Genomic DNA, 57,671 nt, shown 5'->3' with positions numbered 1-57,671 from the left:
ATCGGTTTTTATGATGGTTTAATCGGCCCTGGAACTGGCGCTTTCTTTTCAACCGCCTACTTGTGTTTAATGGGACTCACTGTCGTTTCAGCAACCGCTCACACCAAGGTACTCAATGCAACGAGTAACCTGTCATCTTTAGCCATATTTATCTTTAGCGGTCATCTTATTTGGGCTTTAGGCATTGTGATGGGAATAGGACAATGGTTTGGCGCGCAACTAGGCTCTCGCCTTGTGATCACCAAAGGTTCGAAGCTCATTCGCCCAATGGTGATCATTATGTGTTTGGCGATTTCAATCAAATTGTTATTGGATAACTAATTTTTCAACAAGCTAACCAAGCTCGCTCAACATCGTCAGCGCATCACCGGGTGAATATTCATAACATTCTGTCACTAACCAGCGCAGCAACTGCTGAACAGGCTCCCGCTGACGCTGCATCTCAGGGCAGACAAATAAGTAGGCGTGACCTTCGTCTAGAGTCTCATTAAATGGCCGCATTAATCGGCCTTGCTGGATATCATCCATCACCAAGGGGGTTCGCCCTAACGCGACACCCTGACCCGCTACGGCGGCTTGCACAGCCAGATCACCACGGTTAAAACTGATGCCACGGGAAGGCTTGACCCCCTTAGCATTGGCTAATAAAAGCCACTTTTCCCATTCGGCATATGGACTAGAAAAACGCCACTCAGAGTCATCATTTAACAAAGGCATTTGCGCTAACTGATTCGCCTCGCTTAACGAGCGAGCGTGGGCAAAAGCAGGACTACAAACAGGAAACACCTTATCTTTCATTAATGGCACAATGTAGCCTTTTGAACTGTGAACATGGCTATGCACAATGGCCACATCTATACGATCTCGCTGAAAATTCACTTCCCTATCGTTCGCCTGAATTCGCAACTGCAAATCTGGATACGCTTCTTGCAAACTTCCCAATCGAGGAATCAGCCACTTGGTTGCAAAAGAAGGCATCACAGACACTGTCAAAATATTGGAAGTCTCTTCTTCCTGCAATTCAAGAATCAGATCGTTAATCTCAGTAAAACTATGATTCAGCTGCACCGCCAGCCGAACCCCAGCCACAGTCAGCTCCAGTCGACGATGGTAACGAACGAATAAGGTTAAACCTAAACGCTCTTCTAATTGCCGAATTTGTTGGCTAACTGCACCTTGCGTTAAATGCATTTCTTGAGCGGCTTTCGTAAAGCTCAAATGACGTGCAGCAATAGCAAACGTACCCAAACCAGACAAAGGAATAGACTTCATATAAGTCCCACCATAAGACAACCTCAGCTACTGCAAAACCTTCAACTAACTAACCAAGCCTACAATACAGCACAGACTTCTAAGAAAAACGCCCTAGAACAGACAGTGAAAGAACGCTATATGATAGTAATTTCAGGAAAATCACAAAAAAATTAAAAAATATCGAAATTCGATTGCTTCAATAGAAGCCATACAGCGTATTTTGCATTAATTATTCTAATCCAACAAATCAATTTATATCGCTTGTAAGAACAGCTCGAAAAGCTAGAATACGCTCATCTCTTAGGTTGAACAGCGGCCTAATATGTATCGATACAGCCCTAACTGTATCCCCCCTAAATCATGCCCCCACAGTCATGATTTAGGTGAATAACACCATCTCCCACAGGATGATGTTATTCGCAACTGCTAGTTACTTTTTTAAAGCCGGACACTTGTCCGGCTTTTTTTTAGCCTAAATTCACCTAATTAACAGGCAAAAAAAAACGGCGACCCTAAGGCCGCCGTACAACAACACATAAATGTGTTCGGTCATCTCTTCACTTGCTTAAGCTGCTTCATCCTTAAGCAACTCAGCACTCATAAAATTTGCTTGTGCCAGTTTCTCCATCAAGCGAACAACCTGACAGCTGTAACCGTACTCATTGTCGTACCAAACATACAAGATCGCTTGATTGTCGCGCACCTTAGTTGATAAAGAATCGACTACGCCCGCTTGCTGAGAACCGATAAAATCAGAGCTGACAGCATCGGCTTCATCACTGTAACCAATCTGTCCCGTCAGCTCAGCACTCGCTGATGCGGCTTTCAACAATTGATTGATCTCATCAACAGAAGTGGCTGATTTAAGGTTCAGGCTCAGTACTGCAATAGACACATTAATCACTGGAACACGAATCGCACTGCCACTTAGCTTACCTTCTAAAGAAGGAATCGCTTTAGATACCGCTTTTGCAGCGCCGGTTTCAGTCATCACCATATTCATTCCGGCAGCGCGTCCACGACGATCACCTTTGTGAATATTATCAATTAGATTTTGGTCATTGGTGTAGGCGTGAACCGTTTCAACATGGCCCGATACGATGCCGAATTTTTCTTCAAGTACAGACAAGATAGGCGTAATCGCATTTGTCGTACAAGACGCGGCAGACACAATACGATCCTGATCCGTGACATCGCCATCGTTAACGCCAAAGACGATATTCTTCATCTCTTTACCTGGCGCCGTTAGCACAACACGCTCAATACCAGGACGATTCAAGTGAACACTCAAACCATCGTGATCGCGCCAGCGGCCTGTATTATCAACCAACAAAGCATTGTTAATACCGTGAGCTTGGTAATCCACTTCAGCAGGGTCTGATGCGTAGATAACTTTTACTGGCGAACCATTAATAATCAAAGATTGGTTTGCTTCATCAACTTTAACCAGTCCGTCATAAGTGCCATGGACAGAATCGTACTTAAGCAGGCTAGCACGCTTCGCAAGATCGTTATCGCAAGCCTTACGCACAACGATAGCAGCAAGTGACATGCCTGGAGTTGTGTGACCAAGAGTACACATACGACGCGCAAGCAATCGACCAATGCGGCCAAAACCATAAAGCACAACTGGAGTTTCAGAACCATCAGTGGATTGGTTCGCCAATACGGTTGCAACATCCGCCTCTGCAATCAAAGACTCTAGCTCAACCACCGTATTAGAAACGTCGCTTGCCAATACTTGCTCTAACACTTGATAGACTTGAACAAGGTCTAATTCAGGATGCTGATCGAATGCAGCCATCAGTCCAGTAACAGAATCCGCCATTAAGGTGTTGCCTGCTAGTTGAACTTTTACCGCTTTCTCACGACCTAGTTTACCCAAAAGAGGAATCATAGATTCTGCTTGTGAAAGTGCCTGTAACCAAGTGCTTGTCATTTTCTGCCCCCGAAAAAAGACTTTGTTGTATCAATATGGGCGCAGTCTAACGGCAGAATGGGACAAAAACAAATTGTAAGAAGACTACAAAAAACCTTTAAAATCGGGACTTTAGAGCGTTTTTTTATAGAAATAACGAAATAAACAGAAGGGTCTAGAAACTTTACTACATAATCCCGACTTTTAATGGCATATCACTCAGAACAACGGGATTATGTGGTAATTGGGCAACAAAAACTGACAGGAACTTTCATGAATTATTTTACAAATGACGCTTTCTTTCAGCCAAAATCCCCAAAATACAAAAGCATAAGAAGACAAAAGCAGGCCGATAGACAAAATCGATACGTGTAATTCCCCAATAAACCAGAGGCTGACTCCACAAGGTTAACAAGCCATAACCAAATGTACACATAAGAATAAACGCCGATACCCTAGCGATAAAAACCCAAGAAGATACCCATCGCTTCAAAATGCCATTCACCTTGTCGCCATAAACCACCAAACAGGTCGCCACCAGCGCCAAAGAAATATCTTGTAAGTGAGGTTGAATGAAATGCGCTAAACGAAGGTTGAGATCTAAAATAAACATATACAGCTAACTACACCGAGAACAAGGCAGAATAAATTCCATTATTTTCTATTAGACAAGGCTTCTACATCAATTTTGTTAGAACGAGTCATGACTTCTGGCTGCTCATCCACATACAAAATAGACACATCATAGGTCGTATTACGAAGATTGATTGTCGTCCCATCTCGAAAGCTCCATGTCGAACGCCCCAAGCCATTCTTCAAAGACCCTTCAGTAGGAACGCCGTACTTACGTCCCAATAACTCACCTAAGTTTTTCCGTTTCTCACTACTTTCTACCACGCCCGATAACAGCACTTGGCTAACGTATTTAGAACTGTTGAAATAAATCGTGGCGTTCGTTACACCTAAAATACCTTCGGGACCTAAGCTATAGCTTACAATACCAGGTTTATAGGAAGGATAACTTTGCAGCCCCATACTCTCTAACCGAGACTCTAACTTAGCCAATGACAATCCGTTCACAGGCAAGCCAAACAGTTCCGCCACATCTGAAGATGTTGCACTTTCGTTTGTTTCTGCCATAGCAAAAACCGGTTTACTCACTAAAGCAACCAAAGCAAACGCCATCCACATTGGAGCCACTTTTCTAGGCATTAATCATCTCAATTTAAAGTCTTAATTCAGTTTATCAGGCAAAATCAGTCAAAGCTGATATATAATATCACACTATAAGCGCCTCCATTTCAAGAAGCGCTAGCACTTTATTTTCAGAGGTAATCAATGGCACTTGTAATTGGCATTACTGGCGTTTCCGGAAGTGGAAAAAGCCGACTATGTTCCCTATTGGCAGAAGACCAAGGCGATAAAATCACCGTATTATGCCAAGACAGTTTTTATAATGGCTGCGGCAGCATCGACCCTGACGTATACAATTTCGACGACCTTAGCTCGCTCGATCTAGAAAGCATCACCCTTGCTATTCACAATTGCAAAAATCGTCAACAGCCTAACGAAATCCCAGTTTACGACCACTCTCAACACAAACGCGTTGGTTATCGTAACCTTGATCCAACTCATGTCGTGCTTGTCGAAGGTCACATGATGTTCCAAGACGCAGCAATTCGTGATGCCGTAGATTACCTGCTTTACGTTGACACCGACATGGACATTGCCATCGTACGTCGACTAAAACGCGATATCGCAGAGCGCGGTCGCGATGTAAACGAAGTTACCAGCCGATACATGCGACACGTTCGCCAAGCGTCCCTAAAGACCATCGACATTCGCAGCAAAGCGGACTTTATTATTCCAAACAATAAAAGCTTCACCAATGCCGCTAGCTTATTACGTAACTACATCGACTATCTATTAAAAGAAAAAGGCGCCAAATAGGCGCCTTCTGGCTACACAGTCAAAAACAGATTATCCATTCCCTCCTCGTCACACCCTGCCAACATTGCGCCATCCACAACAAGATCGTCGATTTATGCACAGGAACGTGTCGCGCCTAGTCATTCCAATACCCTTAAAATAAGTAAGGATATAGCCATAATTATAACGGTGAAAAAGGCGCGCCTAAACGCCCGACTGGAATCACCGAACTAGCGAGAGAAGCCACATCAACTAGGCTTTTATAGAGGACCACTCTAATGAATCAAAACGATCTGTTAAACATGCGTTACGCGACTATTCAAGAAGCTCGCACAGAAATGTCAACATTGCTTGAGGCACGTCCAGCAAACTACTCGCTGGACGCACCACTTTACAACGACCCACATATGTTCCGCGTCGATGTGGAAGAAGTATTCCAGAAAGAATGGCTATTTGTTGGCATGACCAGTGAAATACCAAAGCGTGGCGACTATTTCACTGTTGAGATCGCACAAAACCCAATCCTTATTGTTCGCGACGCTGACGGTTCAGTTAATGCATTCCACAATACCTGCCGCCATCGTGGGTCTCGAATCTGCCTAGAACATCGTGGTAAAGCAGCGAATCTAGTATGCCCTTATCATCAGTGGACATACGACCTAAAAGGAAGCCTACTGTTTGCAGGCTCTGAGATGGGCGATAGCTTCGATAAATCCAAGCATGGATTAAAAAAAGCACACTGTAAAACCGCTGGCGGCTTCATATTTATTGCGCTAGGCAAAGAAGAGCCTCAAGGTGATTTCGACGAATTCCTTGCTACTCTGGAAGAATACATGTCACCTTACGATGTAGAAAACACCAAGCTAGCGGTAGAATCCAGCATGTACGAAAAGGCCAACTGGAAACTCGTACTCGAAAACAACCGTGAGTGTTATCACTGTGTTGGCAGCCATCCAGAACTACTAAACACCATCCTCGAATGGGACGACACAAACGACCCAAGAGCACCGCAAGACTTTCTCGACCACTACGCAGAACAAGCTGCCAAATGGGACGCTGAAGGCATTCCCCACCAGCACCGTAGCTTCGGTCCAGGCAAACGCAACCGCATTGTTCGTATGCCTCTGAAGAAAGGCACAAAAGTCATGACCATCGACGGTGAAGCAGGCTGCAAAAAATTACTTGGTAACATCAAAAACCCAGAACTAGGGTCAATGCGAATTTTGCACTTACCGAATTCTTGGAACCACATGCAATCCGATCACTTTATTGTCTTTCGCGTGCTACCGATTTCAGCACAAGAATCTATGGTGACAACAAAATGGTTCGTGCACAAAGATGCAGTAGAAGGCGAAGACTACGATCCAGAGCGTCTACGTCAAGTTTGGGACGCCACCAACGATCAAGACAGAGTGCTTGGTGAGGAAAATCAACGGGGAATCAATTCGATAGGTTATCAACCTGGCCCATATTCTGAAACGTTTGAATTCGGTGTAATGAACTTCCTAGAGTGGTACACCCAAACAATTCAAAAAAACCTTCAAAAATAACCCAACGCAAGACAATAAAAAAAGGCGCCAAAACCAGCGCCTTTTTTATATTGCATAAGCCGTAACTAGCTATTTTTTGATGTCATCAAAAAAACGTTTTACGCCATCAAACCAGCTTTTTTGCTTAGGCGAATGGTCTGTACCTTCACCCATGCTATCAGCCAATTCCGTAAGCAACTCTTTTTGACGAGCAGTAAGGTTAACCGGTGTTTCAACAACCGCCTTACAAATCAAATCACCTACTGGTCCGCCACGAACAGGTTTAACACCCTTGTTACGCAAACGGAACAACTTACCTGACTGACACTCAGGGGTAACTTTTAATCGCACACGGCCATCCAGTGTAGGAACATCAATTTCGCCACCCAATGCTGCGGTAGTGAAACTAATCGGCACTTCACAATACAGATTCGCCCCATCGCGCTCAAAAATAGCATGCTGCTTAACGGACACTTGAACAAACAAGTCGCCAGCAGGACCGCCATGTGTTCCAGCTTCACCCTCACCTGACAAACGAATACGATCGCCAGTATCAACGCCCGCAGGAATCTTAACATTCAGTGTTTTATATTCCTGAACACGGCCTTGGCCATGACAATTTTTACAAGGATCACTGATTACTTGGCCCTGACCATGACACTCTGGACACGCTTGCTGTACAGAGAAAAAGCCCTGTGACATACGCACTTGACCAGCGCCACCACAAGTTCCACACGTTTTTGGAGAGGAGCCTTTTTTCGCACCAGAGCCATCACACGTTTTACAACCAACCAGCGTTGGAATGCGAATTTTTTCTTCGCAGCCCCAGACAGCTTGCTCAAGATCTAGCTCTAGTGTGTAGCGTAGGTCTGAACCACGACGCGTACGGCTTTGACCGCCACCACCGCCGCCAAAAATATCGCCAAAAACATCACCAAAAATGTCGCTAAAGCCACCGGCACCACCGCCGTAACCGCCACCAGCCTGACCATTTACGCCTTCATGCCCAAATCGATCATAGGCAGCACGCTTATCATCAGAAGACAGTACTTCGTACGCTTCAGCCAGCTCTTTAAACTTATCAAGCGCTTCTGGGTTATCTGGGTTTTTGTCTGGATGGTACTTATTCGCTAAAGAACGATAAGCTTTTTTAATCTCTTTCTTATCCGCACTCTTGGCGACACCAAGAACGTCGTAATAGTCTCTTTTGCTCATCGCAGGCATTCCTGAATTTTGAAAAGTCTGAATTTAAAAGTCTTCTTTATCTAAGATGGCAGAGCCGAAAAACGTCAGAATAAAACCATGCCGCTAAGCGCTCATCAATCGAAGATAGTGTAAACAGCAAAGCACGGTTCAAAACCGTGCTTGCCATAAACCGCCCCATCAATAGAGGCAAAATAAGTGTTTAACGCTTATTTTTTATCGTCTTTTACTTCTTCGAACTCTGCATCAACAGCGTCGTCCTGAGACTTAGCTTGCTCGCCTTCGCCTGCTGGTTGTTCAGCCGCTTCAGCATCGGCATACATCTTCTGAGCCAAAGAACCAGACGCTTGAGTCAACGCATTGGTTTTCTCTTCGATCTTCTCTTTGTCGTTAGACGTTAGTGCTTCTTCAAGTTCTGTGATCGCAGTTTCAATCGCTTCTTTCTCTTCCGCTGTTGCTTTATCGCCAGCATCAGTCAAGGTTTTACGAGTAGCGTGAATCATGCCGTCAGCTGTGTTACGAACTTGTACAAGCTCTTCGAACTTACGGTCTTCTTCCGCGTTCGCTTCAGCGTCTTGAACCATTTTTTCTACTTCTTCATCGCTTAGGCCAGAAGAAGACTTGATTACGATAGACTGCTCTTTACCAGTCGCTTTGTCTTTCGCAGAAACGCTCAAGATACCGTTGGCATCGATGTCGAAGCTTACTTCGATTTGTGGCACACCACGTGGAGCAGGTGGAATGTCAGCCAAGTCGAAACGACCTAGAGATTTGTTCTGAGCCGCTTGCTTACGCTCACCCTGCAATGCGTGGATAGTTACCGCATTTTGGTTGTCTTCTGCTGTAGAGAACGTCTGAGATTTCTTCGTTGGGATCGTTGTGTTTTTCTCGATCAACGTAGTCATCACACCACCCATAGTCTCGATACCTAGAGACAGAGGCGTAACGTCTAGAAGAAGAACGTCTTTCACATCACCAGAAAGTACCGCACCTTGAATAGATGCACCGATTGCAACAGCTTCGTCTGGGTTCACGTCTTTACGTGGCTCTTTACCGAAGAATTCCGTTACTTTCGCTTGTACTAGTGGCATACGAGTTTGACCACCAACCAAGATAACTTCGTCGATATCAGAAGCAGAAAGATCCGCATCTTTTAGAGCTTGACGGCAAGGCTCAAGAGACTTCAACACTAGCTCTTCAACCAAAGACTCCAACTTAGAACGAGTCAATTTAACGTTCAAGTGTTTAGGGCCTGTTGCATCAGCAGTGATGTAAGGCAAGTTAACTTCTGTCTGAGAAGAAGAAGACAACTCAACTTTCGCTTTCTCACCCGCTTCTTTCAAACGTTGTAGCGCTAGTGGATCGTTGTGTAGATCGATACCAGACGATTTCTTAAATTCAGCTGCTAGGTATTCGATAACGCGCATGTCGAAATCTTCACCACCTAGGAAAGTATCACCGTTTGTAGACAATACTTCGAATTGTTTCTCGCCATCTACGTCAGCGATTTCGATGATAGAGATATCGAATGTACCACCACCAAGGTCATAAACCGCAACAGTAGAATCGCCAGAGCTCTTGTCTAGACCGTAAGCCAAGGCAGCCGCTGTTGGCTCGTTGATAATACGTTTAACTTCAAGACCTGCGATTTTACCCGCATCTTTTGTTGCTTGACGCTGAGAATCGTTAAAGTAAGCAGGTACAGTGATAACCGCTTCTGTTACTTTCTCGCCTAGGTAGTCTTCTGCAGTTTTCTTCATTTTCTTAAGAACTTCAGCAGAGATTTGTGGTGGCGCTTTCTTGTCGCCTTTCACTTCTACCCACGCATCACCATTGTCTGCACTGATGATTTTGTAAGGCACCATAGAGATGTCTTTTTGTACAACGTCATCTTTAAATTTACGACCGATCAAACGCTTAACCGCGAACAAAGTGTTTGTTGGGTTAGTTACTGCTTGACGCTTAGCTGATTGACCTACTAATACTTCGCCATCTTCTGCAAATGCAACGATGGAAGGAGTGGTGCGATCGCCTTCAGCGTTTTCAATAACGCGCGCTTTTTCGCCATCCAACACAGCAACACAAGAGTTCGTTGTACCTAAGTCAATACCAATGATTCTACCCATGGTTTGTATCTCCAATAAATTCGTTTATAACAATGATAATTCTGTATTTGGGTACGCTTAAAAGTATTTCAAGCGTCCAGTGTCAAAAAAATGACAGTATTTTTAAGCCGCGCTTGAAACCACTACCATAGCTGGGCGCAATAGGCGGCCATTGATGGTGTAACCCTTCTGTACAACATCCATTACGGTGTTAGGTTCTAGCTCAGGGTTTGGCACCATAGTCATTGCTTGATGCAATTCTGGGTTGAAAGGTTCGCCATGTGGATCAACGACTTTCACCTCAAAACGCGCCAAGGTTTCTAGCAAATCTTTTAATGTCAGCTCAACGCCTTCACGTACAGGGTCTTCTTCGCCTGTATCCGGTGCAGACGCCAAAGCACGTTCAAGATTGTCCGCCACGTTCACCACGGATTTAGCAAACTTTTCTAAACCAAACTTGTGCGCTTTCTCGACATCTTGTTCTGCACGACGACGAACGTTTTGCGCGTCAGCGTGAGCGCGAAGTGCCGCTTCTTTGTACTGAGCGACTTCTTCTAATGCTTTTGCAAGCTCATCATTTTCAGTAACTTCTTCTAAAGTCTCTACTTCTGGCTCTAAAAGTTCTTCTACTGATTCGTTTTGCGTTTCGCTTTTCAAATCTTGCTCCGCGTCTAGGTTAGGATTTTTTTGCTGCTCACTCATTCTTCAACTCCAAATAACAGAAACAATTCTTTGTCTGTGCTGGTTATATGGGGACAGCTTTTTACCTTTCAACACTATAGCCGCATTAATTTCATGGGAATTTAATTTACTGACAGTACTTGTCAAAAAACAACCAAGTACTGTATAAATAACCATATAAATATATTCTCTTTTTTGGAGCACTCTATGCTGACCAGCATCGCTATTTCCAACTTCGCCATTGTTGAATCCCTAGAACTGGAGTTCAAAAAAGGCATGACCGTGATTTCTGGTGAAACCGGTGCAGGTAAATCCATCATGGTGGATGCCCTGTCACTTTGCTTAGGCGATCGTACCGATGCCGCGGTAGTAAGACATGGACAAAAAAAAGCCGATATCAGTGCCAGTTTTGATATTCAGCAATACCCGCATGTTTTTAAGTGGCTTGAAGAGAGAGATTTAGAGCAAGAACAACATTGTATTCTGCGTCGCGTCATCAGTAAGGAAGGTCGTTCTAAAGCCTATATTAATGGCCGTCCTTGCACGCTCAGCGACCTAAAAGAAGTAGGCAGCTACCTTGTCGACATTCATGGTCAGCACGAACACCAGTCCCTACTTAAAAAGAATGCCCAAAGACAACAGCTCGATGAATACGGTCAACTCACCGAGCTAAGCAAAAAAGTCAGCAGCCAATATTCCACATGGCGTCAGCTTAAAGAAGAACTATCAGCACAACAAAACCGCTCATCCGAACAAGACGCCAAGATCCAGCTCTTGTCTTACCAAGCACAAGAGTTACAGCAGCTTGATTTAAAAGAAGGCGAAATCGAAGAGCTAGAAAACGAGCAAGCTTTCTTGTCAAACATCGCCGATTCACAATTTAAAGCGTATCAAGCCAGCGGCATCCTGATCGATAGCGACGAAGGCAACGTGTGCTCCTTGCTGCACCAAGCGATTAACAGCGCAAGCCAAATCCGCCCAGCGACCAAAGAACTAGAAAACGCACTCGAAATGATGAACGTCGCCTTAATACAAGCGCAAGAAGCCGCCGACAGTTTGCATCATTATCAGGACACACTAGAACAAAACCCAGAACGTCTAAACGACATAGAACAGCGTTTATCTGAAATTTACGACACCGCTCGCAAACATAGAACCTTACCAGAAGGCCTAATTTCCCTTCGTGAAAGTGTTGAAGCGGAGTTAGCCAGCCTACAAGGCAGCGAAGAAAGCATCGAATCACTGAAAGAAAAAGAAGAACAAGCCTACGAAAAGCTCACAGCCTTGGCGACCACGCTGACCGAAAAACGCATTGTGGCAAAAGACATATTAGCCAAGAAAGTAGAAGAGCAAATACACGGCTTAGGCATGCCCCATGCTCGCTTCTATATTCAGTGCCAACCACTCACTCAAGTGTCTGCCAACGGTTTTGAAGACATCGAATACATGATCGCCTCTAACCCAGGACAACCAGCGCAACCACTACGCAAAGTAGCATCTGGTGGTGAGTTATCTCGTATCAGCTTGGGTATTCAGGTAGTCACTGCGCACACTTCTATTATCCCAACCTTAGTCTTTGACGAAGTCGACGTTGGTATCAGTGGTGGCATCGCTGAGGTGGTGGGTCGTATGCTGCGCTCGGTCGGCAAACGAGGACAAGTATTCTGCGTAACACACTTGGCGCAAGTCGCCGCGCAGGGTAACCAGCATTTACGTGTTAGCAAGTTGGTCGAAAACCAAGCAACGTCTTCTCAGGTGGAACTGCTCAAAGATCAAGACCGCGCACAGGAAATCGCACGTTTACTGGGTGGATTAGAACTCACAGAACAAACGTTAGCCCACGCCCGCGAAATGCTGGGCAACGTCCAACTGCAATAAGAGCGACCAGCGCAAAGGATAACAAGCGTAAGCAACCAATCGCTTAGCAAACAAAAATGCCCAAACTGGACAGTTTGGGCATTTTTTATCTGCAACTAAAAAGTAAGCGCGCGATTACTTCTTTTTAGGGCGCACGTACAAGATCAAACTATGGTCTTCGATTTCAAAGCCATGTTCTTCTGCGATTTCGTGCTGACGTTTTTCGATGATCGGATCAACAAACTCAATAACTTTACCTGAGTCTAAGCAAATCATGTGATCGTGGTGATCACCTTTTGCCAATTCAAATACAGCCGTACCTGCTTCAAAATGATGACGCTGAACCAAACTCGCCGTTTCGAACTGAGTTAACACACGGTAAACCGTTGCCAGACCCACATCTTCACCTTGATCCAATAGAGTGCGATAAACATCATCAGCACTCATATGACGGTCTCCCGCACTTTCAAGAATCTGTAAAATTTTCACTCTAGGTAAGGTAACCTTGAGTCCCGCTTTCTTTAGCTCTTGATTTTCGCTAGTCATGAGTCATTCTCTATTCGATCTTGTTGATAATTACTTTATCATTAGCATACCAGAGTAAGGATAATACAAATGAAAAAAACAGTTTTAATATTATGTGCAGCGCTTTCACTTGGCGCCTGCAGTTTATTTCCAGACCCTTACAAAGTTCCAGTATCGCAAGGGAACCTAGTAACAAAGGATCAGTTATCACAGTTACAAATTGGCATGTCAGAGTCTCAGGTCACTTATCTACTGGGTAACCCCATGCTAAGAGACACCTTCAAACCAAATGAATGGCACTACATGTTCACATCAATACATGGAACACCAGACACTCAAAAAAGTGAGGTCGACGATTTAGTGCTCATTTTCGACAATGGCATTTTGAAAGAAATCAAAAACAACTAGCCATTTTTTGCTGCACGGTTGGCCCTAGCTTGTTTAGGGTCGACCTTCAGCTCACGATACAACTCTACTCGCTCACCTTCTTTTAACACTTGTTCTTCCGCATTTCTAACCGCTTTACCAAAAATCCCGACTTTCACGGTTTCCAGATCCACGTCAGGGAAAAAAGCATTAATATTAGAACGACGTACAGCGTCGCGAACACTACAACCTTCCTCTACCTCTAAAGCAATAATCTTTTGCTTTTCAGGCAAAGCATAAGCTACTTCAACTCTCATACTATTCACCGTATACCACTTTTGCACGCTTACTGAAGGAATCTACCATCGTATTCGCAATTTGGCTAAAGACGCCCCCAAAAGCAAACTTCAGCATCCCGCTCAATTCAAACTGAATGCTAAGCATAATTTTACAACTGGTTGGAGACAATTCCGTGAATGTCCATACGCCATGCAAGCTTTTAAACGGCCCTTTCACTAGAGTCATCTCTATTTTATGACAAGGCTGTAAGAAGTTCTTAGTTGTAAACGACTGACGAACAGGCCCTTTGCCTACTTCCAAAGACGCCACAATTTCTGTAGGCGTTTGAGAAATCAACGTAGAGTCCAAGCAGCCTGGCAAGAATTCAGGGTAACAATCAATGTCATTCACCAGAGCAAACATCTGCTCGCAGCTATAATTTACATGAGCAAAACGCTCTATATGACTCAAACTAAACTCCTATCCAACCTGCAAATGTAATAACAATCATTGCTGGAATACTGATGTATTTTAACGTCTTATACCACCACTGAAAATGGCTAACCTTGTTAGTAATCATCTCATTTTGCAACATAGTGTGAGGAATGAACCACGCAACCAAAATGGACAACCCAATCGCGCCAACGGGCAGCAAGATCAACGAGGTAAACCTATCCAACAATTCAAAAAAGTTTAAGCCAAACAAAAACTTGCTGTCCCAATGGTTAAAAGACAACAACACAGCAATACCAACAAACCAAACCGCAAGCCCCATTAAAAAAGCCGCCTTCAATCGCGCCATGTAAAACTTTTCATGCAACCAAGCGACAAACAACTCCAACATAGAAATCGCAGAAGTTAACGCAGCCACCACCAGCAATAAAAAGAACACACCCGCAAACAGCTGTCCGCCAGGCAAACCACCAAAAATAATAGGAAGCGACACAAACGTCAGACTAGGCCCCGCCTCAACGTCTATTTGAAACGCAAAAGCCAACGGAAAAATAACCAACGCCGCCAATATGGCAACCAACAAATCTACGGCAACGACAATACTGCAAGCTCGCGCGATCGACATACGCTTGCTCATGTAGGCTCCATAGGCAAACATCGCCCCCATGCCCACACTTAAACTGAACAGCGCCAAACCTACCGCTGACAACACCACATCAAACGTAATGTCTTCCCAAGACCAGCGAAACATAAAGCTCAACGCTTTACTCATATTCCCGATCATCATGGAATAAGCCGCCAATAGCAGCAAAGTCACCACCAAAATAGGCAACAAAATACGAACCACAGCAGACAAACCACGTGTTACAGCCTGCCCTACCGTCAGCACCACAAGTCCCATAAACACCGTGTGCCACAACAGCATTTCCGCTGGCGTCGAAAGCAATGTCTCAAACATGCTCAAGGCACCATCATGCGTAACCGCCACAAAATCGCCTGTTACAGCACGATCTAAATAAGCCAACGACCACCCTGCGATCACACTGTAAAACGTCAGGATCAAAAAGCCCGTAAAACCAGCCAACCAAGGCACACACACCCACGCAGGGTGAATAATCCGGCGTTCGCTTAAATCATTCACAGTATCAACAGGGTTAGAACGAACCGTCCGCCCCAGAGCGACCTCTGCCATCAAAACAGGCAAACCGACCAATATCAAACAAAGGCAATACACCAACAAAAATGCACCGCCACCGTTCTCACCGAGCACATAAGGGAACTTCCAAATATTCCCCAACCCAACAGCCGACCCACTGGCCGCAAAAATAAATATCCACGGACTTGACCAGATACCTTGTAAACATCGACTTTCCGGCATAAATTTAGGCTCTAATTGCACAACATTGGTTAAGGATAGGAAGAAAACGCGAACGTGGCCAACACATCCGCCTCTCCTACCCAGACAAAATAATCAACAAGTACGAATTTTCTAACATTCAGGCGCATACCTCAAGAAAAGCATAGGTTTTTGCCTCTATCGACCGTATAATTTCTGACTATGAGTAAAGCAAAGAAAAAATCCAACAGCACGGGCACTATAGCGCTTAATAAACGTGCAAAATATGACTACTTTGTCGACCAGAAGTTCGAAGCCGGATTGGTTTTATCTGGCTGGGAAGTAAAAAGTCTGCGAGAAGGCAAAGCCCAACTTGTCGATTCCTTCGTTATTATCCACCAAAACGAAGCATGGCTTGTTGGCGCCCGTATCACTCCACTGCTAAGTGCTTCCACGCACGTAGTATGCGAACCGTTACGCCAGCGCAAACTATTACTTAACCGCAAAGAACTTGATCGCATCATCCAAGTTACCGAGCAAAAAGGCAAAACCTGTGCGGCCATGGCGCTGTACTGGAAAGGCAATAAGATCAAATGCGAAGTAGCCCTAGTAACCGGTAAAAAAGATCACGACAAACGGGATACCGAACGTGATCGCGACTGGTCAAGAGACAAAGAAAGATTAATGAAGCACAACATTTAATCGTAAGATTAAACGTGTAGATAGTTAGCATTTATGCGTTACCGCTGGCGTAAATTAATTGTTTCCGCTAGTATAACGCCAACTTCGGGGATGACTTGGTTTCGACGCCGGTTACAAAACCTGAGGTGCATGTCGAGAGTGATACGTGATCTCGTAAATCCCCCGTATCAATTTAATAGTCGCAAACGACGAAAACTACGCTTTAGCAGCCTAAACCGCTGCTAGTGTGCTGCCCTCAGGTTGCTTGTAGCCAGAGATTCTGCAGTATCATAAATTACAAGATGCTAACTGATGCCCCGCCTAGGGATAAGGTTATAAGATTAAGTAGGCTCGCCATTAACACCCTGTCCTTCGGGCGGTTCGTGGTCAAATAATAGAAGTGACTAAGCATGTAGATCCAATGGCAGAGGACTGGCGGACGGGGGTTCGAATCCCCCCATCTCCACCAATCAAGCGCTTGATTTAAAAAGAGTTTGCACTTTTTAAAATGAAGTCGACACACTGTTTGTAAGTCATATAAAAACCACCTTCGGGTGGTTTTTTATTGTCTTCTCCCCTTCAACCGACTCTCTCGCCCACCAGCTAACCAAAACGCTTTCCATCGTTGCGCCTTTTAACAGTAAGGTTTTTGAAAAACGCGTGTAAGACGAATGACATGACTCGGTTTTGTGGATAATTTGTGCTTTGATATCGTTCTGGTATTTGTTGTGTTTGATACGCCATGGAGTTCGGGGTTATGAAGTTTTTCTCTTTTTTAGTGCTGTTTTCAGTGTTTCTCACGGGCTGTTCATCTAATGTGAAGCTGTCGGGCCATAATGTTAGTAATGTGGACGCCACTGTCGATATCGATAAATCGGCCAGCATTACTGTGGTTCCGGATAAGGATGGTGATCAGTTGACCAACAAGCGCTACATTGCCGATGTTATGAACGCGCTGAAAGAACGTGGGTTTAGCAATGTGTCCGATTCCACCAGCAATCCCGACTATCGCTTAGCGATCAACTTTACTTCGGAAGAAATCACCGAAACGAAGAAGGTGCCTATTTTTAATAATGAACGGAATATTCCTTATACCATTTGCCATAGAAACCCAACAACGAACGCAAGAACCTGCTACACGCGCTACCGCCATTTTATGGAACCTATTGTGAAAGGCTACGACAAGGTAGAAACACCCACTAACCTTTATACCTTTCAATATAAGCTAACGGATAAAGCGGGCAATCTTATTCTGGATTCAAGCAACACTGTGATGCATGAGGAGTGTTCAAAATGGAAGATGTTCGAGTTTTTGGCAAAAGACGCCATTTTACGAGCCAACTTTAACGACCCAGTCGACAAACCTTACACGGTGGAAATGACAGAAGACTATAGTTGCCAATAACGCTATTTGAAACAACAGCCTAGACGCCATATTGTGTTCTTGGCTGTTGTTTTTCCCCTCTCTGCTTACAACCAATTCGTCTGAACAGCAAAACACTTATAAAAAAACGTTATCATCTTTTCAGTCTATTCCTGCGTATCCATCTATACTGATTATAAGCCACTATTGTTTGGGCGTGGCTGTATCAGGACTTTTTCCAAATCCATTATGCTCACGTTGTGTTGCAAGGGGGAATCCATGATCAATCATGTTTGGGGTCTTATTCATCATCCAGATAAGGAATGGCGCGAAATAAATAAGGAGCATGAGTCTGTCAGTCATTTGTACTTTCACCATGTTCTTTGGATGGCGGCTATTCCGGTTGTTAGTACCTTTATAGGGACGACACAGTTTGGTTGGACGTTCGGCGGTGAGGAAGCCATTAAGGTGTCCATAATGGACGGCATTGGCTTGGGTATTATGTTCTATGCGCTGATACTGGTGGCGGTGGCGGCAGTTGGCAGCCTAATCCATTGGATGGCGCGCAATTTTGACAGTCGCCCACCACGCCAAGAATGTATCGTCTTTGCGGGTTATATTGCCACACCCATGTTCTTGAGTGGTATTTTCGCTATTTACCCTGTTATTTGGCTTTGTCTATTGGCTTGTGTAGCGGGTATCGCTTATACCGGATACTTATTATACAAAGGCACGCCTAGTTTCTTGGGAATTAGCCATAAACAAGGTTTCATCCTGTCTAGTACCACCCTTGGTATTGGTGTTTTAGTCTTAGAAGCCTTACTGGCTGCGGTTGTTTTACTGTGGAGCCTTGGCTCTGAACACAGTATTGTATGGCGCTTTTTTCAGTAGCCAGCTAGTTTAATGTATGAAAAAAGATAATGAACGTCCTTTCACGAAATGAGTACAGTGCCGCCTTGCTATAAAGGCGACACTGTACTCATTCCAATGACTCTGTGTTATTTCACCGTCTTAAGACAATTTGGCTGCATTTCGAAGCTTAATTGCCCTTTCGTGTTTTACAAATCTCGCTCTCGCTTTTATCCATTCTGGTCGCGCTATCGCTGCGTCCGTTTTTGTGGAACTTTTCCACCACTCCATGCTCTTACCCTGTGCCGATAAGCAAAAAAAGCGCGAGCTTTTTTTGTCTTATGGCTGTTTTAGGCTATTGATTAAACTAGTAAAAGGCTATGCTTACAAAGTTTGATATTGTTTGTTTATTCGATAAGCTAAGTAACAAACCACACTAAGAGATCGATTGTTAGGACAACAACCATGCTCGCACAGTATATTGAGACGACATTACCGTTTACCAGAAAGGAGTTTTGCTCTTGAGCTCACTGATTTGGCTACCTTTTCTCCCCTTATTAGGTACATTAATCCCCCTTCTCACTGCGCGCTTTAGTCGAACCGCTTGTGCGTTTATGACGGCCGCATTGCCTGCGCTGACGCTGTTTCTTGTGCTGTCTCATGCTGGCGATATATTTCAGGGCGAACGTTTCCAAGCCGCACTACCGTGGATACCAGCGATCGGATTAGAACTCGCCTTCCGCTTAGACGGTTTAGCCTTATTATTCTCCATACTTATTTTGGGCATTGGCTTACTGGTTATTCTTTATGCTCGCTATTACCTTTCCGCGAGCGACTCGATTGGTAAGTTCTACGCCTATTTGATTCTGTTCATGTTCGCCATGCTCGGCGTGGTGCTGTCTGACAATTTAATCCAGATATGGTTTTTCTGGGAATTGACCAGTATCAGCTCTTTTCTATTGATCAGTTTCTGGGGACATAAATCAGACGCTAGGAAAGGGGCCAGAATGGCGCTCACCGTTACGGGTGCTGGCGGCTTAGCCTTGTTGGCTGGTTTGTTGATTTTGGGTAATACGGTTGGCAGCTTTAGCCTTCAAGATGTTTTAGACAGTGGCGATTTAATCAAAGCCAGTGCAAATTACCCAATGATTGTTATTTTGGTATTGCTTGGTGCTTTTACCAAATCCGCTCAATTCCCGTTCCATTTCTGGTTACCCAATGCCATGGCGGCTCCAACACCAGTGAGTGCGTACCTTCACTCGGCGACAATGGTAAAAGCCGGTATTTTCCTAATGGCGCGTTTCTATCCTGCGCTTGCGGATACGGACCTTTGGTTCTTGATCGTGAGTCTGACAGGTCTGGCGACTTTCCTTGTCGGCGCGTACATCGCAATTTTCCAGCACGATTTAAAAGGGTTATTGGCGAACTCGACCATCAGTCACTTAGGCTTAATTACTTTGCTGCTGGGCATGGGGACAGACCTTGCGGCAGTGGCTGCTATATTCCACATAATCAACCATGCGATTTTCAAAGCGTCTTTGTTCATGGCGGCTGGTATTATCGATCACGAGTCTGGCTCCCGAGATATGCGTCAGCTAAACGGTTTATGGAAGTACATGCCTTATACAGCCACGCTAGCCATGGTGGCATCGGCGTCGATGGCAGGCGTTCCTTTGTTGAATGGTTTCTTATCGAAAGAAATGTTCTTCACAGAAACCTTACATCAGGCCTCACTTGGCTCCTTGTCTTGGTTTATTCCTGTTTTGGCGACATTGGGCGGTGTGTTTGCGGTCGCTTATTCGACACGTTTCATCCACGATGTTTTTTTCAATGGCGAGCCTATTAACCTGCCCAAAACGCCTCATGAGCCACCTCGCTATATGCGCGTTCCGGTTGAAATACTGGTTGCTCTTTGTTTGATTGTCGGGATATTCCCAAGCTTGATTGTGGGCGATCTGTTATTTGCCGCCGCCAACGCTACTCTAAATGGCCCTGCCCCTGAGTACAGCTTAGCAATTTGGCATGGTTTAAACTTTCCTCTATTAATGAGTGTGGTGGCTTTGATTGGCGGTCTGGTGATGTATTACAACCGCTCTCATATGTTTAAGTTCCAAGCTCAGTTCCCAACCAGTGATCCAAAATTGGTGTTTGAAAGCATTGTTCAATACCTTGTGGCGAAAGCAGGTCGGATTATTGCTTTCACGGAAAATGGCTCTTTGCAGCGCTATGTGTTCTTTACTCTTGTTTTGGCTGTGGTGATGACGGCCTCTTCTCTGATGAAGCTAAACGCTACCGCAGGTCATCGTCCTGAAATACCTTTGGATGCGTTGTCGATTACTTGCGCCGTATTGCTGTGTATTTCAGCCTTGGCGACGGTAATCTGGCACAGACGTCGTGTGGTTGCACTGCTTACTTTGTCTGTTGTGGGGCTGATTGTTTCATTGGCTTTCGCTCAGTTCTCCGCACCTGACCTTGCGTTGACGCAGTTATCGGTCGAGGTTGTGACGGTCATTCTATTAATTTTAGCCTTGTTCTTTTTGCCACAAAAAACCCCAAAAGAATCATCGCCGCGTCGCGTTGTACGAGATCTGGGTCTGGCCTCTCTGATTGGTGGTGTTATCGGGACGATAAGCTATGCCTTGATGACTCGACCTCTTGATACTATTTCGACCTTCTTCACCGAAAACAGTAAAACAGGCGGCGGCGGAACCAATGTTGTTAACGTCATTTTGGTCGATTTCCGTGGTTTTGATACCTTGGGTGAAATTACCGTGCTTGGCATTGCAGCATTGGGGATTTATAAACTCATCGCGAAAATGCGCCTTTACATGCCTTCGAGCGACGGCGACGGTTTGCCTTGGTCTGAAGACAGACACCCCATGTTGTTGGCGGTGATTTCGCAGAGTTTATTACCATTGGCTCTTTTAGTGTCTGCGTATATTTTCTTACGCGGTCATAACATGCCTGGTGGTGGCTTTATTGCAGGCTTAATCACCTCGGTTGCCATTATTCAACAGTATGTTGCTCATGGTGTTTCGTGGATCAAAACGCGCATCAAGCTGGACTATCAAATTATGATCGGCTCTGGCATTGGTATCGCAACGCTTAGTGGTTTAGGTAGCTGGGTCTTCGGACACACTTTCTTATCCTCTTGGTTTGATTATTTCTATCTGCCGGTGATTGGTAAATTCGAATTGGCCAGCGCGATGATTTTCGATCTTGGCGTTTATCTGACTGTGGTCGGTGCAACTATGTTGATTCTTGCCAACCTTGGACAATTAACGACCAGTGAGCGCCCTATCCAAAAGGAGCATGATTAATGGAAGGTTTATACGCATTTTGCGTTGGTTTATTAACAGCCTGCGGCATTTTTCTCGCCTTGCGTGGCCGCAGCTTTTCTGTGGTCATTGGTTTAACACTCTTGTCTTATGCGGTGAACTTATTTTTGTTTGCCAGCGGAAGACTTAAACTCAATGCCGCTGCGGTACTAGGTCAGTCAGAGCAATACAGTGATCCTCTTCCACAAGCTTTAGTACTAACCGCGATTGTTATTGGTTTTGCGATGACGGCTTTCGTCGTTATTTTGGCGATGCGCGCACGCGCAGATTTAGGAAACGATCATGTTGATGGTACATTGCCCAAACTGCCGAACGACACTCAGCAGAAAACAGGAGGAAACCAATAAATGCAGCACCTGAGCATTTTCCCGGTTCTCATTCCATTGCTGTTCGGCGCAATCATGTTGTTGCCTCCGATCTCACGCAATATCAATTATCAGCGCGTGGCGTCCGTCATTGGCACCCTATTTATGCTTATGTCGACGGCGACACTATTGTATAAAGTGAATGCTGAGGGCGTTCAGCTTTATGCATTAGGTGGCTGGCAAGCGCCTTTCGGTATCGCTCTTGTGGCAGATAAAGTATCTAGCTTAATGGTGCTGCTGACTTCTTTCATGTCGTTTGCCATTATGCTCTATGCGGTTTCAGGGCAAGACAAAGGCGGCGCGTATTTCCATCCTTTGTTTATGTTTCAAATCATGGGGATTAACGGTGCGTTTTTAACCGGTGATATCTTCAACTTGTTCGTCTTTTTCGAAGTACTGTTAATCGCTTCTTATGCGCTCTTAATCCATGCTGGCGGTAAGCACAAAACCCAAGCCACCTTGCACTATGTCATCTTGAACCTTGTGGGTTCGAGCTTGTTCCTATTCGGCCTCGGCATTCTTTACGGAACCCTTGGCACTCTGAATATGGCAGACATGGCAGTCAAAGTAGGTCAGCTGCAAGGTGAAACCGCCACATTGGCTAAGACAGGCGCACTGCTACTGCTAGTCGTATTTGGTCTTAAAGCCGCAATGCTGCCAATGCATTTCTGGTTGCCTAAAACCTATGCGAGTGCCAGCGCACCTGTAGCCGCACTGTTTGCCATTATGACTAAGGTCGGGGTGTACAGTATTTTCCGCGTTTATACTGTTATCTTTGGCGAACACGCCGGAGAACTCGCCAACATTGCGACTCCATGGCTATGGCCGCTGGCATTATTGACGATTACGATTGGTAGTATTGGTGTATTCGCCAGCCCTGGGATCAAAACCTTAAGCGCTAACTTGGTGATCGTTTCCAGTGGTAGCTTACTGGCGTGTGCTGCCATTAACTCAGAAGAAGCCACCTCAGCAGCGCTTTACTATATGGTACACAGTACGCTGGCGTCGGCTGCCTTGTTCTTACTTGCGGATGTTATGTCTCGTCAGCGAGGCAAAGCTGAAGACAGATTCGTGCGCTCACGCCCTTTTGCTCAACCAAGGCTATTAGGCTTTGCTTTTGCCATACTCGCTTTAGCTTTGGTCGGCATGCCGCCTTTATCAGGCTTTGTGGGTAAGATCATGATCTTGCAAGCGACTCAATCGACGACGCAAACTATGTGGGTTTGGCCATTAATATTGTTGGGTAGCCTTGCTGCCTTGGTTACCTTTTCGAGAGCAGGAACCACGTTATTCTGGCGACACAGCGGTAATGCGACAGCCGAAGCAGAACCGGCCAAGAAGCTAGAAATCGCGGGCATTGCATTATTACTATTGGCTTCACCTTTGTTGGTTCTATTCGGTGGCGATGTCAGTGAATACACGCAACAAGCCGCACGCTATTTACATGACATTCAAGCCTCTGCCTATGGATTATTACCAGGAGTAGCCCAATGAAGTTATTCCCAATGCCTTTTCATAGCCTGCTGCTGTTTGTAGTTTGGCTATTACTTAACAACTCTGTCAGTGCTGGACACATGGTACTGGCGGCATTTTTCGCGATTACCATTCCTTTACTGGTCAATGGTATGCGTGATGAACACCCAAAAATTCAAAAACCTTGGTTGGCAATCCGTTACGTGTTGATGGTGCTAAAAGACATTTTAACGGCCAATGTGGAAGTTGCCTTGTTGATCATAGGGCCAATCAAAAAGCTCAAGCCAGGTTTTGTTGCTGTGCCGATTAATATTAGCTCAGACCTAGGAATCACTGTATTGGCCAGTACGGTCTCTCTTACACCTGGAACCGTGAGCGCGGAAGTGTCAAAAGACAAAGCTTGGCTTTATATTCACGCCCTTCATTTAGACAATGAAGCAGAACTAATTGAATCGATAAAGCAGCGTTATGAAAAGCCAATTAAGGAGATTTTCGGATGCTAAGTTGGACCATTCTCATTGTCGCTGTCTGTATTTGCGTAGCGTTGATTTTAAATCTATGGAGGCTGATGAAAGGCCCGACCATTTCTGATCGAATTTTGGCGCTGGACACCATGTATATTAATGCCATCGCACTTATTCTGCTCTACGGCATTTACGTGGAAAGCGCACTGTACTTTGAAGCGGCTCTTTTAATTGCCATGCTAGGGTTTGTCAGTACGGCGGCTCTATGTAAATACTTACTCCGCGGCGACATCATAGAATAGGATACGTTATGCCTTTATATCTCGAAATTATTGTTTGTGTGTCGCTGCTGATTGGCGGTGCGTTTTTGTTGGTTGGCTCTTACGGTTTAGTACGATTGCCTGACATCTATATGCGCTTACACAGCCCGACCAAAGCATCGACTCTGGGGATCACCGGTGTCTTGCTGGCGTCTATGGTTTTTCAAAGCCATTTAAAAGGTTTTCTTTCGATTCAGGAATTGTTGATCACTTTATTTCTATTGATCACAGCGCCTGTTGCCGCCAATATGATCGCAAAGACGGCGTTGCATCAACGCACAAAGCCGTTGGATAAAACAGAGAACCAAGCGCTTATGGAAACCGTTCGAGACAGAGAAGCACCTAAGCCTCCTCAAGATTAGGCGATAGTAGTTTAGCCACTTCTGTGTTTTTCATCGGACGATGGAAGTAGTAACCTTGGAACACCTCACAACCTAACGATTTAAGTGCCTCTAGTTGCGGAGCGGTTTCTACGCCCTCCGCAATAATAGACAACTCTAAGCTGCGTGCTAAATACACAATGGTTTCGCAGATTTTTGCGTCTTCCATTTGTTTATCACACTCTTCTACAAAGGATTGGTCTATTTTCAAAATGTCTAAAGGCAAACGTTTCAAGTAGCTTAAAGACGAGTAGCCAGTCCCAAAGTCGTCGATCGAAATTTTGATATCCAATCCCTTCAACTCAAACATCACATCAATACAACGTTGAATGTCTTGCAGCAAAACCCCTTCCGTAATCTCAAGTTCCAAGTACCCACCTTCTATGCCATAAAAGGCGAGTTTCTTCGATATAAAAGACGCTAAAGAATCTGACACTAAATGCCGCCCAGATACGTTCACAGATACGGGGACTATACTTAAGCCTTTATCTCGCCATTCTTTTAACTGCATTAACGCTTTATCGATAACCCACTCATCCATTTTTATAATCAGGCTGGATTCCTCCGCAAGCGGAATGAAGTCAGCAGGCGAAATAAGCCCTTTGACCGGATGATTCCAACGGATCAATGCCTCTAAACCCAGAATATTGTCTTTTTCTAGCAACACTTTCGGCTGATAAACCAAGAAAAACTCGTCGGAAGAAAGCCCATCGTTCACTTCCTTTTCAAAGCTGAACCTTTTCGTCACCGCGTTGGTCATGTTTGAGGTGAAAACTTGTGCGTTGTCCCTGCCTTTTTCTTTCGCCCAGTACATAGCAATATCCGCTTGCTGTATTAGCTTGTCAGCATCTATTCCTTGGTCGCCAGAATGAGCAATACCTATGCTGGTTGGAATAGTAAAGTGCTGGTTATTCAACTGAATAGGAAGGCGCATAATCTCTAAGATTTTTTGCGCATGTGCCATCATTCTGTCTTCGGTCACATTCTCCGTCACCATCAGAACAAACTCGTCGCCGCCCCAACGAGCAATAACATCACTAGAATCGGAAACAGACTCTAAACGCCTTGCGACTTCACACAAGAGTTCATCTCCTGCTTTGTGCCCCAAGGTGTCATTAATCACTTTGAAGTTATCGAGATCTAGGAACAGCAAGCCTACGGAGCTTTTCTGGCGACCAGCAATCAACAAGGCACTCACCAAAGAGTCCATTAAATAGGTTCGGTTGTACAAGCCCGTCAATGGGTCGCTGTACGCCAGAAATTTAAGGCGCTGCTGCAGTTTTGCATGACGAGTCATGTCTCGGATGTGCAGAGTGTATTCACTCCCCTGCGAAGAGTCAGCATTGGCTTTGGTGATCGCAATTTCAGCAGGAAAATCATGATTTGGACCGCGCTGTAAACGAAACGGGTTGCGGCGATTTAAAATCAGCCCGCTTGAAGAAGAAAAGCCAGAATTCAAGCTATCGAAAATTTTAACCCTATCTTCTTCCATTACGAATAAGCCGATGAAGCTCTTGCCTTGCACTTGCGTTTTTAAACAACCAAATGTCCGCTCGGCAGCAGGGTTAAACTCGATCACAGAGCCAAAGCGGTTAATGGTCACGATACAATCCATAGAGGAGTTTAGTATCGCGGACTTACGCATTTCACTTTCCTGAAAACGCATCAATGCATCATCACGCTGCGCAATTTCCGTATTCACACGGTCGAGAACTTGGTTATATTTGTGCGCAATTTGACCGACTTCAGTGAAGGGTTCTTCAGGAACAGGCTTGGAAAAATCGGCGTTATTTTGTTGGTACTGCATAGAGGTAAGTAAATCAAATAACTCAGTGGTTGCTCTGTGCTCAGCCACATTTAAGCCTTGCTCTTCTTGTTCTCTACTGGCTCGTAATGGCATGAAATAATTCAAGAGGCGCATGCCAATATAACCAACGACAAAACAATAGATGCCAATTGATACAATCCCTAACGTCTGCACCCACAGCTGTTCGACAAAGCTCAAACCATTATCGATTCTGTCCGTTTGACCAAACAGCGCGACACTTAATGTCCCCCAAATACCCGCAAACAGGTGAGCAGGAACCACATCAAGCGCATCGTCTAGACGCCAGCGAGTCATTAACAAACTGCCGTAATAGACAACCACACCTGATACCGCGCCAATAACCACAGAAGCGCCAGGCGAAACCACATGACAAGATGCGGTAATACCAACTAAGCCTGCAATGGTGCCGTTTAAAACAAAGCCGACTTCGATGTACCCATCTTTGAAATAGTTAATCGCAGCGGCAATGAGTCCACCCCAAGCAGCGGAAATGAATGTATTCAAAATGATCATAGGCACGTCATTGTTTAACGCCAGCGTACTGCCACCATTAAAGCCAATCCAGCCAAACCAAATAAGCAATGTGCCTAACGCGGATAAAGGAAGGTTGTTACCGGGAGGAAGACGAATGCCTTCTTCAAAGCGACCCAATCTAGGGCCAATAATAATGATGGCAGCTAATGCGACCCAGCCACCCACAGAGTGCACCACAGTCGAACCGGCAAAATCAATAAAGCCAAGTGCTTCAAGCCAACCAAGTGGACCTTCAGAAGGATATATTCCAGACCAAGCCCAATGCCCCACGATTGGGTAAATAAAAGCACTCAATATAACGGTGATCGCGAGGTAACCAATGAATGTCATGCGTTCAGCGACCGCACCAGAGGTTAAAGTTGCAGCCGTTCCACAAAACATCATTTGAAAAATAAAGAAGCTAATTTCCCATGGCGTGTGCTCCTCACCGAAAAAGAAGTCACTATGGCCAAATATGCCTGCGAAAGAATCGCCAAACATAATGCCAAAACCAAAAAGCCAAAATAGCGTCGTCGATATAATAAAGTCTGAGATGTTTTTTGCGGCAACATTGATGCTGTTCTTACTTCGAATACGACCACTTTCCAAGCATAAAAAACCCGCTTGCATCATAAAGACCAATGCAGAGGCAACTAATAACCAAGAGAATTCTGCCATACACATCCCAGATAGTATAAATTGCACCAAAAAGAATCACGCCAAATAAAAGAGGGCGAAAAATAAGAACGAAAAGAGAGCAAAGTATAAAAACAATAGGCCACCACAGTGGCGCCTCTTAAGCTATTCAATAGTTAAGCCAACTCTTGAATAATCACTATTAGTGCAGGTCAAAAAAACAAAAAAGCCACTTAATAATGCATTAAGTGGCTTTATATTACGAAGCTTTTATATCAGCAGTGCTAATACTGACTAACCATTCAAAGTTAAGACATTTGTCTTACTGATACGGTGACGATAAATTTCTCGCAAGTACTTAATCGCATTTTTAACATTATTAATATCCAAGCGAATATCATTAATGGAAACAAAGCGCTGACTGTTATCAATCAGTTCACGATATTTTTTCTCGTACATTGGTTTAATAGCATACCAATTCGTATCTAAGATTTTTGCTGGGTTTTCGTAGGTCGCAAAGTACTTATCCACCAAGCTTTCATCAAACTCATCTTCTTGAATCATGCTAATAATCGCTTTATCAATTTCGTCCGTGTAGCGGTAATCATCACGGGCAAAACAGCGCTTCATATACGCAACCATTAAGGTCAGGAAGTCATCACTTAGACATGGGCTTTTAGCGATCAGAGTCGTCAAAGACAAGTTCGCAGACGCGCCAATAACCAAAGCGTAACGCTTCAATGTGGTATTTGGGCACAAGCGATTAAGGTGCATTTTCAGACGATTCAATGCGGTGAAAGACAATTTGTAGTCTCGTGGCAATGAAATAATAGAAACAATCGATGAACAGTTTTTAAAGAAATGCAGGTGATTCAGTTCACTCGCATCGTAGCCGCTCTTACGGTAGTTTTTAATCGCTTCACGATATCTATCTGATTCAACTGGCAACACACTCACGCCTTCAATAGCGGAGGTGTCATTGTTAAAGTGAGGCAATTCTATTGAACGACAAAACAAGTCATCAATATCAACCGTATCTTGATGTTTGCCTTCACCCACAACACTTTCCGCATAAGCAACAGCAACGGGGCCAGCCAAACTCATAAACAAGTCATTGGCATCTAAGCGAATGGTTTCTGCGATATCAATACCGGCACGACGGAAATAGTCTTCGTCATAATCTGTTGTCACAGCTTGAGCGGTCAGAATGTTAAAAATCTGCTGAGAAATATACTGATTAGCGTATTTCTCCATGGTATTCACATCAATATTGTCGGCATCGCCACCGTCTTCTTCTTCGGCATAACGCATGATGTCATTGGAAATCAGCATCATAGAGTTCCATGGGCGAATACGCTCCATCACATCAGCAGGAACCTCATCGTCTTCACGCTCTTCGTTATAGGAGAAATTCCACTCTTCCGAAATGTATTTCGTTAACAAACGCCCAGCGTTGATATGCAAGGCCTCAGAAATTTCTACATTCTTTCCGGAAATATTCGGAAGAATACAAATTCCTGAAGTAAAGATAGGTTCAAACACAAAACTATGACGTTTATCGACCGCTTGATTTTGATCAGAACGATAGTCAAATGTTTTACTCAAGTATGAAAATTGCTGTGCTAGACCAAATTCAGATGCCATGCCTGAGCCTGTTCCACCACCCGCACTGAAAATATAAAAATAAAGGCGCGATTGGTTTGCTTTGATGCCACATGAATCAACCAAATAAGAATGCATGTTTTTCCAGTTCTCGTTTCGGAACGTCGTTGCATCTTTATTAAGGATAATTTTCGCAAGGTATTGCCCCAAAATAGGCGCGTTACCAGCACCACCAGCGTGAACTTCAGACAAGTCCATTATTTGTAGTTTTTTATACTCATCTAGGAACTTGGTTCTGCCTTCTTGATTTGAGAAACGAATACGTCCCTCAATATCTTTATCCAAATCCCCCAACAATACGATAGGCTCTATTAAGAAAACAGGTTTAAAACCGTCTTTCCCTTCAATAGGTAAATGCTTACGAATCCAACGCATAGGTCGAAATTCGCGTTCGCTTTCTAATATTTCTTGGTTTTCTACTTCGCGCATATAACTTGCTCTGGCATCGTAGACAAGCGATGCGACATCTAATGCAATATTAGAACCGCAACGCCCTAAACCAATTAAACAAACGGATGGAAATACCTGGTCAATAGCGACTTCTTCATCACCTAATTTGGGATGAATCCGGCTTCGAACAACATCCAAATTTTCTAAGATTTGCTCTAAATTTGTCTCAGTAAAATAAAGATGTTCTATTGGGAGATTTTCTTGGCTCATGCGGCATCCTTTTTGAAGTAAATCACTTACAACAGATAATCATTCACGTTATCAACGAAACGACATGATACGAAGCAAACCGTTTATCTGTTTAATGCACTGTTTATTTTTATCGTCATTTTTTTGGACAATGTGCAAACAATATCATCCTTACATAGCAATGACACTAATATGGTGCGTTTAATCATAAAATAAATAATTAAAATAATTTTTTGTTTGAACTCTAATTTTCACTACTAATAAAGTCAAACATCGCCAAATCCCCTACCAAAAAATACTCAATATATCGTGACAAAACCTCTCGCTTGGTTGTTTTTTGTACTATGATATAAGGTAACTTGAACAACTTTTAAGGTGACTATCGTGTCTATCTCATCAGTATCAAACAACCGTTTGTACATGCCTAGCTTTTTAGCCCAAGCAGAAACAGACGTGCGACCTGATTTGAGCCGCCAACAGGACCCTGTTCAACTTTCAGACAAAGCAAAACAGATGTTGTCTTCTCAATTACAAGCAAATGATTCTGACACTAAGGGTGAAGAGGCTGGTAAAGAGTCGGTCCAAATTTCTTCAAGTGTTGGCCGACTCTCTAGAATATCGGGATTACAAAGAGAGGAAGTTGCAGAGCTGTATCGCTCTATCGATAAATTAACCTAACGGCTCTCACTACCTAACTAAAGGTTAACTTATAATCATTAGCAGACAGTGACTCTGCTTCGCGCTGTAAGTTAGCCAACGTCAAAGGTCGATTATCAAGCCACCCAGGCAAGAACTCGGCATGAAGACTCTTATTGTCTGCTTTCAATGTGAAAATGGGCATATCGCCTTCTTTTCTATCGTGATGCAATAAAATAGACAGCCTTAATATAATGGACAACCTATCCAAATCCTGTTGATCGCTTTTAGTAAATCGATAGTCCAAAGACTGTGAAAACTTTCGTCTATGACGCAAAATTAAATTTGCTAGGGCCTGTTGCTCTTGCTGAGAAAAACCAGGCATATCAGATTCACTAATAATGTAGGCGCCATGTTTGTGGTATCGACTGTGCGAAATCCCCACGCCCACTTCATGCAGTAGGCCAGCCCAGCGCAATAAGTCTTCACTGGAAATACTGTTTAAATTCCAATCGTCTTTCACTTGGGCCAAAGCAGACAAAGCCGTATGAGTGACAAGCTTCGCTTGTTCTGTATCAATATGATATTGGTTCAACATGTATTTAACGGTACGTTCACGAATATCAGTCTCTGCATAACGTCCCATAATGTCATACAGCACACCTTCTCTGAGCGCACCAGTAGAGAAATCCATTTGCTTAATATCGAAACACTCAAACACCGCGGTCAAAATAGCAATCCCGGCAGCAAAGGTACTTTTGCGTTCCGGCTTCAAGCCAACTAATTCAATATTATCCGCATGACCTGCTGAAAAGAGTGCTTTTTGAATTTGCTTCAGTGCTTTTGGAGTAATGCCCTTTTTGCTCCAATTGTTCTCTTTAACAATATTAAAGGCGGCTTTTACTGTGCCGGATGAACCAATCGACACATCCCATGTTTCGTCTAGATAGTCATCTTGAATACTTAAAAGCTCTAAACGTGCTGCCGTTACCGCTTTCTGAAAGTTAGACTTATTGATAACACCATCTTCAAAGAATCGCTGTTTAAAACTCACGCAGCCCATATGAAGGCTTTCGGTCAAAATCGGTTCGAGCTGTTTACCAATGATAAACTCCGTACTACCACCACCGATATCCACAACCAAGCGTTTTGATTCACCATGATCCATGGTTCTCGCAACACCCACATAGATCAAACGTGCTTCTTCTCGACCCGCTATAATTTCAACTGGGTGACTCATGATATCCATTGCTTTACCAATAAAATCATATCGATTCTTTGCCACCCTTAATGCATTCGTTCCCACGACTCGGACAGAGCCTGGAGGCATGTCTTCAATCACTTGAGCAAATTGCGCCAAGCAATCCAGACCACGTTGTTGGGATTCATCATCTAAGTGACCATTAACTAAACCAGCGGCTAACTGAACCTTGTCACCAAACTCTCCTGTTATACGCAACTGACCATGCGTCACTTGAGCGATAACCATGTGAAAGCTATTCGAGCCCAAATCGATTGCTGCGATTTTTTCAAAAGGAAAGTCGTGAGATTGTTGCAAAAAGAGTGATTGCATTCAAAAAGCCTTACATCAGGAAAGTCTCAATTGGAATAAGAGTATATCAGTAAGTATACGGTGTCATCGCCAAGAAGGTGGCAAAAACAACACCATATAAGATGAATTTTTTATAAAAATTAGCCTCTTTTCTCGAAAATCAAGAGAAAAAAGCAACTTAATGGGTAAAAAAAACCGTCCAACCGCCCCAAAAACCCTGAACTTGATCAAAAAATTACCAGAAAGTGTTTTTTTCCTGAGTTTGACTATAGACCTCGCGTTTAAGTCGATCTATAGTATGGATGTTCTTGATAGAAATCTTGCTATGCAGGTACTATCCAGATCCCAATCAAATTGTTTCGCGCTGTATTGGCTTTGCCCTATCCGGGCTCACGTAAACCAAAACGACTATATAACCATTCTGTTTTGTGTTTGTTGATGCCGTGTAGCTGATACATTGTAAAATACTTCCAGACACAAATTATTGTTATTTTTTATTAACTCTAATGCCGTCATTTTTCCTCAAATGAGCTAATACAAAACCCGTTTATGAACCTTACCGACTTAAAACAGAAATCAGTACACGAACTTTTAGACATCGCAGCAGAAATGGGCCTAGACAACATGGCTCGCTCCCGTAAGCAAGATGTTATTTTCTCAATCCTTAAGCGCCATGCGAAAGGTGGGGAAGATATTTACGGCGACGGTATCTTAGAGATTCTTCAAGATGGCTTTGGCTTCCTACGTTCACCTGACAGCTCATACCTAGCGGGTCCTGACGATATTTATGTGTCGCCAAGCCAAATTAGACGATTCAACCTTCGTACTGGCGACACCATCGCTGGTAAGATTCGTCCTCCGAAAGATGGCGAGCGTTATTTTGCTTTATTGAAAGTGAATGAAATCAACTTTGATAAGCCTGAAAGCGTACGTAACAAAATTCTTTTTGAAAACTTAACACCTCTTTTCCCTGACGAGCGTCTATTGATGGAAGCTGGCAACGGCTCTACCGAAGACGTTACCTCTCGTATCATTGACCTTGTTGCTCCAATGGGTAAAGGTCAGCGTGCTCTAGTAGTTTCTCCGCCAAAAGCGGGTAAGACGTTCATGCTACAAAACATCGCTAATGCGATCACACGTAACAACCCAGAATGTCATTTGATCGTGTTGCTTATCGACGAACGTCCTGAAGAAGTAACCGAAATGTCTCGTACTGTTCGTGGTGAAGTTGTTGCCTCTACCTTTGATGAGCCACCAGCGCGTCACGTACAAGTTGCTGAAATGGTAATCGAAAAAGCAAAACGCCTTGTAGAACATAAACGTGACGTGGTTATCCTATTGGATTCCATCACTCGTTTAGCACGTGCTTACAACACAGTAATCCCTTCCTCTGGTAAAGTACTAACTGGTGGTGTGGATGCCAACGCATTAGAACGTCCAAAACGTTTCTTTGGTGCGGCACGTAATATCGAAGAAGGCGGCAGCTTAACTATCATCGCAACAGCGCTTGTGGATACAGGCTCTAAAATGGATGAAGTTATCTTTGAAGAATTTAAAGGTACAGGTAACTCCGAATTGCACCTTGACCGTAAGATTGCAGAAAAACGTACTTTCCCTGCGATCAACATTCGTCGTTCAGGTACTCGTCGCGAAGACCTACTTACTTCAGAAGACGAACTGCAGCGCATGTGGATTCTACGTAAATTATTGAATCCTATGGAAGATGTGGCAGCGACAGAATTCCTTATCGATCGACTAAAAGTAACTCAGACAAATGACGAGTTCTTTGAGTCAATGAAAGGCAAAAACAAATAAGCAGACTTTCTGATAGCAGAAAAGTCTGCCATAAAAAACCACTTCCTGAAGTGGTTTTTTTTTACTTACACAATAAACATGATGCATTATCAATGTTTGCTTGCTTTCCGCATCTAAGGGAAGTGCAACCTATTGGAGTAGTTTAAATGAAAGAGATTACCGCGACGGTTAACGCTGTCGAATTAATCAACCAGAATGTTTACCAGATCACTTTAAAAGTAGACGATTTTACTTTTGAAGCAGGTCAATACTTGATGGTCGTGCTACCAACAGGGGAACAAGTACCTTACTCTATCGGCAGCGCTCCTCATGAACTCCCTTACTTGACCCTATACATCTTGGTTTCTGATGCTGGTTCACTTGCTCAGAAAGTGGTTGAGTATTTTCAGTCAAACAGCAGTGCAACCATCAAAGCACCCGGCGGAGACTGTCACCTTGCCAATGGCATTTTGGATTCGAACCCAGAACACATTCTGTTGATTGCTGGCGGCACAGGCTTCGCACAAATTAAAAGCCTGTACACGGATTTAGTCGAAAAGAACTTCACTGGTAACGTTTCTTTCTACTGGGGCTTACGCACCCAGCAAGATGTATTCGCAAAAGAATGGCTAGAAGAAGCACATAAATACTCGCCGTTTTCATTAGATGTCATCGTCAATGAAGCTGATGAGCAGTGGCATGGCCGCACAGGTTGGTTATACGAAGCTATTTTGGAAGATCATCCAGACTTAAGCAAAAGTGCCGCCTTCATCAGTGGTTCCGTTGGAATGGTATATGGAACCCTTGATCAGCTAGAGCTAAAAGGCATCAACAAAGACGCCTGCTTTTCTGACGTTTTTGCTTATGCACCACATCCTGATAAGCCAAAACTTTAAAAGATTAAGCGAATTAATCACACAAAAAAGAGAGGCAATGTTTCATCATTGCCTCTCTTTTTTATGCTCTAAACGTCTTAAATAAATGAACGTCTAATTAAGCAACCGTGGAATGAACCTGTCCCCACAATGCTTTAATATTGTCTTGGTCAGTGTCAGAAACCCCTTCTGCTTCTAGCGTTTCTTGCAATATTTCCGTGAAAGCACTATCAAACTCTTCCTGTCCTTCGCCTTCAACACTGCTGTGCAGCCCCAAAAGCCCTAGAAGATACGCGCAGTAAAACAGCTGATCGCCCTCTTCTGCATGGTGCTCCATATCTCGTAATCTATCGCACAATTGGTCTGCACGTTCAGCAAAGGTCATTGTCATATTCGGTCTCACATTCATTTTTAATATCTGTTTTTAAAACCTCTGCACAGCAAGCATGCAATGATCTCAATTATAAAATACAAAAAAGCTGGGTAAGTCCCAGCTTTTTGAAGATGCATTATACCTAGTTCTATTAAGGCTTTAAGTTCAGCGTCTCTAGTGTATTCGCACGTATAGAAAGAAGCAGATCCGTGTTTTCTACCAATGATTGCCCATAAGAAGGCACCATTTCTTTCATTTTTGCTTGCCAATCATCGGACTTAACGCGATCAACAAAACAACGCTCTAGAATACCGATCATAGTATTGACCGTTGTTGAAGCACCAGGAGAAGCGCCCAGCAATGCTGCAAGAGAGCCGTCTTCTGTGGTAATGGCTTCCGTACCAAACTCAAGCTTACCGCCACCAGAAGCATCTTTCTTAATGATTTGAACACGTTGCCCTGCGTAAGCAAGTTCCCAATCTTCATCTTTCGCATCAGGAAAAAACTGACGCAATGAACGACAGCGATCTTTATGAGATTGCATTACTTCGCTAATCAAGTAACGAGTAAGGTCCATATTGTTCTTACCAACACTTAGCATCGGCTTAATGTTGTCAAAGCGAACACTTTTCGGCAGATCAAAGAAAGAACCTGTTTTCAAAAATTTTGTCGTAAAACCAGCAAATGGTCCGAACAAGATCGCTTTTTTGCCATCAATAATTCGCGTATCCAAATGAGGAACAGACATTGGCGGCGCACCGATTGGCGCAGCGCCATAAACCTTAGCAAAATGCTGCTCGACTAATTCAGGCTTTTCACATACCAGCCACTGGCCACTTACAGGGAAGCCGCCATAGCCTTTGCTTTCTTTTACTTCTGCTTTTTGCAGCAAAGGTAAAGCTCCACCACCAGCACCTAAGAAAACGAATTTTGCGTCGATAACTTTACGGGAGCCATTTTGTTCTACCGTGACTTCCCATCGTCCATCGGCACGTTTTTTCAGAGTGCTTACTTCGCAATTCAACTCTAGATCAAAGCCATCTAGGGTTTCTAAATGCTTGCTCATATTACGAGCGATCGCACCGAAGTTAACGTCAGAACCATGCTCAATTCGTGTTGCAGCAAGGGGTTCACTGTCATCACGATTGTTCATGATAAGAGGCATCCACTCTTTCATTTTTTCGCGATCTTCCGTGTATTGCATTTCTTTGAAAGCAGGATGTGCGCTCATAGCCGCATGACGCGCTTTTAGCATTTTGACGTTACGCTCGCCCCATACAAAACTTTGGTGCGGCACACGATGGATAAATTCTTGTGGTGCTGGCATCAGCCCTTGCTTAACAAGATAAGACCAAAATTGAAGGCTGACTTCAAAAGCAGCATTAATGTTAACCGCTTTATCGATATTGACTGAACCGTCCGCATTTTCAGACGTATAATTTAGCTCACAATACGCAGCATGGCCCGTTCCAGCATTGTTCCAGCCATCTGTACTTTCTTGTGCAACGCTGCCTAAACGCTCAACCATTAACATGGTCATGCTAGGGTCTAGTTGCTTTAGTAACACTCCTAAGGTGGTGCTCATCGCACCGGCCCCGACTAGTAAAACGTCTACAGAATTTGAGGTCATATGATTTCGCCGTGTCATAGCCAATAATGAATTTGAGAGTGATGCAGAAGGAGGCTTTTGGCCAGCAGCAAGTATGTAAAATAATCTACGTTTGCTTTCTCCACACTCTCTTCAGAACGCCTTTGCTCGTTCGCTGAACATTAAAAATAAACAACGTATAAGGGATTCTGAGCAGGTGTAAGTCAATTATACGGATTTTAAAAACAATGTCTTGAGACCTTAGTATAAGAATGTATTTATATTCACATTTCAAATAACAAGATTGGCGACATTTTGTTGACTTTAGCTGCAAGAAGGTCGATGTTAACGACATTAAGAAAAAACATGCTTTGATTATGCTGCTATATTGAATTATCAATATTCAACATAAGTATACTAAATCCTCTTATTTTCTAACTTGAGGAGTATGAAGATGAAAGCAAAAGATATTATGGTGCAGAAGGTTATCTGTGTCGATATGGACGAACGCTTGCCTCAAGTAAGACACATAATGGAAACAAATGGCTTCCACCACCTTCCTGTAACAGAGAATGGCAAACTGGTTGGCATTATCTCAGACCGAGATTTGTTACGTCTTATCAGCCCTTTTATAGATAGCGTTTCAGAGCAACCAAGAGACCTAGACACCCTAAACAGGGCCGCTCACCAAGTCATGACTCGTCAACCTATTACTGTAAAAGCAGAAACACCAGTGGAAGAAATTGTTGCTTGGCTAAAGCGAGTCGACATTTCTTGTCTCCCCGTTACCGACGATGAAGGCTACGTGATAGGCATTATTTCGTGGCGCGACCTTGTCAGTCACGCCACGTATAAAGATTAATGCGTTTGCCCTTGATCGCCTAAGGAGTCGATTAAATCGTCTTCTGTGAACTCATATTTTTCCGCACAGAACTGGCAATCGACTTTCACGCTACCTTGCTCGATGAGAAGCTCACGAATCTCTTCTGCACCCAATGACATAACCGCATCCAAAGTACGCTGACGAGAACACGAACAACCAAACTGCATTACCTTAGTGTCATATAGGCGAACTTCTTCTTCGTGGTATAGACGATGCAATAGCTCACTGGTTTCAAGACCAAGCAATTCGTCTTCTTTTACAGTAGAGGCTAAGTGTGTCAAACGATCCCAGGCATCTTCATCGCCTTCTTTCGCTTGTTCTGCTGGCAAACGTTGCAAAAATAAACCACCACATTGTGCGCCGTTCGCAGCAAGCCAAACTCGGCTTGGCAACTGCTCAGATTGAGAAAAGTACTGTTCAAGACACTCAGACAAACTATCGCCAATAATTTCAACAATACCTTGATAGCGCTGCCCATTACGTGGCTGGATAGTAATGGCCAAATAACCGCCCTTTAATACCTCTTGCAAAGAGATCACTTCTGGTACTTCTTGGCTGTCATCCCACTGCGCGATGCCACGCAGGTTTTGATGCTCATCACACTCAGTCATCAAGGTCGACAAAAAGCCATGGCCCTTTGCTTGAATAGATAACACGCCGTCTATTTTGACAATGTCTCTTAATAAAGCGATTGCCGCGACAAACTCGCCAAGGAGTTTTTCCAGCGACAGTGGATACGCTTTACGTTTAATAATTTCTTGGTACGCGTCATTCAGCAACACTCGCTCACCACGGACGTTACTATTATCAAAGGAAAAACGCTGTATTTCGTTTATGGTTACATTATTCACAAGTTACACCTTGATCAGACTAAATAAGCCCAACCTAAAAAGTTCAAATTAATATTGTCGCTATTTTACCCTTGAGACGATCAATCATCCACTTTAAACAGTGTATAAACTGGGAATATGCACGCTTGCTATTTCGTTTAGTCTGGCAGCACTCTAAAATGTTAGGCATTGTACTTTATTATTGAAAAACCGATTAAAACGGCCAACGTCACTTCTCATTAATCGAGATAAGAGATTTCTAGTTTTTATGATCCAATTTACTGAAGTTAGTTTACAGCGCGGTACTCAGTTCCTCCTTGAAGAAGCCGACCTCACCATTTTTGAAGGTCAAAAAGTTGGCCTAATTGGGGCCAATGGCGCTGGTAAATCCTCTTTATTTGCCATGATTAAAGGCGAGTTACACGCAGACACTGGCGAAGTAGTGTTACCCGGCCAACGCCGTATCGCCTTTATGGCGCAAGAAGTAGAAGAAACACAGCGCAGTGCGTTGGATTATTGCCTAGATGGCGACGACAAACTCAGAGAAATTGAAAACAATATTGCGAACGCACAGGCGAGCGGAGACGATCACGCCCACGCAAGTTGGCTAGGCGAATACGAAAATGCTCACGGTTACACAGCACAATCGCGTGGTGAAACACTGTTGCAAGGTCTAGGCTTCAAGATGTCGGACATGCAAAGACCAGTATCAGACTTCTCCGGTGGTTGGCGCATTCGTCTTAACCTTGCCAAAGCCTTGATGTGTCCATCTGACGTCCTCTTACTCGACGAACCAACCAACCACTTGGATTTGGATGCGGTCATGTGGCTGGAAAACTGGCTGCGCCAATACCCAGGCACTTTACTATTGATCTCCCATGATAGAGATTTTTTAGATGGCATTTGTAGCCACATTGTTCACCTTTATCAAAAACAACTGGTGCTCTATAAAGGAAACTATTCCGACTACGAACGTCAACGTGCAGAGCATCTGGCGCAACAACAAGCCAACTATGAGAAACAACAAGAGAAGCGTGCGCATTTACAGCAATATGTTGACCGCTTCCGTTATAAAGCCGATAAAGCCAAACAAGCCCAAAGTCGCTTAAAAATGCTCGAGAAGATGGAGATTATCGGCCCTGCTCATATCGACTCACAATTTGAATTTTCGATTCCTGTCGCCGAGAAAACATCACAGCTATTAGTTAATTTGTCTCAAGCTGATTTAGGCTACACATCAGAGTCTGGTGAAAAAACGGTTCAGCTTGGAAATACCAACTTTGCTCTTCGAGATGGGCAGCGTATTGGTTTGCTCGGCCCAAATGGTGCGGGTAAATCAACGCTCATCAAATCCATTGTAGGCGAAATCGGCATTTTGGCCGGTGATCGTATTTTAGGAGAAAACCTGAAAATCGGTTATTTCTCACAGCATCAACTCAGCGCGCTGGACTTAGAAGCTTCGCCATTACTGCACATTCAAAGGCTCACTCCAAAAGTACTAGAAAGTGATATTCGTCGCTATCTTGGAGGTTTTGGCTTTATTGGCGACGATGCTCTGCGTGCGGTAAAAGGCTTCTCTGGTGGTGAAAAGGCACGTCTGGCCTTAGCGCTTATTTCTTGGACCAAACCCAACTTATTAGTACTCGATGAGCCAACTAACCATTTGGACATCGAAATGCGCCAAGCATTAACGGAAGCCTTGCAAGAATTCCCAGGCTCTATTTTGCTGGTTTCCCACGATCGTCACCTTCTTAATAGTACGGTTGATGAGTTTTACCTTGTGGCAGATCATCAAATCCAAGCATTCGATGGCGACTTACCCACTTACCATGCATGGTTACAAGCACGACAAGCCAATGCCGCACAACTTGAAAAAAACGAACAGACTGGCGACAAGATAGACAAAGTAGACCGTAAGGAAGAGCGCCGTAAAGCCGCTGAAATGCGTGAAAAACTACGTCCGCTTCGCAAACAAATCGAGAAGCATGAAAAAGCCGTTCAAACGGCACAAGAACACCTCGATCGCATAGCCGAAGCCATGACAGATTCTAGCCTTTACGAAGCCGATCAGAGAGACAAGCTACAAAGCTTATTAAGTGACGAAGCGAAATGGAAAAAAGCCCAAGCCGAAAGTGAAGAAGCATGGTTTGAAGCCCAAGAAGAACTAGAGGAAGCCGAAGCGTTACTCGCCTAGGCAAAGGCAAAAAAGAACGTAGAAACAAAGACTAAGTGCTAGAAATTCGTAAATAATTGTCTCAACACAAAGCTTTTACCCTAGCGCTGACATAATATTGTAACAATACTAAAGTACATTCTAACTCAGCGAAAAGGAGAGATATTGGATGACATTTCCATACACTCGTATGCGCCGCATGCGTAAACATGATTTTTCTCGCCGCCTGATGCGCGAGCATCACCTTACTGCAGACGATTTAATCTACCCGATGTTTGTTCTTGAAGGCAATAATGTGCGAGAAGCCATTCCCTCCATGCCAAATATTGATCGCGTTTCCATCGACTTATTATTAAAAGAAGCCGAAGAGTTAGTTGAACTGGGCATTCCTACGATTGCTTTGTTTCCCTACATAGAAGCCGATAAGAAATCACTAAATGCCGAAGAAGCCTACAATCCAAATGGTTTAATCCAACGCGCAGTGCGTGCCTTAAAAGACGCTTTCCCTGAGCTTGGTGTACTAACAGATGTTGCGCTAGATCCTTATACCACACACGGTCAAGACGGCATTATTGATGACTCAGGTTACGTTCTGAATGACATCACAGTAGACACTCTTGTCAAACAGGCTCTTTCCCATGCCAAAGCCGGTGCTGACATAGTCGCCCCCTCTGACATGATGGATGGACGAATTGGTGAAATCCGCGACGAACTTGAAGCCGAAGGTTTTATTAACACCTTGATCATGGCATACGCTGCAAAATACGCATCGGCTTACTATGGTCCGTTCCGTGACGCAATCGGCTCAAGCGGCAACCTTGGTAAAGGCAACAAATTCACCTACCAAATCGACCCAGCCAACTCTAACGAAGCAATCCGCGAAGTGATGTTAGATATAGAGGAAGGCGCGGATATGGTCATGGTGAAACCAGGTATGCCTTACTTAGACATTGTACGAAGAGTCAAAACAGAACTTGAAGTACCAACGTTTGCCTATCAAGTAAGCGGAGAGTACGCCATGCATATGGCCGCCTTTCAAAATGGCTGGCTAGATAAAGATACGGTAATAATGGAATCTCTCCTCGTATTCAAACGCGCTGGGGCAGATGGCATCCTGACTTACTTTGCAAAAGATGCAGCACGCCTGCTAAAACGCTAGAAATTCAAATAATTTAGTAAATAAGTACATTGAATCGGTGACCAGCAGGCTGCGTTGGTGTAATTTGTTAGGATCTGCCTACACTTGTAGGCAAGAGGAACAATAATGCCAACAACACAATAAAACGGTATTTAGAGAGAATTAAAGCGCATGTCTGAGCAGTCGGTGAACGAAATAGATAAAAAAGAAGCTATCCCCAGCCCTCCGCTGGAACTGGATTCAGAATTGGTATTGGAACCTATTCCAGAACAACCACTGGATCCGAATAAAGTAGCTATTGAAGAGCGTCTACCAGAGGAAATTGATCTGGCTGACCCAGAGCTCTATTTCAATCGTGAGCTGAGTCACCTTCAATTCAACGCGCGAGTACTTGAACAAGCCATGGATGAAAACCATCCTATCTTGAACCGGTTAATGTTTCTGTGCATCTTTAGTTCGAACATGGACGAATTTTTCGAGATCCGTGTTGCTGGTTTAAAAAGCCAATTAGAATACAGCCGTGAAAAGAATGGTCCAGACGGGATGCACCCGAAAAAAGTGCTTGCCCTGATCAGCGAACACGCTCACAAATTAGTGCGCCGTCAGTACCGCATTCTTAACGATATTATTCTACCTAAGCTGGCCACCGAAAACGTTAAGTTCATTCGTCGCTCCGTGTGGAATGAAAAACAAGCTGCTTGGGTAAAACGCTATTTCCGTGACAATGTGTTGCCTATCATTAGTCCTATTGGACTCGATCCAGCACACCCGTTCCCTCGACTTGCGAACAAGACCTTTAACTTCGTTGTTGAATTAGAAGGTCGAGATGCCTTTGGTCGAGAAAATGGTCTTGCGATTGTTCCTGCGCCAAGCTCATTACCTCGTTTGGTTAAATTACCTGACGAAGTGTGTGACGGTGGAGATAATTTGGTTTTCCTTTCGTCTATCATTCACGCTCACGCAGACCAATTATTCCCAGGCATGACAGTCAAAGGCTGTTTCCAATTCCGTCTTACTCGTAACGCGGATTTAGAAGTCGACTCCGATGATATTGGTGTGGACCTCGCAGGTGCATTGCGTACAGAATTACAAAGTCGTCATTATGGTAGCTCGGTTCGATTAGAAATCGCCGAAAACTGCCCTCTTCATATTGTCGACTCTTTGCTAAAACAATTTGATCTAGAGCAACAAGACCTCTATCGCATCGATGGCCCAGTGAACCTTAGCCGTCTTATGGCAGTACTTGAACTCGTTGATCGCCCAGACCTAATGTACCCTCCTTTTTCACCTGGCCTGCCTAGAAAACTCGCCAGCTCTGGTGGATTATTCGAGGCAATTCGACAACGCGATTACCTACTCATGCACCCATTTGAGAGCTTTTCGCCCGTTATCGACTTATTAAGCGAGGCAGCAAAAGACCCAAGTGTGGTCGCCATTCGCCAGACGCTATATCGAACAGGCTCTCGCTCACCGATTGCCAATGCTTTGGTTGAAGCCGCTCGTAACGGCAAAGAAGTGACTGTTGTCATCGAACTACGTGCACGCTTTGATGAAGCAGAAAACTTAGCCTTAGCAAGCCGCTTACAAGACGCAGGTGCCATTGTTGTCTACGGGGTGGTTCGTCATAAGACCCATGCAAAAATGATCCTAATCGTTCGCAGAGAAGGCGCAGACCTCACCCGTTACGTTCACCTAGGAACAGGTAACTACCACGCAGGTAATGCACGTCTCTACACCGACTACAGCTTTATGACCTGCGACAAAGAAATTGGTGATGATGTTCATCGCGTTTTCCAGCAGCTCACAGGAATGAGCAAAGAATTGAAAGTGAAGAAGCTATTACACGCTCCTTTCACTCTTCGCGACCGTTTATTAGAAATGATAAACAGAGAAGCAGAGAACGCACTTAATGGCGACCCTTCTCGTATTATTATTAAAGTGAACTCGTTAACGGAACAGAGACTGGTTCAATCACTATACAAAGCGTCACAAGCTGGCGTTAAAATCGACTTAATTGTTCGAGGCATTTGTACATTACGCCCTGGCATTAAAGGCATCTCCTCAAATATTCGTGTTCGCAGTGTCATTGGAAGATTCCTTGAACATACTCGCGTCTATTACTTCTACAACAACCGTAACCCTCAAGTTTATCTATCCAGCGCTGATGGCATGGATAGAAACTTAAACAACCGTATAGAAGTAGCGTTTCCTCTTCAGGATTACAAGCAAACTCGTCGAGTCAAAAAGGAATTGGAGTATTACCTAACAGACAATACTCAAAGCTGGATTCTTCAGAGCGATGGATCATATCAGCTATCCAAACCAAGAAAAGGCGAATACCGCAGCGCACAACGAGCATTGCTTAGTGAATTAGCCGATAACACTCGATAATCCACAAAGCACTCATATACATAAAGCCCAGCATCAGACTGGGCTTTTTTGTGCATAAGAATAGAGTTTATCCCCAAATATTACGAAACACCGACATTATCAAGCCTTCACATTCTGTCACTTTAATAGACTGATAATCATTTTTCTTGTCTGTCTGTGAATACGACCATCCTCTATCCATTCACGACAACTGTATATAGAATAATCAAAAATGTGCATAGAATGAGTAAAATCATACAAAAGAGGCACTCTTATGAAAAAGGTCCAAAAGTTCTTTTCAGCTTTAATTATTGCACTCCCTCTTACAGCACAAGCCCAAACCGTAGAACTAACGACAATGAACTGGCCACCATTCTATGCAGAAAGTTTAGAAAAAGGCGGATTCATTACAGCCATTGTTGATGAAGCACTTGCTGAGTCTGGCTATGACACTACAATCGAGTTTACCGGCTGGCAAAACGCATTGGACAGCGCCAAAAAAGGCGAGAAAGACGCAATCGTTGGCGGCTATTACTCTGAAGAGCGTGCACAGGAATACTACTTCTCAATTCCTATCTACACCGTACTAGCAGGCCTAATCAAAAAGCCAGACTTCCCAGTAGACAACTACTCCTCATTTGATGAGCTTGACCAATATACGATTGCCAGAATAAAAGGCACAGTAATCGGTGAATCCTTCGATAACTTCCCATTTTCCAAACTCAAAGAATACCCTGAAGTATCTGATGCAGTTAAGGCGTTAGACTCAGGAGAAGTCCAACTGTATGCAGACAGTCTAGCGGTTGCGAAAGAAGCCGCTAAAGCGGAAGGGATAGATGGCTCTCAACTGCAGATCCTTCTTCCGCCACTAGAAGAAAATGATCTATACCTACTAATTTCTAAATCAGCTCCAAACGCTGAAGAACTTCGTGATGCTTTTAATAAAGGCTTAATTTCACTTCAAGCTTCTGGACGTTACGACGAAATCTTAACGGAATTCAATCAGCAGTAAGACTGCTTACCTGATATCCACAAAGCCCTGAAAGTAAGCATTGCTTCCATAGAGCAAAGCCACTTCCAGGGCTTTTTCATTAGTTTCGATCTAAACCATCCCGCCCCGAATAGACAACCGCCTATTACCATGTCGTAGAGCGATGTGGCTCAACCCAACCGAATAAATAACTCTCACAGCCTCTTTGATATAAGCATGACACCTACGACCACGTCGTTTAAAGAATATGGGAAGAGCTATTCTGATAGATGACACAAGGCGCGCTCTTTTAATATCCCGCACTGACGCACCGAAGGATAAGACAAGCGCAAACTGGATACAGAGGGTAAGCCATTACTACGTGACATGACTTCTTTTGATGACGCGCTCAGATAGACAAAATAACGACATAAGGCGCGCTCTTTTAATATCCCGCACTGACGCACCGAAGGATAAGACAAGCGCAAACTGGATACAGAGGGTAAGCCATTACTACGTGGCATGAGTTCAGATAGACGATTTAAGGCGTTCTCTTTTGATGACCCGCGCAGACGCGTCGGAGTATGAAACAGGCACAAACTGAGTACGAGAGGGTAAGCCATTACTACGTATCATGAATTCAGATAGACGACATAAGGCGGGCTCTTTTGATGACTCGCGCAGACGCGTCGAAGAATGAGACAGGCGCAAGCGGGGCACAAAAGAGTAAGCCATTGCTGCAGGAGTAAGCCATTACTGCGTGCACGTGAAGACGGCTAACCGCAGACGAAAAAAAGCCCTGACAGCATGAGCTATCAGGGCCTTCTTAATATAAAGCTTGACGACGACCTACTCTCACATGGGATCTCCCACACTACCATCGGCGATGGCGCTTTTCACTTCTGAGTTCGGGATGGGATCAGGTGGTTCAACGCCTCTATGATCGTCAAGCAATTCGTTTTGCGTTTTGTTCTGGCTGGACTTTTTCGTCTCACCACAACACGCGAATACGTGCTTGGATCTTTAACAATTCATTTTGAAATAGGGATAACCAAGTATCAAACCGATGCTCATCATTGCTGATGCTTTATCGTAATCTGTGTCTTTTGTGTTTCTAAAACCACTTTGGTGTTATATGGTCAAGCCTCACGAGCAATTAGTATTGGTTAGCTCAATGCCTCACAGCACTTACACACCCAACCTATCAACGTCCTAGTCTCGAACGGCTCTTTAGGGGACTTATGTCCCAGTGAGATCTTATCTTAAGGGAGGCTTCCCGCTTAGATGCTTTCAGCGGTTATCCCGTCCGAACATAGCTACCCGGCAATGCCACTGGCGTGACAACCGGAACACCAGAGGTTCGTCCACTCCGGTCCTCTCGTACTAGGAGCAGCTCCTCTCAAATCTCAAACGTCCACGGCAGATAGGGACCGAACTGTCTCACGACGTTCTAAACCCAGCTCGCGTACCACTTTAAATGGCGAACAGCCATACCCTTGGGACCGGCTTCAGCCCCAGGATGTGATGAGCCGACATCGAGGTGCCAAACACCGCCGTCGATGTGAACTCTTGGGCGGTATCAGCCTGTTATCCCCGGAGTACCTTTTATCCGTTGAGCGATGGCCCTTCCATACAGAACCACCGGATCACTAAGACCTACTTTCGTACCTGCTCGACGTGTCTGTCTCGCAGTTAAGCGTGCTTTTGCCTTTACACTCTATGCATGATTTCCGACCATGCTGAGCACACCTTCGTGCTCCTCCGTTACTCTTTGGGAGGAGACCGCCCCAGTCAAACTACCCACCACACAGTGTCCTCGATCCGGATTACGGACCTGAGTTAGAACCTCAAACATACCAGGGTGGTATTTCAAGAGTGGCTCCACGGTAACTGGCGTCACCGCTTCAAAGCCTCCCACCTATCCTACACAAGTAGGTTCAAAGTTCACTGTGAAGCTATAGTAAAGGTTCACGGGGTCTTTCCGTCTAGCCGCGGATACACAGCATCTTCACTGCGATTTCAATTTCACTGAGTCTCGGGTGGAGACAGTGTGGCCATCGTTACGCCATTCGTGCAGGTCGGAACTTACCCGACAAGGAATTTCGCTACCTTAGGACCGTTATAGTTACGGCCGCCGTTTACTTGGGCTTCGATCAAGAGCTTCGCTTGCGCTAACCCCATCAATTAACCTTCAAGCACCGGGCAGGCGTCACACCCTATACGTCCACTTTCGTGTTTGCAGAGTGCTGTGTTTTTAATAAACAGTCGCAGCCACCTGGTATCTTCGACCGACTAGTGCTTACGGAGCAAGTCCTTCACACCGGCCGGCGTACCTTCTCCCGAAGTTACGGTACCATTTTGCCTAGTTCCTTCACCCGAGTTCTCTCAAGCGCCTTGGTATTCTCTACCTGACCACCTGTGTCGGTTTGGGGTACGGTTCCTGCATATCTGAAGCTTAGAAGTTTTTCCTGGAAGCATGGCATCAACCACTTCGCCCAAAAGAGGGCTCGTCATCAGTTCTCGGTCTTAAAAGGGCCCGGATTTGCCTAAGCCCTAAACCTACCGCCTTAAACACAGACAACCATCGCTGTGCTGGCCTAGCCTTCTCCGTCTCTCCATCGCAATATGCACGAGTACAGGAATATTAACCTGTTTCCCATCGACTACGCATTTCTGCCTCGCCTTAGGGGCCGACTCACCCTGCCCTGATTAACATGGGACAGGAAACCTTGGTCTTCCGGCGGGGGAGTTTTTCACTCCCCTTATCGTTACTCATGTCAACATTCGCACTTCTGATACCTCCAGCCTGCCTTACAGCTTGACCTTCAACGGCTTACAGAACGCTCCTCTACCATGCCTAGTAAACTAAGCATCCGTAGCTTCGGTGTACAGTTTGAGCCCCGTTATATCTTCCGCGCAGGCCGACTCGACTAGTGAGCTATTACGCTTTCTTTAAAGGATGGCTGCTTCTAAGCCAACCTCCTAGCTGTCTAAGCCTTCCCACATCGTTTCCCACTTAACTGTAACTTTGGGACCTTAGCTGACGGTCTGGGTTGTTTCCCTTTCCACGACGGACGTTAGCACCCGCCGTGTGTCTCCCGTAATTGCACTCATTGGTATTCGGAGTTTGCATGGGGTTGGTAAGTCGGGATGACCCCCTAGCCCAAACAGTGCTCTACCCCCAATGGTGAGATACGAGGCGCTACCTAAATAGCTTTCGAGGAGAACCAGCTATCTCCGAGCTTGATTAGCCTTTCACTCCTATCCACAAGTCATCCCCAGCCTTTTCAACGGATGTGGGTTCGGTCCTCCAGTTGATGTTACTCAACCTTCAACCTGCTCATGGATAGATCGCCCGGTTTCGGGTCTATTCCCAGCAACTAAACGCCCTATTAAGACTCGGTTTCCCTACGGCTCCACTATGTGCTTAACCTTGCTACTGAAAATAAGTCGTTGACCCATTATACAAAAGGTACGCAGTCACGGAACAAGTCCGCTCCCACTGCTTGTACGTACACGGTTTCAGGATCTATTTCACTCCCCTCACAGGGGTTCTTTTCGCCTTTCCCTCACGGTACTGGTTCACTATCGGTCAGTCAGGAGTATTTAGCCTTGGAGGATGGTCCCCCATATTCAGACAGGATAACACGTGTCCCGTCCTACTCGTTTTCATGATTAAGGTGTTTTCGTATACGGGGCTATCACCCTCTACGGCGGCCCTTTCCAGAGCCTTCTACTAACACCAAAACCACTTAAGGGCTAATCCCCTTTCGCTCGCCGCTACTTAGGGAATCTCGGTTGATTTCTTTTCCTCCGGGTACTTAGATGTTTCAGTTCCCCGGGTTCGCCTCGTATGGCTATGTATTCACCATACGATACCCGCAAGCGGGTGGGTTTCCCCATTCGGACATGTTCGGATCAAAGTTTGTTTATCAACTCCCCGAACCTTTTCGCAGATTACCACGTCCTTCATCGCCTCTGACTGCCAAGGCATCCACCGTGCACGCTTGGTCACTTGACCATATAACCCAAAACAGTTTCGGATCACATACCAAAGGGCTTTTGTACCCCTTTGGATTTACGATTTAGAAATTCACCTAGGTTAAAGGTGCTTTCCACCGGTTTGACGCTTGATTATCGTCTATTTCAAAATTTGAATTGTTAAAGAGCAAGTTTAGTGCAAAGCACTAAGTCAGAGACTAAAAATCACCCAACACACGAATGCGTAAGATGCTTAGCGTCTTGCTTAGAACTCTCTTCTAATCTTTCACACAGTATCTTAAGTAAATGGTGGAGCTATGCGGGATCGAACCGCAGACCTCCTGCGTGCAAAGCAGGCGCTCTCCCAGCTGAGCTATAGCCCCATTACTTACTAGATTGTATTTGGTGGGTCTGGGCCGATTTGAACGGCCGACCTCACCCTTATCAGGGGTGCGCTCTAACCAACTGAGCTACAGACCCAAATACAATATAACTTGCTGTTTGTTTTAGTTCGGTCGACCTCACCCTACTCTTTACCAAAATAAGGGGGTACGCTCTAACCAACAGAACAACAGATTAAAACACTTCTGTGCTTCTCATAAATTAGACATCAGATAATTTGTGTGAACGCTCACCAGAGGTTTCTATCGTTTAAGGAGGTGATCCAGCCCCAGGTTCCCCTAGGGCTACCTTGTTACGACTTCACCCCAGTCATTGACCACTCCGTGGTAACCGCCATCCCGAAGGTTAAGCTAGCTACTTCTGGAGCAATCAACTCCCATGGTGTGACGGGCGGTGTGTACAAGGCCCGGGAACGTATTCACCGTGACATTCTGATTCACGATTACTAGCGATTCCGACTTCATGGAGTCGAGTTGCAGACTCCAATCCGGACTACGACGTACTTTCTGGGATTCGCTTACTCTCGCAAGTTCGCAGCCCTCTGTATACGCCATTGTAGCACGTGTGTAGCCCTACTCGTAAGGGCCATGATGACTTGACGTCGTCCCCACCTTCCTCCGGTTTGTCACCGGCAGTCTCCTTAAAGTTCCCACCCGAAGTGCTGGCAAATAAGGATAAGGGTTGCGCTCGTTACGGGACTTAACCCAACATTTCACAACACGAGCTGACGACAGCCATGCAGCACCTGTCTCAGTGTTCCCGAAGGCACCAAAGCATCTCTGCTAAGTTCACTGGATGTCAAGAGTAGGTAAGGTTCTTCGCGTTGCTTCGAATTAAACCACATGCTCCACCGCTTGTGCGGGCCCCCGTCAATTCATTTGAGTTTTAACCTTGCGGCCGTACTCCCCAGGCGGTCTACTTATTGCGTTAGCTGCGCCACTAAGTCATTACAACCCAACGGCTAGTAGACATCGTTTACGGCGTGGACTACCAGGGTATCTAATCCTGTTTGCTCCCCACGCTTTCGCACCTCAGTGTCAGTATCAGTCCAGGGTGTCGCCTTCGCCACTGATGTTCCTTCCTATATCTACGCATTTCACCGCTACACAGGAAATTCCACACCCCTCTACCGTACTCTAGCCTGCCAGTATCGGGTGCCATTCCAAGGTTGAGCCCTGGGATTTCACATCCGACTTAACAAACCACCTACGCGCGCTTTACGCCCAGTAATTCCGATTAACGCTTGCACCCTCTGTATTACCGCGGCTGCTGGCACAGAGTTAGCCGGTGCTTCTTCTGGAGCTAACGTCAAAACGCTTGGGTATTAACCAAACGCCCTTCCTCACTCCTGAAAGTGCTTTACAACCCTAAGGCCTTCTTCACACACGCGGCATGGCTGGATCAGGCTTCCGCCCATTGTCCAATATTCCCCACTGCTGCCTCCCGTAGGAGTCTGGGCCGTGTCTCAGTCCCAGTGTGACTGGTCATCCTCTCAGACCAGTTAGAGATCGTCGCCTTGGTAGGCCTTTACCCTACCAACTAGCTAATCTCACGCAGGCTCATCTAATAGCGGAAGGCTCCGAAAAGTCCCCTCCTTTCCCCCTCAGGGCGTATGCGGTATTAGCATGCGTTTCCACATGTTGTCCCCCTCTACTAGGCAGATTCCTACGCGTTACTCACCCGTCCGCCGCTCGTCAGCAGGAGCAAGCTCCCCTGTTACCGCTCGACTTGCATGTGTTAAGCCTGCCGCCAGCGTTCAATCTGAGCCATGATCAAACTCTTCAGTTAAAAAGTTTGCTTACTCAAAATCTATTACACTAACAATAACTTAATCATTTCATCGTCCCGAAGAACAACAAAACAACATAAAGCGAATTGACGTGTTAGACGTTTCGCAAGACTTCAATTTTTTTGATCCTAAAAGGATCTTCTGAAGCCTCCAGCGAGCGCCCACACAAATTATCTGATTATCTATTTTAAAGAGCGTACTGACTTGAATGGCTAACAAAATCGTATTTAGTTAGTTGAACTTGGTCTTCGTTGCTCTGAAGCCTTGTCCGTGTCAGCGAGGGCGTATATTAAGGATCTACAGATTTTGTGCAACCCTTTTTTAGCATTTTCTTTCAATTTATTTTAAATAAAAGCGCATTTGTTCATGAAGCCATCCCAAAAGCACTTTACTGGTTATAAAATAACCAAAAATTACCCATATAAGCCCATTAATCTCACAATTCAGGCATTATTACGGGGACCGAACGTACCACTTTCATCTCTTGGGGGTCGATTGCCACTTGGTAAGCAACAACTTCTACTCCTTTGCCCACTACTTCAATAAAAGCCTGTGCATACTTTTTATCAATATGAACAGCAGGCGTAACAGAATTTATCCCTGTGTGACTCACACAAAAAAACATCACTGCACGATGACCCTCTTCAACCATCTTAGCTAGTTCATATAAATGCTTACGCCCACGATCCGTCACCGCATCCGGAAAGTACCCAAATCCATCGTCTTCTAATAAGGTAACGTTTTTCACTTCGACATAACACTTACGGCCATCGCTACCTGAAAGCAGCCAATCAATACGACTTTTCTCACCATACTTTACTTCGGCTTTTTGTTCGGAATAACCTGAAAGCTCTTTCACTACGCCATTGGCAATTGCTTCGCCAACCAACTTGTTTGGATAACCTGTGTTGATACAGGCTAGATATTGTTCGTCGACTTCTACCAATTCCCACGTATAAGCAAGCTTACGCTTTGGATTGTCACTTTCAGACAGCCACACACGAGCACCATCTTGTTGGCAGCGTTTCATCGATCCAGTATTGGGACAATGAGCAACCACTACCTCACCACTCGGCAATTCAATATCAGACAAAAAGCGCTTATAACGTTTGAGTAATTTCCCTTCTATTAAGGGCGTTGGAAATTTCAAGCTACGACTCCAAAACTTTTTCTAGATTCCACACAAACAAAAAACGGCCTCCTCATAATAAAGAGGGCCGTTTCATGAGACTATATAATGTATTAAGGTTATCAATGAAGCCCCAAAGGTTACGCTAATTGCGATCAGTTCACGCATTTCTTTCAATATTGAATATATTAAGATGTTCTACAGCGTAAAGCATAGGCATGGTTCCAATAACCAATTGTCGCCTGTAAAGTATGGAAAAAGAATAACTTGTGTCTACCGACTCGGTAGCTATTCATTATCAACAATGAGCGCCCTGCAAGAATGTATGTGAAACCCTATTCGTTTTTGAGAAACATGCACTTCCTATACATACACCTTATCTACAACAATTTGGCTAAGGTATTCCGTTGGCGCTCTGCCGAGAACAACATTTAGAGGTAAAAATGAGTCAATTATTTAGTACCACAAAAATCGGGGAACTCGACCTTACAAACCGCCTAGTTATCGCGCCAATGTGTCAATACTCCGCCGAATCTGGACACGCTGGTTCTTGGCACCGTATGCACTATGGTTCGCTGGCAACATCTGGCGCGGGGTTACTGATTTTGGAAGCCACTGCGGTTGAAGCGATTGGCCGTATTTCAGCGGGAGATTTAGGACTGTGGGATGATGCGACAGAAGCGGCATTACACAGTGTTTTGTCTGATGTTCGTGCTTGGTCCCCTATTCGTATAGGGATCCAGCTTGGACACGCAGGACGCAAGGCTTCTTGTCATGTGCCATGGCAGGGAGGACACAAATTGACGGAGAGTGAAGGTGGCTGGCAAACGGTTGCGCCTTCCGAGCTGAGCTTCAATGAGCAAGACGAGGCGCCAGCGTCACTCGATTTAGCAGGTCTTGAGCGTATCAAACAAGCGTTTGTTGACAGCGCACTTCGTTCGGTACGTGTTGGGATTGAACTAATAGAAATTCATGCTGCACACGGCTATCTGCTTCACCAATTTCTTTCGCCACTCAGCAACCAGAGACAGGACCAATATGGTGGTTCACTGGAAAATCGCTTACGCTTCCCACTTGAAGTATTTGAAGCTGTGCGCGAGGCCGTACCTTCTTCCATTCCGGTAGGCGTTCGTCTCTCTGCCACTGACTGGGTTGACGGCGGCTGGGATGTCGAACAATCGATCGTATTTAGTCAGCAACTGGAACAGCTGGGGTGTGACTATCTGCATATTTCCAGTGGCGGGCTTTCGCCATTGCAATCCATCGACGTAAAACCCGGTTATCAGCTACCGTTCGCCCGTGATATTCGTGAACAAGTTTCGATCCCGGTAATTGGCGTAGGCTTAATCACCGAGCCACAGCAGGCTGAAGATGTACTGAAGCAAGGGGATGCCGATTTTGTTGCATTAGGTCGCGCTGTACTTTTCAACCCCCATTGGCCATGGCAAGCAGCTGTTGCACTCGACGCTCAGGTTCAGGCTCCACCTCAGTATTTGCGTTCTGAACCACATGGCTCGAAAGGTACACTTGTTCAACCGTAACGATTAAACAGGCTCATACGTTTAGTACTGGTGCCATTCTTACGGAAATCGGGGACAGGTAAAACCAAGCATTTATTGGATTAGACCACCCTGATCAACCCAGAACATCAGACAACGTCAAAGACAAAAAATCTGATTAACAATGGCGTTTCTCATCCCTGAAAAACTGCCACCAGCATGTTAAAGTCTCGCCCAGAATTTTGTTCCTACGCTTCATATATCGATTAAAGAGATAACGAAGTGACAGACTAGTAGATTCGATAACGATAAAATGACACAGCTTGCATTTGGCATTCAAGCTAAAGTGTAGTGTTTCTCATTTACTTGATTAATAAGGTCTATTTTATGAAAAAATAATAAACTCTATTGTGACTGTCGTTACTGTTGCTTTTACATCAATGGGCTATGCCGCAAACGAGCAATATGCTTTTGTCGTATTAGAGAAAAAACAAGTTCGAATATTGATTAGTGCTGATGCAAAAAATGAAGCAGATGACGACTTTGCCATTGTACACGCCTTACTAACACCTAGTTTTAAAGTAGAAGGATTATTAAGTGCCCAGTACTCTCGTACGGCGCCTTATTTTGGCATTGACGCATCAGAGACATCGACAAAAAGTTATGAAGAGATACAGCGCGTCCTTAAATACATGGACATGAAAGTTCCTGTTGCCCTAGGTTCGCAACAAGCGCTGAAAACTCAACCGAAGCAGGACGTTAGTGCTGCCGCACAAATGATTGTCGATGAAGCAAACAAGAAAAGCGACTTGCCTCTTTACGTATTAGTAATGGGACCAATTACTGACGTTGCTCTTGCGTACCAGGCAGATCCATCTATCGCCGACAAAATAACCGTTCTGTGGATTGGTGGTTCACCATATCCAGCCGGTGGTTGGGAATATAATATGTACAACGACCCTACTGCTGCGAAAATTGTATTTAATTCAGAAATCCCCTTGTGGCAAATTCCTCACAACGTATACATGACAATGCGTACTTCCATGGCTGAACTGCAACATAAAGTAAAACCACAGGGTGCAATCGGTGAATACCTATGGAAACAAATGATTGAATTTAATGACTTTGCGAGCAAGCAACTGGAGGATACATCCTGGCCAAAAAGTGAAGTATGGGTACTAGGAGACAATCCTTCTATTTCGCTACTGCTTGCAACAGAAGTGTATGACTATACTATGCAGCCAGCACCATTGTTAGACACAGAGACTCTGGACTACTTAGAGAACCCTAAAAAACCTCGTGAAATTCGTGTTTACAACAGCGCTGACGCTCGTTTCACACTGGAAGACTTTTTCAGCAAGCTAGCTCTGTTTAACGAAAAGAAATAACACCATAAAGTTGGACTCTGTTCCAAGCGGCTTTCAAGGCCTGATTTCGATACGCTATCGGACTCAGGCCTTTTAGTTTCCGCCTAATTCGATCATTGCTGTAATACTTTATGTACGCTTTGATTGCTTCCATCAGCCCATCTGCACTCTCTTCACTTTTTCTCGTTAGTGAACAGGCCTCTCTTACTTTTACTGAGGAGCTTAAGAGTAATAACGCTGGATCACTAACTGAATATAATCGAGAAAAGCTGTCACTTTTACCAATGGGTAATGACGCCCAGAATACAGCGCATACAAGACCAAATCGTCTGGTTCATCTTCTGACAACTCGATTTTAATCAGCGTACCTTCTTCTAATTCTGCGCGACAAGCTTCCCAAGGCAATATGGCAAAACCTAATCCTTTCACCGCCGCAGCTTTAGCCATTTGCCCACTATTCACCTTATAACAAGAGGACACATTAACAGCCCCAGCATTCTTAAACCGCCAAGGCATGCCCTGCAATACCGACAAACTGGTGATACAAGGGAGCGAACTCAGCTGCGCAATGGAATTAGGTTTCGTATGTTGTTTCAATAAACTAGGAGACACCACCACACAGCTTGGCCAACGTATCAGCTCTCTCGCCACCCAACCGGAATCTTCCATGAGGCCTCGACCAAAGCGTATCACCACATCAAAGCCTTCGAGCAAACCCTCTTCAGGATTCAGTTGCGTATCGCAGCTGAGCTGAACCTTAGGGTGTTGGTGACAAAACGCTGCCACCGCTTCCGCCATAAAAGGCAAATCAGGCGTGATGATTTTTAAATGCCCAGAAATGGTCTCCCCATCTTGATGGATTTCTTGCAGCACATCCCCCATCGCCATAAGCAGGGGCGTTACATTATGGTACAACCGCTCCCCCGCTTCGGTAGCGATCATTTTCCTTGTGGTACGTTCGAGCAAGCGAACATTCAGCGCCTGCTCCAGCAATGCAACATGGCGACTCACATTCGACTTAGGCATCTGCCGTAACTCCGCCGCAGACTTAAAACTCAACTGTTCATAAACTTTCTGAAAGCTCAGCAACCACTGTAATTCAATATTTTCCAGCACAATTATTTCACCAAACGGGATAAACAAACCCAAAATAGCACATTTATCCCATTACTTTGACTTGAAATAATCGTCTCATCATTAACAAGGGAGACAATCAAGATGAACAACGTTAAAAATATGGCCATTATTGGGGCTGGCGTCGCCGGATTAGCCTTAGCTATTTTTGCCAGAAAACAAGGCATTAAAGTCACCCTATACGAACGAGGCAAACACTTCTCCTCAATCGGTGCTGGCGTGACCCTGTGGCCCAATGCCAATTTTGTCATTCAACAACTGGGATTAATGGATAAGGTGCTCAAAACAGGCGGACGACCCAGTTACATGCGCCAATTTAACCGCCAAGGTGAGCAGCAAAACGAATTTGATATTTCAGTCTTAAACGCTGTCTGTGGATTTCCCACCATCAATCTATTTCGTCGCGATCTCATCCAACTGCTGGCAGACGCACTGCAACCGCTCAACGCTACCGTCATCTTCAACCAAGCCTTAACAAGCCAAGACATACCTCGATTACAGCAACAATTCGATCTGGTGGTAGGTGCCGATGGACGAATGCACTCGCCTGCTCGTCAATATCTGTACGGCAACACAATACAACCGACGTATCAGGGCTTTATCAACATCATTGGTCTGTGTGCAATGGAGTACGATCAAAGCATCCACGAATACCGCGACAACGGCGAACGCTTTGGCATCGTCCCCGTCACACAAAAGGAAGGCTACTGGGCCGCCGCATGGCCGTGTGACATGGATGAATCCAAGACCTTAAAAAGCTGGTTTGACGAAATGCACCAACGCTTTCAACATTGGCCTGACAAGGTTCAACACGTACTTGAAAATTATGATCCCAACAGCGTAAAACGCCTCTTTGTGCACGATCTTGATCCACTTCCCCACTGGCATAGAGACAACCTAGTGATCATCGGCGATGCCGCCCACGCACCTCTGCCCACATCCGGCCAAGGTGCCAGCCAAGCCCTTGAAGACGCCTGGCATTTGTCCCTACTACTTAAACAACACCAACCACTCGATAGCCTGCTTTCACAGTTCTACAACACCCGTATTCACAAAGCCTCAAGCGCGCAACTTATTGGCCGACAAGTTGCCCACCAGATATTTCAGCAACCGTCACCCACAACACAAACCGTACAGAGAATTTCTACTGAGCAACTGAGTAAACTCTATATGGAAGGGCTGGGTAGTAATCACTAGAAACAAAAAACCCGCTTCGACAAGGCGGGTTTTTAGCATTTCTAT

45 protein-coding genes, 2 tRNA genes, 3 rRNA genes, 1 other RNA gene and 1 pseudogene (1 of these 52 only partly in view) are annotated in these 57,671 nt (G+C 44.8%); 26 read left to right on the top strand and 26 right to left on the bottom strand.

Annotated elements, in window-relative coordinates; all coding sequences use genetic code 11:
- On the top strand, positions 1-321 hold the 3' portion of the coding sequence (locus tag C1X04_RS02655; RefSeq protein ID WP_110576045.1) for a TSUP family transporter. It extends 450 nt beyond the left edge of the window; the window shows 321 of its 771 coding nt (coding positions 451-771); the start codon falls outside the window, past its left edge; its stop codon occupies positions 319-321.
- Positions 322-333: 12 nt separating this feature from the next.
- Here the strand turns inward: C1X04_RS02655 and gcvA are convergent, their stop codons facing one another.
- The 4 genes from gcvA to C1X04_RS02635 all read right to left on the bottom strand — a co-directional run bounded on the left by gcvA (position 334) and on the right by C1X04_RS02635 (position 4,384).
- The gene (gene gcvA, locus C1X04_RS02650; RefSeq protein WP_137169107.1) at positions 334-1,272 is read right to left on the bottom strand and encodes a transcriptional regulator GcvA; all 939 of its coding nucleotides are present in this window, start codon (positions 1,270-1,272) and stop codon (positions 334-336) included.
- Between the two features lie 547 nt (positions 1,273-1,819).
- On the bottom strand, positions 1,820-3,193 hold the full coding sequence (locus tag C1X04_RS02645; protein WP_110576048.1) for a glyceraldehyde-3-phosphate dehydrogenase: 1,374 nt from the start codon (positions 3,191-3,193) through the stop codon (positions 1,820-1,822).
- Between the two features lie 262 nt (positions 3,194-3,455).
- Positions 3,456-3,785 (bottom strand): DUF3392 domain-containing protein, encoded by a 330-nt coding sequence (locus C1X04_RS02640; protein WP_110576050.1) that lies wholly within the window; start codon positions 3,783-3,785, stop codon positions 3,456-3,458.
- 41 nt (positions 3,786-3,826) lie between these two features.
- Positions 3,827-4,384 carry a uridine kinase gene (locus C1X04_RS02635; RefSeq protein WP_110576053.1) on the bottom strand — a complete coding sequence of 186 codons (558 nt, stop codon included), beginning with the start codon at positions 4,382-4,384 and terminating at the stop codon, positions 3,827-3,829.
- A gap of 126 nt (positions 4,385-4,510) precedes the next feature.
- Between C1X04_RS02635 and C1X04_RS02630 the strand changes: the two genes are divergently transcribed.
- Together C1X04_RS02630 and C1X04_RS02625 are read left to right on the top strand one after the other, a co-directional pair.
- Positions 4,511-5,122 (top strand): uridine kinase, encoded by a 612-nt coding sequence (locus tag C1X04_RS02630; RefSeq protein WP_110576055.1) that lies wholly within the window; start codon positions 4,511-4,513, stop codon positions 5,120-5,122.
- Between the two features lie 257 nt (positions 5,123-5,379).
- Positions 5,380-6,651, top strand: coding sequence for an aromatic ring-hydroxylating dioxygenase subunit alpha (locus C1X04_RS02625; RefSeq protein WP_137169106.1), 1,272 nt, complete (start codon positions 5,380-5,382; stop codon positions 6,649-6,651).
- 69 nt (positions 6,652-6,720) lie between these two features.
- Here C1X04_RS02625 and dnaJ read toward each other — a convergent pair whose 3' ends face one another.
- The 3 genes from dnaJ to grpE form a co-directional block, all read right to left on the bottom strand.
- Complete coding sequence (gene dnaJ, locus C1X04_RS02620) at positions 6,721-7,845, bottom strand: molecular chaperone DnaJ (protein WP_137169105.1); 1,125 nt, start codon at positions 7,843-7,845, stop codon at positions 6,721-6,723.
- Between the two features lie 197 nt (positions 7,846-8,042).
- Positions 8,043-9,959 (bottom strand): molecular chaperone DnaK, encoded by a 1,917-nt coding sequence (dnaK, locus tag C1X04_RS02615; RefSeq protein WP_110576061.1) that lies wholly within the window; start codon positions 9,957-9,959, stop codon positions 8,043-8,045.
- A 102-nt stretch (positions 9,960-10,061) separates the two neighbouring features.
- On the bottom strand, positions 10,062-10,640 hold the full coding sequence (grpE, locus tag C1X04_RS02610; RefSeq protein WP_110576063.1) for a nucleotide exchange factor GrpE: 579 nt from the start codon (positions 10,638-10,640) through the stop codon (positions 10,062-10,064).
- A 186-nt stretch (positions 10,641-10,826) separates the two neighbouring features.
- On the opposite strand from grpE, the gene recN reads away from it, so the two are divergent.
- Positions 10,827-12,497, top strand: coding sequence for a DNA repair protein RecN (gene recN, locus C1X04_RS02605; protein ID WP_137169104.1), 1,671 nt, complete (start codon positions 10,827-10,829; stop codon positions 12,495-12,497).
- Between the two features lie 114 nt (positions 12,498-12,611).
- Here the strand turns inward: recN and fur are convergent, their stop codons facing one another.
- Complete coding sequence (gene fur, locus C1X04_RS02600; protein WP_110576067.1) at positions 12,612-13,022, bottom strand: ferric iron uptake transcriptional regulator; 411 nt, start codon at positions 13,020-13,022, stop codon at positions 12,612-12,614.
- A gap of 69 nt (positions 13,023-13,091) precedes the next feature.
- Between fur and C1X04_RS02595 the strand changes: the two genes are divergently transcribed.
- Positions 13,092-13,409, top strand: a complete 318-nt coding sequence (locus C1X04_RS02595) for an outer membrane protein assembly factor BamE (protein WP_110576069.1) — start codon at positions 13,092-13,094, stop codon at positions 13,407-13,409.
- Here C1X04_RS02595 and C1X04_RS02590 read toward each other — a convergent pair.
- Genes C1X04_RS02590 through C1X04_RS02580 form a run of 3 tightly spaced genes read right to left on the bottom strand, consistent with a single transcriptional unit; the run spans position 13,406 to position 15,477 of the window.
- Positions 13,406-13,684 (bottom strand): RnfH family protein, encoded by a 279-nt coding sequence (locus tag C1X04_RS02590; protein ID WP_110576071.1) that lies wholly within the window; start codon positions 13,682-13,684, stop codon positions 13,406-13,408. The genes C1X04_RS02595 and C1X04_RS02590 overlap by 4 nt on opposite strands.
- Position 13,685: 1 nt before the next feature.
- A complete protein-coding gene (locus C1X04_RS02585; protein WP_110576073.1) occupies positions 13,686-14,117 on the bottom strand; it encodes a type II toxin-antitoxin system RatA family toxin in 432 nt (143 codons plus the stop codon).
- 1 nt (position 14,118) lies between these two features.
- The gene (locus C1X04_RS02580) at positions 14,119-15,477 is read right to left on the bottom strand and encodes a sodium-dependent transporter (protein ID WP_110576075.1); all 1,359 of its coding nucleotides are present in this window, start codon (positions 15,475-15,477) and stop codon (positions 14,119-14,121) included.
- Positions 15,478-15,657: 180 nt separating this feature from the next.
- On the opposite strand from C1X04_RS02580, the gene smpB reads away from it, so the two are divergent.
- From smpB to C1X04_RS02530, 10 genes are all read left to right on the top strand, one after another.
- Entirely contained in the window at positions 15,658-16,137 is a 480-nt protein-coding gene (gene smpB, locus C1X04_RS02575; protein ID WP_110576077.1) for an SsrA-binding protein SmpB, read from the top strand.
- A gap of 86 nt (positions 16,138-16,223) precedes the next feature.
- Positions 16,224-16,585: a transfer-messenger RNA gene (gene ssrA / locus C1X04_RS02570) on the top strand.
- A gap of 288 nt (positions 16,586-16,873) precedes the next feature.
- Entirely contained in the window at positions 16,874-17,521 is a 648-nt protein-coding gene (locus C1X04_RS02565) for a hypothetical protein (protein WP_137169103.1), read from the top strand.
- 237 nt (positions 17,522-17,758) lie between these two features.
- Positions 17,759-18,370 carry a Yip1 family protein gene (locus tag C1X04_RS02560; protein WP_110576088.1) on the top strand — a complete coding sequence of 204 codons (612 nt, stop codon included), beginning with the start codon at positions 17,759-17,761 and terminating at the stop codon, positions 18,368-18,370.
- A 479-nt stretch (positions 18,371-18,849) separates the two neighbouring features.
- A complete protein-coding gene (locus tag C1X04_RS02555; RefSeq protein WP_110576089.1) occupies positions 18,850-21,648 on the top strand; it encodes a monovalent cation/H+ antiporter subunit A in 2,799 nt (932 codons plus the stop codon).
- Positions 21,648-22,013, top strand: a complete 366-nt coding sequence (locus tag C1X04_RS02550; protein WP_110576091.1) for a Na+/H+ antiporter subunit C — start codon at positions 21,648-21,650, stop codon at positions 22,011-22,013. Before C1X04_RS02555 ends, C1X04_RS02550 begins: the two co-directional genes overlap by 1 nt.
- The gene (locus tag C1X04_RS02545; RefSeq protein ID WP_110576093.1) at positions 22,014-23,525 is read left to right on the top strand and encodes a monovalent cation/H+ antiporter subunit D; all 1,512 of its coding nucleotides are present in this window, start codon (positions 22,014-22,016) and stop codon (positions 23,523-23,525) included.
- Positions 23,522-24,007: a Na+/H+ antiporter subunit E gene (locus C1X04_RS02540; protein WP_137169102.1), complete on the top strand. Its 486-nt coding sequence runs from the start codon at positions 23,522-23,524 to the stop codon at positions 24,005-24,007. The genes C1X04_RS02545 and C1X04_RS02540 overlap by 4 nt, the downstream gene beginning before the upstream one ends.
- Entirely contained in the window at positions 24,001-24,270 is a 270-nt protein-coding gene (locus C1X04_RS02535; protein ID WP_110576097.1) for a K+/H+ antiporter subunit F, read from the top strand. Before C1X04_RS02540 ends, C1X04_RS02535 begins: the two co-directional genes overlap by 7 nt.
- Positions 24,271-24,278: 8 nt before the next feature.
- Positions 24,279-24,650: a Na+/H+ antiporter subunit G gene (locus C1X04_RS02530; protein WP_110576099.1), complete on the top strand. Its 372-nt coding sequence runs from the start codon at positions 24,279-24,281 to the stop codon at positions 24,648-24,650.
- Here the strand turns inward: C1X04_RS02530 and amt are convergent.
- Together amt and C1X04_RS02520 are read right to left on the bottom strand one after the other, a co-directional pair.
- A complete protein-coding gene (gene amt, locus C1X04_RS02525) occupies positions 24,631-27,687 on the bottom strand; it encodes an ammonium transporter (RefSeq protein WP_137169101.1) in 3,057 nt (1,018 codons plus the stop codon). The genes C1X04_RS02530 and amt overlap by 20 nt on opposite strands.
- A 252-nt stretch (positions 27,688-27,939) precedes the next feature.
- Entirely contained in the window at positions 27,940-29,967 is a 2,028-nt protein-coding gene (locus tag C1X04_RS02520; protein ID WP_137169100.1) for a hypothetical protein, read from the bottom strand.
- Between the two features lie 363 nt (positions 29,968-30,330).
- Between C1X04_RS02520 and C1X04_RS02515 the strand changes: the two genes are divergently transcribed.
- On the top strand, positions 30,331-30,624 hold the full coding sequence (locus C1X04_RS02515; RefSeq protein WP_110576105.1) for a hypothetical protein: 294 nt from the start codon (positions 30,331-30,333) through the stop codon (positions 30,622-30,624).
- A 13-nt stretch (positions 30,625-30,637) separates the two neighbouring features.
- On the opposite strand, the gene C1X04_RS02510 is transcribed toward C1X04_RS02515, so the two are convergent.
- Positions 30,638-32,155 carry a Ppx/GppA phosphatase family protein gene (locus C1X04_RS02510; protein ID WP_110576107.1) on the bottom strand — a complete coding sequence of 506 codons (1,518 nt, stop codon included), beginning with the start codon at positions 32,153-32,155 and terminating at the stop codon, positions 30,638-30,640.
- Positions 32,156-32,683: 528 nt separating this feature from the next.
- Here C1X04_RS02510 and rho point away from each other — a divergent pair.
- Both rho and C1X04_RS02500 read left to right on the top strand, forming a co-directional pair.
- Positions 32,684-33,949 carry a transcription termination factor Rho gene (gene rho, locus C1X04_RS02505; protein WP_110576109.1) on the top strand — a complete coding sequence of 422 codons (1,266 nt, stop codon included), beginning with the start codon at positions 32,684-32,686 and terminating at the stop codon, positions 33,947-33,949.
- A 146-nt stretch (positions 33,950-34,095) separates the two neighbouring features.
- The gene (locus C1X04_RS02500; protein WP_110576112.1) at positions 34,096-34,824 is read left to right on the top strand and encodes an NAD(P)H-flavin reductase; all 729 of its coding nucleotides are present in this window, start codon (positions 34,096-34,098) and stop codon (positions 34,822-34,824) included.
- 97 nt (positions 34,825-34,921) lie between these two features.
- On the opposite strand, the gene C1X04_RS02495 is transcribed toward C1X04_RS02500, so the two are convergent.
- Both C1X04_RS02495 and mqo read right to left on the bottom strand, forming a co-directional pair.
- A complete protein-coding gene (locus C1X04_RS02495; RefSeq protein ID WP_137169099.1) occupies positions 34,922-35,194 on the bottom strand; it encodes a YfcL family protein in 273 nt (90 codons plus the stop codon).
- A 133-nt stretch (positions 35,195-35,327) separates the two neighbouring features.
- On the bottom strand, positions 35,328-36,824 hold the full coding sequence (gene mqo / locus C1X04_RS02490; protein WP_110576116.1) for a malate dehydrogenase (quinone): 1,497 nt from the start codon (positions 36,822-36,824) through the stop codon (positions 35,328-35,330).
- 394 nt (positions 36,825-37,218) lie between these two features.
- Between mqo and C1X04_RS02485 the strand changes: the two genes are divergently transcribed.
- A complete protein-coding gene (locus tag C1X04_RS02485) occupies positions 37,219-37,626 on the top strand; it encodes a CBS domain-containing protein (protein ID WP_137169098.1) in 408 nt (135 codons plus the stop codon).
- Here C1X04_RS02485 and hslO read toward each other — a convergent pair.
- Positions 37,623-38,498 carry an Hsp33 family molecular chaperone HslO gene (gene hslO, locus C1X04_RS02480; RefSeq protein WP_110576121.1) on the bottom strand — a complete coding sequence of 292 codons (876 nt, stop codon included), beginning with the start codon at positions 38,496-38,498 and terminating at the stop codon, positions 37,623-37,625. The two genes, C1X04_RS02485 and hslO, sit on opposite strands and share 4 nt — an antisense overlap.
- A gap of 247 nt (positions 38,499-38,745) precedes the next feature.
- Here hslO and C1X04_RS02475 point away from each other — a divergent pair, with 247 nt between their 5' ends.
- The 4 genes from C1X04_RS02475 (at position 38,746) to C1X04_RS02460 (ending at position 45,170) form a co-directional block, all read left to right on the top strand.
- Positions 38,746-40,671, top strand: coding sequence for an ABC-F family ATP-binding cassette domain-containing protein (locus C1X04_RS02475; protein WP_137169097.1), 1,926 nt, complete (start codon positions 38,746-38,748; stop codon positions 40,669-40,671).
- Between the two features lie 148 nt (positions 40,672-40,819).
- Positions 40,820-41,809: a porphobilinogen synthase gene (gene hemB, locus C1X04_RS02470; protein WP_110576125.1), complete on the top strand. Its 990-nt coding sequence runs from the start codon at positions 40,820-40,822 to the stop codon at positions 41,807-41,809.
- Between the two features lie 150 nt (positions 41,810-41,959).
- Positions 41,960-44,179, top strand: a complete 2,220-nt coding sequence (gene ppk1 / locus C1X04_RS02465; RefSeq protein ID WP_175404882.1) for a polyphosphate kinase 1 — start codon at positions 41,960-41,962, stop codon at positions 44,177-44,179.
- A 253-nt stretch (positions 44,180-44,432) separates the two neighbouring features.
- Entirely contained in the window at positions 44,433-45,170 is a 738-nt protein-coding gene (locus C1X04_RS02460; protein ID WP_137169096.1) for an ABC transporter substrate-binding protein, read from the top strand.
- 236 nt (positions 45,171-45,406) lie between these two features.
- Here C1X04_RS02460 and C1X04_RS02455 read toward each other — a convergent pair whose 3' ends face one another.
- From C1X04_RS02455 to sfsA, 7 genes are all read right to left on the bottom strand, one after another.
- Positions 45,407-45,751, bottom strand: a complete 345-nt coding sequence (locus tag C1X04_RS02455; RefSeq protein ID WP_137169095.1) for a hypothetical protein — start codon at positions 45,749-45,751, stop codon at positions 45,407-45,409.
- A gap of 213 nt (positions 45,752-45,964) precedes the next feature.
- Positions 45,965-46,079: ribosomal RNA gene (rrf, locus tag C1X04_RS02450) — 5S ribosomal RNA — on the bottom strand.
- A 184-nt stretch (positions 46,080-46,263) separates the two neighbouring features.
- A 23S ribosomal RNA gene (locus C1X04_RS02445) occupies positions 46,264-49,149 on the bottom strand.
- Between the two features lie 267 nt (positions 49,150-49,416).
- Positions 49,417-49,492, bottom strand: a tRNA-Ala gene (locus tag C1X04_RS02440).
- Between the two features lie 20 nt (positions 49,493-49,512).
- A tRNA-Ile gene (locus tag C1X04_RS02435) sits at positions 49,513-49,589 on the bottom strand.
- 172 nt (positions 49,590-49,761) lie between these two features.
- A 16S ribosomal RNA gene (locus C1X04_RS02430) occupies positions 49,762-51,299 on the bottom strand.
- The 16S, 23S and 5S rRNA genes sit together here with 2 tRNA genes alongside, the layout of an rRNA operon.
- Positions 51,300-51,736: 437 nt before the next feature.
- A complete protein-coding gene (gene sfsA / locus C1X04_RS02425; RefSeq protein WP_137169094.1) occupies positions 51,737-52,450 on the bottom strand; it encodes a DNA/RNA nuclease SfsA in 714 nt (237 codons plus the stop codon).
- A gap of 422 nt (positions 52,451-52,872) precedes the next feature.
- On the opposite strand from sfsA, the gene C1X04_RS02420 reads away from it, so the two are divergent.
- Positions 52,873-53,970, top strand: a complete 1,098-nt coding sequence (locus C1X04_RS02420) for an NADH:flavin oxidoreductase/NADH oxidase (RefSeq protein WP_137169093.1) — start codon at positions 52,873-52,875, stop codon at positions 53,968-53,970.
- A 368-nt stretch (positions 53,971-54,338) separates the two neighbouring features.
- The gene (locus C1X04_RS02415) at positions 54,339-55,316 is read left to right on the top strand and encodes a nucleoside hydrolase (protein WP_217494990.1); all 978 of its coding nucleotides are present in this window, start codon (positions 54,339-54,341) and stop codon (positions 55,314-55,316) included.
- On the opposite strand, the pseudogene C1X04_RS02410 reads toward C1X04_RS02415, so the two are convergent.
- Positions 55,300-55,452: pseudogene (locus C1X04_RS02410) on the bottom strand (IS3 family transposase); the annotation flags it as partial. The gene C1X04_RS02415 and the pseudogene C1X04_RS02410 sit on opposite strands and share 17 nt — an antisense overlap.
- A gap of 65 nt (positions 55,453-55,517) precedes the next feature.
- The gene (locus C1X04_RS02405; protein ID WP_137169091.1) at positions 55,518-56,411 is read right to left on the bottom strand and encodes a LysR family transcriptional regulator; all 894 of its coding nucleotides are present in this window, start codon (positions 56,409-56,411) and stop codon (positions 55,518-55,520) included.
- 102 nt (positions 56,412-56,513) lie between these two features.
- Here C1X04_RS02405 and C1X04_RS02400 point away from each other — a divergent pair, with 102 nt between their 5' ends.
- A complete protein-coding gene (locus C1X04_RS02400; RefSeq protein WP_137169090.1) occupies positions 56,514-57,626 on the top strand; it encodes an NAD(P)/FAD-dependent oxidoreductase in 1,113 nt (370 codons plus the stop codon).
- The last annotated feature ends 45 nt before the right edge of the window (positions 57,627-57,671 follow it).

This window comes from Marinomonas sp. FW-1, assembly GCF_005222245.1.
GTDB classification, from domain to species: domain Bacteria; phylum Pseudomonadota; class Gammaproteobacteria; order Pseudomonadales; family Marinomonadaceae; genus Marinomonas; species Marinomonas alcarazii.
This window is presented reverse-complemented; position numbering and strand designations above follow the sequence as displayed.

Bases quoted from the DNA above. Each gene is read 5' to 3' on its own strand.
- gcvA (WP_137169107.1), bottom strand. From the start codon at position 1,272: ATGAAGTCTATTCCTTTGTCTGGTTTGGGTACGTTTGCTATTGCTGCA.
- C1X04_RS02645 (WP_110576048.1), bottom strand. From the start codon at position 3,193: ATGACAAGCACTTGGTTACAGGCACTTTCACAAGCAGAATCTATGATT.
- C1X04_RS02640 (WP_110576050.1), bottom strand. From the start codon at position 3,785: ATGTTTATTTTAGATCTCAACCTTCGTTTAGCGCATTTCATTCAACCT.
- C1X04_RS02635 (WP_110576053.1), bottom strand. From the start codon at position 4,384: ATGCCTAGAAAAGTGGCTCCAATGTGGATGGCGTTTGCTTTGGTTGCT.
- C1X04_RS02630 (WP_110576055.1), top strand. From the start codon at position 4,511: ATGGCACTTGTAATTGGCATTACTGGCGTTTCCGGAAGTGGAAAAAGC.
- C1X04_RS02625 (WP_137169106.1), top strand. From the start codon at position 5,380: ATGAATCAAAACGATCTGTTAAACATGCGTTACGCGACTATTCAAGAA.
- dnaJ (WP_137169105.1), bottom strand. From the start codon at position 7,845: ATGAGCAAAAGAGACTATTACGACGTTCTTGGTGTCGCCAAGAGTGCG.
- dnaK (WP_110576061.1), bottom strand. From the start codon at position 9,959: ATGGGTAGAATCATTGGTATTGACTTAGGTACAACGAACTCTTGTGTT.
- grpE (WP_110576063.1), bottom strand. From the start codon at position 10,640: ATGAGTGAGCAGCAAAAAAATCCTAACCTAGACGCGGAGCAAGATTTG.
- recN (WP_137169104.1), top strand. From the start codon at position 10,827: ATGCTGACCAGCATCGCTATTTCCAACTTCGCCATTGTTGAATCCCTA.
- fur (WP_110576067.1), bottom strand. From the start codon at position 13,022: ATGACTAGCGAAAATCAAGAGCTAAAGAAAGCGGGACTCAAGGTTACC.
- C1X04_RS02595 (WP_110576069.1), top strand. From the start codon at position 13,092: ATGAAAAAAACAGTTTTAATATTATGTGCAGCGCTTTCACTTGGCGCC.
- C1X04_RS02590 (WP_110576071.1), bottom strand. From the start codon at position 13,684: ATGAGAGTTGAAGTAGCTTATGCTTTGCCTGAAAAGCAAAAGATTATT.
- C1X04_RS02580 (WP_110576075.1), bottom strand. From the start codon at position 15,477: ATGCCGGAAAGTCGATGTTTACAAGGTATCTGGTCAAGTCCGTGGATA.
- smpB (WP_110576077.1), top strand. From the start codon at position 15,658: ATGAGTAAAGCAAAGAAAAAATCCAACAGCACGGGCACTATAGCGCTT.
- C1X04_RS02565 (WP_137169103.1), top strand. From the start codon at position 16,874: ATGAAGTTTTTCTCTTTTTTAGTGCTGTTTTCAGTGTTTCTCACGGGC.
- C1X04_RS02560 (WP_110576088.1), top strand. From the start codon at position 17,759: ATGATCAATCATGTTTGGGGTCTTATTCATCATCCAGATAAGGAATGG.
- C1X04_RS02550 (WP_110576091.1), top strand. From the start codon at position 21,648: ATGGAAGGTTTATACGCATTTTGCGTTGGTTTATTAACAGCCTGCGGC.
- C1X04_RS02545 (WP_110576093.1), top strand. From the start codon at position 22,014: ATGCAGCACCTGAGCATTTTCCCGGTTCTCATTCCATTGCTGTTCGGC.
- C1X04_RS02540 (WP_137169102.1), top strand. From the start codon at position 23,522: ATGAAGTTATTCCCAATGCCTTTTCATAGCCTGCTGCTGTTTGTAGTT.
- C1X04_RS02535 (WP_110576097.1), top strand. From the start codon at position 24,001: ATGCTAAGTTGGACCATTCTCATTGTCGCTGTCTGTATTTGCGTAGCG.
- C1X04_RS02530 (WP_110576099.1), top strand. From the start codon at position 24,279: ATGCCTTTATATCTCGAAATTATTGTTTGTGTGTCGCTGCTGATTGGC.
- amt (WP_137169101.1), bottom strand. From the start codon at position 27,687: ATGGCAGAATTCTCTTGGTTATTAGTTGCCTCTGCATTGGTCTTTATG.
- C1X04_RS02520 (WP_137169100.1), bottom strand. From the start codon at position 29,967: ATGAGCCAAGAAAATCTCCCAATAGAACATCTTTATTTTACTGAGACA.
- C1X04_RS02510 (WP_110576107.1), bottom strand. From the start codon at position 32,155: ATGCAATCACTCTTTTTGCAACAATCTCACGACTTTCCTTTTGAAAAA.
- rho (WP_110576109.1), top strand. From the start codon at position 32,684: ATGAACCTTACCGACTTAAAACAGAAATCAGTACACGAACTTTTAGAC.
- C1X04_RS02500 (WP_110576112.1), top strand. From the start codon at position 34,096: ATGAAAGAGATTACCGCGACGGTTAACGCTGTCGAATTAATCAACCAG.
- C1X04_RS02495 (WP_137169099.1), bottom strand. From the start codon at position 35,194: ATGACAATGACCTTTGCTGAACGTGCAGACCAATTGTGCGATAGATTA.
- mqo (WP_110576116.1), bottom strand. From the start codon at position 36,824: ATGACACGGCGAAATCATATGACCTCAAATTCTGTAGACGTTTTACTA.
- C1X04_RS02485 (WP_137169098.1), top strand. From the start codon at position 37,219: ATGAAAGCAAAAGATATTATGGTGCAGAAGGTTATCTGTGTCGATATG.
- C1X04_RS02475 (WP_137169097.1), top strand. From the start codon at position 38,746: ATGATCCAATTTACTGAAGTTAGTTTACAGCGCGGTACTCAGTTCCTC.
- hemB (WP_110576125.1), top strand. From the start codon at position 40,820: ATGACATTTCCATACACTCGTATGCGCCGCATGCGTAAACATGATTTT.
- ppk1 (WP_175404882.1), top strand. From the start codon at position 41,960: ATGTCTGAGCAGTCGGTGAACGAAATAGATAAAAAAGAAGCTATCCCC.
- C1X04_RS02460 (WP_137169096.1), top strand. From the start codon at position 44,433: ATGAAAAAGGTCCAAAAGTTCTTTTCAGCTTTAATTATTGCACTCCCT.
- C1X04_RS02455 (WP_137169095.1), bottom strand. From the start codon at position 45,751: ATGGCTTACCCTCTCGTACTCAGTTTGTGCCTGTTTCATACTCCGACG.
- C1X04_RS02420 (WP_137169093.1), top strand. From the start codon at position 52,873: ATGAGTCAATTATTTAGTACCACAAAAATCGGGGAACTCGACCTTACA.
- C1X04_RS02400 (WP_137169090.1), top strand. From the start codon at position 56,514: ATGAACAACGTTAAAAATATGGCCATTATTGGGGCTGGCGTCGCCGGA.